At 68.4% G+C, this 57,671-nt stretch carries 47 protein-coding genes and 2 tRNA genes (1 of these 49 running past the window's edge); 24 read left to right on the top strand and 25 right to left on the bottom strand.

The features are described 5' to 3' along the window. The 3 genes from DFR50_RS01320 to DFR50_RS01330 form a co-directional block, all read right to left on the bottom strand. Positions 1–793: the beginning of a Tex family protein gene (locus tag DFR50_RS01320; RefSeq protein WP_113887474.1), read on the bottom strand. The gene continues 1,523 nt to the left of window position 1, outside the view; 793 of the gene's 2,316 nt are visible here — the first part of the coding sequence; it begins with the start codon at positions 791–793; the stop codon falls past the left edge of the window. 112 nt (positions 794–905) lie between these two features. Then, on the bottom strand, positions 906–2,189 hold the full coding sequence (locus DFR50_RS01325) for an acyltransferase family protein (RefSeq protein ID WP_113887371.1): 1,284 nt from the start codon (positions 2,187–2,189) through the stop codon (positions 906–908). After that, entirely contained in the window at positions 2,186–3,574 is a 1,389-nt protein-coding gene (locus DFR50_RS01330; protein WP_113887372.1) for a class II 3-deoxy-7-phosphoheptulonate synthase, read from the bottom strand. The genes DFR50_RS01325 and DFR50_RS01330 overlap by 4 nt, the downstream gene beginning before the upstream one ends. Before the next feature lie 142 nt (positions 3,575–3,716). On the opposite strand from DFR50_RS01330, the gene DFR50_RS01335 reads away from it, so the two are divergent. Further along, positions 3,717–4,934 carry an MFS transporter gene (locus DFR50_RS01335; RefSeq protein WP_170152989.1) on the top strand — a complete coding sequence of 406 codons (1,218 nt, stop codon included), beginning with the start codon at positions 3,717–3,719 and terminating at the stop codon, positions 4,932–4,934. A gap of 42 nt (positions 4,935–4,976) precedes the next feature. Here the strand turns inward: DFR50_RS01335 and fabI are convergent, their stop codons facing one another. Beyond that, positions 4,977–5,816: an enoyl-ACP reductase FabI gene (fabI, locus tag DFR50_RS01340; protein ID WP_113887373.1), complete on the bottom strand. Its 840-nt coding sequence runs from the start codon at positions 5,814–5,816 to the stop codon at positions 4,977–4,979. 168 nt (positions 5,817–5,984) lie between these two features. Then, positions 5,985–6,911 carry a DnaJ C-terminal domain-containing protein gene (locus DFR50_RS01345; protein ID WP_113887476.1) on the bottom strand — a complete coding sequence of 309 codons (927 nt, stop codon included), beginning with the start codon at positions 6,909–6,911 and terminating at the stop codon, positions 5,985–5,987. A 218-nt stretch (positions 6,912–7,129) separates the two neighbouring features. Here DFR50_RS01345 and pdxH point away from each other — a divergent pair, with 218 nt between their 5' ends. The 3 genes from pdxH to DFR50_RS01360 all read left to right on the top strand — a co-directional run bounded on the left by pdxH (position 7,130) and on the right by DFR50_RS01360 (position 8,633). After that, positions 7,130–7,738 (top strand): pyridoxamine 5'-phosphate oxidase, encoded by a 609-nt coding sequence (gene pdxH, locus DFR50_RS01350; protein ID WP_245427235.1) that lies wholly within the window; start codon positions 7,130–7,132, stop codon positions 7,736–7,738. After that, entirely contained in the window at positions 7,735–8,499 is a 765-nt protein-coding gene (gene tam / locus DFR50_RS01355) for a trans-aconitate 2-methyltransferase (RefSeq protein WP_113887375.1), read from the top strand. Before pdxH ends, tam begins: the two co-directional genes overlap by 4 nt. Positions 8,500–8,557: 58 nt before the next feature. Continuing rightward, positions 8,558–8,633 (top strand) — tRNA-Arg (locus tag DFR50_RS01360). A gap of 251 nt (positions 8,634–8,884) precedes the next feature. Here DFR50_RS01360 and DFR50_RS01365 read toward each other — a convergent pair. Continuing rightward, complete coding sequence (locus DFR50_RS01365; protein ID WP_113887376.1) at positions 8,885–9,637, bottom strand: Imm52 family immunity protein; 753 nt, start codon at positions 9,635–9,637, stop codon at positions 8,885–8,887. Positions 9,638–9,889: 252 nt separating this feature from the next. Continuing rightward, positions 9,890–10,243, bottom strand: a complete 354-nt coding sequence (locus DFR50_RS01370; RefSeq protein ID WP_170152990.1) for an NTF2 fold immunity protein — start codon at positions 10,241–10,243, stop codon at positions 9,890–9,892. A gap of 224 nt (positions 10,244–10,467) precedes the next feature. Between DFR50_RS01370 and DFR50_RS01375 the strand changes: the two genes are divergently transcribed. Continuing rightward, positions 10,468–10,695: a hypothetical protein gene (locus tag DFR50_RS01375; RefSeq protein ID WP_147262626.1), complete on the top strand. Its 228-nt coding sequence runs from the start codon at positions 10,468–10,470 to the stop codon at positions 10,693–10,695. Positions 10,696–10,726: 31 nt separating this feature from the next. Here DFR50_RS01375 and DFR50_RS01380 read toward each other — a convergent pair whose 3' ends face one another. Further along, entirely contained in the window at positions 10,727–11,203 is a 477-nt protein-coding gene (locus DFR50_RS01380; protein ID WP_113887379.1) for a hypothetical protein, read from the bottom strand. 556 nt (positions 11,204–11,759) lie between these two features. Here DFR50_RS01380 and mgtA point away from each other — a divergent pair. Continuing rightward, the gene (gene mgtA / locus DFR50_RS01390) at positions 11,760–14,270 is read left to right on the top strand and encodes a magnesium-translocating P-type ATPase (protein ID WP_113887381.1); all 2,511 of its coding nucleotides are present in this window, start codon (positions 11,760–11,762) and stop codon (positions 14,268–14,270) included. Between the two features lie 378 nt (positions 14,271–14,648). Here mgtA and DFR50_RS01395 read toward each other — a convergent pair whose 3' ends face one another. From DFR50_RS01395 to dps, 3 genes are all read right to left on the bottom strand, one after another. Next, a complete protein-coding gene (locus tag DFR50_RS01395) occupies positions 14,649–15,146 on the bottom strand; it encodes a hypothetical protein (protein WP_113887382.1) in 498 nt (165 codons plus the stop codon). Then, positions 15,143–15,523 carry a response regulator gene (locus tag DFR50_RS01400; protein ID WP_113887383.1) on the bottom strand — a complete coding sequence of 127 codons (381 nt, stop codon included), beginning with the start codon at positions 15,521–15,523 and terminating at the stop codon, positions 15,143–15,145. Before DFR50_RS01400 ends, DFR50_RS01395 begins: the two co-directional genes overlap by 4 nt. A gap of 90 nt (positions 15,524–15,613) precedes the next feature. Beyond that, positions 15,614–16,093, bottom strand: coding sequence for a DNA starvation/stationary phase protection protein Dps (gene dps, locus DFR50_RS01405; protein ID WP_113887384.1), 480 nt, complete (start codon positions 16,091–16,093; stop codon positions 15,614–15,616). 470 nt (positions 16,094–16,563) lie between these two features. Here dps and DFR50_RS01415 point away from each other — a divergent pair, with 470 nt between their 5' ends. Further along, positions 16,564–20,958: a chemotaxis protein CheB gene (locus DFR50_RS01415; protein WP_113887386.1), complete on the top strand. Its 4,395-nt coding sequence runs from the start codon at positions 16,564–16,566 to the stop codon at positions 20,956–20,958. A 20-nt stretch (positions 20,959–20,978) separates the two neighbouring features. Here DFR50_RS01415 and DFR50_RS01420 read toward each other — a convergent pair whose 3' ends face one another. The 5 genes from DFR50_RS01420 to DFR50_RS31175 all read right to left on the bottom strand — a co-directional run bounded on the left by DFR50_RS01420 (position 20,979) and on the right by DFR50_RS31175 (position 23,331). Then, on the bottom strand, positions 20,979–22,091 hold the full coding sequence (locus tag DFR50_RS01420) for an AI-2E family transporter (protein WP_245427237.1): 1,113 nt from the start codon (positions 22,089–22,091) through the stop codon (positions 20,979–20,981). 170 nt (positions 22,092–22,261) lie between these two features. Next, entirely contained in the window at positions 22,262–22,414 is a 153-nt protein-coding gene (locus DFR50_RS01425) for a DUF3309 family protein (protein WP_113887388.1), read from the bottom strand. A gap of 27 nt (positions 22,415–22,441) precedes the next feature. Next, positions 22,442–22,627, bottom strand: coding sequence for a CsbD family protein (locus tag DFR50_RS01430; RefSeq protein ID WP_113887389.1), 186 nt, complete (start codon positions 22,625–22,627; stop codon positions 22,442–22,444). A gap of 228 nt (positions 22,628–22,855) precedes the next feature. After that, complete coding sequence (locus DFR50_RS01435; protein ID WP_113887390.1) at positions 22,856–23,086, bottom strand: hypothetical protein; 231 nt, start codon at positions 23,084–23,086, stop codon at positions 22,856–22,858. Next, positions 23,083–23,331: a hypothetical protein gene (locus DFR50_RS31175; RefSeq protein WP_147262627.1), complete on the bottom strand. Its 249-nt coding sequence runs from the start codon at positions 23,329–23,331 to the stop codon at positions 23,083–23,085. Before DFR50_RS31175 ends, DFR50_RS01435 begins: the two co-directional genes overlap by 4 nt. A 440-nt stretch (positions 23,332–23,771) precedes the next feature. Between DFR50_RS31175 and DFR50_RS01440 the strand changes: the two genes are divergently transcribed. Further along, entirely contained in the window at positions 23,772–24,422 is a 651-nt protein-coding gene (locus DFR50_RS01440) for a BON domain-containing protein (RefSeq protein ID WP_113887477.1), read from the top strand. A 108-nt stretch (positions 24,423–24,530) separates the two neighbouring features. Next, positions 24,531–26,159 carry an oleate hydratase gene (locus tag DFR50_RS01445; RefSeq protein WP_113887478.1) on the top strand — a complete coding sequence of 543 codons (1,629 nt, stop codon included), beginning with the start codon at positions 24,531–24,533 and terminating at the stop codon, positions 26,157–26,159. Positions 26,160–26,333: 174 nt separating this feature from the next. On the opposite strand, the gene DFR50_RS01450 is transcribed toward DFR50_RS01445, so the two are convergent. Beyond that, the gene (locus DFR50_RS01450) at positions 26,334–27,233 is read right to left on the bottom strand and encodes a PRC-barrel domain-containing protein (RefSeq protein WP_170152991.1); all 900 of its coding nucleotides are present in this window, start codon (positions 27,231–27,233) and stop codon (positions 26,334–26,336) included. A 769-nt stretch (positions 27,234–28,002) separates the two neighbouring features. Between DFR50_RS01450 and DFR50_RS01455 the strand changes: the two genes are divergently transcribed. From DFR50_RS01455 to DFR50_RS01480, 6 genes are all read left to right on the top strand, one after another. Then, entirely contained in the window at positions 28,003–29,517 is a 1,515-nt protein-coding gene (locus DFR50_RS01455; protein WP_147262628.1) for a cyclic nucleotide-binding domain-containing protein, read from the top strand. A 305-nt stretch (positions 29,518–29,822) separates the two neighbouring features. Continuing rightward, a complete protein-coding gene (locus tag DFR50_RS01460) occupies positions 29,823–30,971 on the top strand; it encodes an alkene reductase (RefSeq protein ID WP_113887393.1) in 1,149 nt (382 codons plus the stop codon). A gap of 296 nt (positions 30,972–31,267) precedes the next feature. Then, a tRNA-Thr gene (locus DFR50_RS01465) sits at positions 31,268–31,342 on the top strand. Between the two features lie 857 nt (positions 31,343–32,199). Continuing rightward, positions 32,200–33,828, top strand: coding sequence for a ShlB/FhaC/HecB family hemolysin secretion/activation protein (locus DFR50_RS01470; protein ID WP_170152992.1), 1,629 nt, complete (start codon positions 32,200–32,202; stop codon positions 33,826–33,828). Positions 33,829–34,293: 465 nt separating this feature from the next. Continuing rightward, on the top strand, positions 34,294–38,337 hold the full coding sequence (locus DFR50_RS01475) for a beta strand repeat-containing protein (RefSeq protein ID WP_113887395.1): 4,044 nt from the start codon (positions 34,294–34,296) through the stop codon (positions 38,335–38,337). A 205-nt stretch (positions 38,338–38,542) separates the two neighbouring features. Continuing rightward, entirely contained in the window at positions 38,543–39,166 is a 624-nt protein-coding gene (locus DFR50_RS01480; protein WP_170152993.1) for an invasion associated locus B family protein, read from the top strand. 129 nt (positions 39,167–39,295) lie between these two features. On the opposite strand, the gene DFR50_RS01485 is transcribed toward DFR50_RS01480, so the two are convergent. Next, entirely contained in the window at positions 39,296–40,465 is a 1,170-nt protein-coding gene (locus DFR50_RS01485) for a winged helix-turn-helix domain-containing protein (protein WP_170152994.1), read from the bottom strand. A 227-nt stretch (positions 40,466–40,692) separates the two neighbouring features. On the opposite strand from DFR50_RS01485, the gene DFR50_RS01490 reads away from it, so the two are divergent. Both DFR50_RS01490 and DFR50_RS01495 read left to right on the top strand, forming a co-directional pair. After that, positions 40,693–41,766: an aromatic ring-hydroxylating dioxygenase subunit alpha gene (locus tag DFR50_RS01490; protein WP_113887397.1), complete on the top strand. Its 1,074-nt coding sequence runs from the start codon at positions 40,693–40,695 to the stop codon at positions 41,764–41,766. A 9-nt stretch (positions 41,767–41,775) separates the two neighbouring features. Next, a complete protein-coding gene (locus DFR50_RS01495; protein ID WP_113887398.1) occupies positions 41,776–42,741 on the top strand; it encodes a PDR/VanB family oxidoreductase in 966 nt (321 codons plus the stop codon). Here DFR50_RS01495 and xth read toward each other — a convergent pair. From xth to DFR50_RS01510, 3 genes are all read right to left on the bottom strand, one after another. Then, entirely contained in the window at positions 42,702–43,565 is an 864-nt protein-coding gene (xth, locus tag DFR50_RS01500) for an exodeoxyribonuclease III (RefSeq protein ID WP_113887399.1), read from the bottom strand. The genes DFR50_RS01495 and xth overlap by 40 nt on opposite strands. 32 nt (positions 43,566–43,597) lie before the next feature. Then, positions 43,598–43,873 (bottom strand): GlsB/YeaQ/YmgE family stress response membrane protein, encoded by a 276-nt coding sequence (locus DFR50_RS01505; protein WP_113887479.1) that lies wholly within the window; start codon positions 43,871–43,873, stop codon positions 43,598–43,600. Between the two features lie 120 nt (positions 43,874–43,993). Continuing rightward, the gene (locus tag DFR50_RS01510) at positions 43,994–45,076 is read right to left on the bottom strand and encodes a class I SAM-dependent methyltransferase (RefSeq protein ID WP_113887400.1); all 1,083 of its coding nucleotides are present in this window, start codon (positions 45,074–45,076) and stop codon (positions 43,994–43,996) included. A gap of 262 nt (positions 45,077–45,338) precedes the next feature. Between DFR50_RS01510 and DFR50_RS33265 the strand changes: the two genes are divergently transcribed. The 3 genes from DFR50_RS33265 to DFR50_RS01520 all read left to right on the top strand — a co-directional run bounded on the left by DFR50_RS33265 (position 45,339) and on the right by DFR50_RS01520 (position 47,529). Next, a complete protein-coding gene (locus tag DFR50_RS33265) occupies positions 45,339–45,467 on the top strand; it encodes a hypothetical protein (protein ID WP_281015835.1) in 129 nt (42 codons plus the stop codon). Positions 45,468–45,642: 175 nt separating this feature from the next. Further along, the gene (locus DFR50_RS01515) at positions 45,643–45,978 is read left to right on the top strand and encodes a rhodanese-like domain-containing protein (protein WP_113887401.1); all 336 of its coding nucleotides are present in this window, start codon (positions 45,643–45,645) and stop codon (positions 45,976–45,978) included. A gap of 33 nt (positions 45,979–46,011) precedes the next feature. Next, positions 46,012–47,529, top strand: a complete 1,518-nt coding sequence (locus tag DFR50_RS01520; protein ID WP_113887402.1) for a protein adenylyltransferase SelO — start codon at positions 46,012–46,014, stop codon at positions 47,527–47,529. Positions 47,530–47,544: 15 nt separating this feature from the next. On the opposite strand, the gene greA is transcribed toward DFR50_RS01520, so the two are convergent. Then, positions 47,545–48,027: a transcription elongation factor GreA gene (gene greA / locus DFR50_RS01525; RefSeq protein WP_113887403.1), complete on the bottom strand. Its 483-nt coding sequence runs from the start codon at positions 48,025–48,027 to the stop codon at positions 47,545–47,547. Positions 48,028–48,570: 543 nt separating this feature from the next. Here greA and DFR50_RS01530 point away from each other — a divergent pair. Continuing rightward, positions 48,571–49,569, top strand: coding sequence for an SPOR domain-containing protein (locus DFR50_RS01530; protein ID WP_113887404.1), 999 nt, complete (start codon positions 48,571–48,573; stop codon positions 49,567–49,569). A gap of 306 nt (positions 49,570–49,875) precedes the next feature. Here the strand turns inward: DFR50_RS01530 and DFR50_RS01535 are convergent, their stop codons facing one another. Genes DFR50_RS01535 through DFR50_RS01545 form a run of 3 tightly spaced genes read right to left on the bottom strand, consistent with a single transcriptional unit; the run spans position 49,876 to position 53,643 of the window. After that, entirely contained in the window at positions 49,876–50,832 is a 957-nt protein-coding gene (locus DFR50_RS01535) for a fumarylacetoacetate hydrolase family protein (protein WP_113887405.1), read from the bottom strand. Between the two features lie 48 nt (positions 50,833–50,880). Next, a complete protein-coding gene (locus DFR50_RS01540; RefSeq protein ID WP_113887406.1) occupies positions 50,881–51,951 on the bottom strand; it encodes a VOC family protein in 1,071 nt (356 codons plus the stop codon). Positions 51,952–51,963: 12 nt separating this feature from the next. Continuing rightward, positions 51,964–53,643: a bifunctional 3-(3-hydroxy-phenyl)propionate/3-hydroxycinnamic acid hydroxylase gene (locus DFR50_RS01545; RefSeq protein ID WP_113887407.1), complete on the bottom strand. Its 1,680-nt coding sequence runs from the start codon at positions 53,641–53,643 to the stop codon at positions 51,964–51,966. A 137-nt stretch (positions 53,644–53,780) separates the two neighbouring features. Here DFR50_RS01545 and DFR50_RS01550 point away from each other — a divergent pair, with 137 nt between their 5' ends. From DFR50_RS01550 to DFR50_RS01560, 3 genes are all read left to right on the top strand, one after another. After that, positions 53,781–54,419, top strand: coding sequence for a TetR/AcrR family transcriptional regulator (locus DFR50_RS01550; protein ID WP_113887408.1), 639 nt, complete (start codon positions 53,781–53,783; stop codon positions 54,417–54,419). A 190-nt stretch (positions 54,420–54,609) separates the two neighbouring features. Then, entirely contained in the window at positions 54,610–55,881 is a 1,272-nt protein-coding gene (locus DFR50_RS01555) for an FGGY-family carbohydrate kinase (protein WP_113887409.1), read from the top strand. Positions 55,882–56,116: 235 nt separating this feature from the next. Beyond that, positions 56,117–57,637 (top strand): tagaturonate reductase, encoded by a 1,521-nt coding sequence (locus DFR50_RS01560; RefSeq protein ID WP_113887410.1) that lies wholly within the window; start codon positions 56,117–56,119, stop codon positions 57,635–57,637. The last annotated feature ends 34 nt before the right edge of the window (positions 57,638–57,671 follow it).

The raw sequence follows: 57,671 nt of genomic DNA on the forward strand, positions 1-57,671 counted from the left end.
GGTCGGCGATGCCGAAGCGGTGGGCGACGGCGAGCTCGAAAGGACCGAGGGCGCGGGACGCCGGATCGGCGTTCGGATCGGGAACGAGCGCGAGGTCGAGCGTCTCCTCGCGCTCGCCGCGCATCAGCGCCAGCGCCCGATGCGACGGGATTTTCGTCAGCGGCTCGGAAAAGTCGAAATAGTCCGAGAATTTCGCCCCCGCCGCTTGCTTGCCTTCGCGGACCTTGGACACGATCCGGCCGCCGCGCCAAAAATCCTCGCGCAGGCGGCCGATCAACTCGGCGTCCTCGGCGAACCGCTCGGTCAGGATCGCGCGCGCGCCGTCGAGCGCGTCCTGCGCGGTCTTGACCGCCTCCGGCTTGACGAAGGCTTCGGCCTGCGTGAGCGGCTCCCGCTCGGGGTGGGCGAGGAGGGCTTCCGCGAGCGGCCCGAGGCCGTTCTCGCGGGCGATCTGCGCTTTCGTGCGCCGCTTCGGCTTGAACGGCAAATAGATGTCCTCGAGCCGCGCCTTGGTGTCCGCCTCGCGCACCTGGGCTTCCAGCGCAGGGTCGAGCTTGCCCTGGTCGCGGATCGATTCGAGGATCGTCTTTCGCCGGTCTTCGAGCTCGCGCAGATAGACGAGCCGCGTCTCCAGCGTGCGCAGTTGCGTGTCGTCGAGCGCCCCGGTCGCTTCCTTGCGGTAGCGGGCGATGAAGGGCACGGTCGAGCCCTCGTCGAGGAGCTGGACCGCGGCTGCGACCTGCGCCGGCCTGACGTTCAGCTCCTCGGCGATGCGATCGGCGATGGGTTTCATGGGGCTCCCAATCGAATCGGCGGCGGAGCCGCGCATTTACCCGCGCGCCGCCGTCCCGGTCAAAGACGAAACGGCCTGCCGGCGGGCCTTTGCTCGAAACGGCGTGGGCCGCTCAGTTCGGCGCCTTGCGCGTTTCGGGCTCCGTCTCGACCGCGGTCTGCAGACGTTTGGCGGCGAGCGCCACGAGCCGGCGCTCCTCGGCGTGCGCGGCCTCGCTTCCCGGCAGCGCCGCGACGAACCGGTCGACGGCGGCGCCGAGCCAGCGTTGCGTCGCTTCGGCGCAGCGGTGCTTCATCCGCAGCGCGCGCTTCTCGACCAAATGCCAGGAAAGGCCCGCCGACACGGCGGCGATCGCCGCAGACGAGGCGAGCAGTCCCGCGAGCGTGATGCCGGGAAAGGCGAAGGCGAGCGTCTGCTGCGCCGGGAAGGCGTAGATGTAGACGCCGTAGGAATAGTCGCCCGCGCTGGCGTAGCGGCGGATGAACCCGCCCGGCAGATAGGCGAGGTGGAGGACGATCGGCGTCCAGCAGAGGAGATAGGCGACGAAGCCGACGCGCTGGTCGACCGACCCCGCGAGCGCGAGAACCGCCACGAGCGCGGCGAGCACGCCCCAGGACATCGGGATCTTGTGGCGCCAGTACCAGAGCGCCGAGCCGTAGAGCCACATGAAGATGGCGACGTCCGTCCCGGAGAACGGGCCGCCGGACAGGCGGGAGCGCGCCACGGCGGCGCCGTAGACGACGGCGGCGACGGGCGCGAAGATCATCACCCCCTTCAGCCGGAATTTCGGCGCGAACGCGAACGCGATCCAGGTGATCCCCAGGTAGACGTACATGCGCAGTTCGACCGGCAGCGTCCACAGCGAGCCGTTGAACTCGTTCCTGAGCGGCATGGACTCGAACACGCCCGGCAGCGAGAAGCGGATGCCGGAGAACAGGGTCGAGCACTTCCACAGGTATTCCCAGGTCAGGCGCGAGCCGAAGAACTCGCGCAGCGGCAGGGTGGTGACGAACGGCGCGAGCCCGAACGTGGTCACGATCAGCATGACCCAGAGGCCGGGATAGAGGCGCAAGAGCCGCGCCCAGTAGAACTCGATCAGGTTCGGCCGCAAGAGCAGGCTCGCCGTCACCAGGAAGCCGCTGGTGACGAACAGCATGTCCAGCGCCGCCTCGCCGTAGCTGCGGCCGAAACCGGCGAGAAAGGCGTCGGTGACCCAGGGGCGGCCGAGCGCCGCCAGCGAGTGGGTGAAGACGACGAGAGCCGCCGCGAGCAGGCGCAGCAGGGTGAAGTTGTTGTCCTTGCCGACGGCGTAGTCGGAGATGCGCATCAGCGACCCCGCGCGCCGCGAGGCTGGCTTCGCCGGCCCGTCGAACGCGACCGGCGGCCGTCCGGTCATTCGGCCGCCCGCGCCGGCCGTTCCGGCTGGGCGAGGCGCTGCGCCTTCAGCAGCTCCGCGATCGTGAAGGCGAGCTCGATCGACTGCTCGGCGTTCAGCCGCGGGTCGCAATAGGTGTTGTACCGGTTGCGCAGATCCTGCTCGGAGATCGCGCGCGCGCCGCCCGTGCATTCGGTGACGTTCTGGCCCGTCATTTCCAGATGGACGCCGCCGGCATGGACGCCTTCGGCCGCCGTCATCGCGAAAAAGGCGCGCACCTCGGCGCCGATGCGGTCAGTCGGCCGGGTCTTGTAGCCGGTCGAGGTCTTGATCGTGTTGCCGTGCATCGGATCGGTGACCCACAGGAGCTGGCGGCCCTCGCGCTTCACTGCGCGCAGGAGCGTCGGAAGCGCCGCCTCGACCTTGTCGGCGCCGAAGCGGCAGATCAGCGTCAGGCGTCCCGGCTCCTGTTCCGGATCGAGGATTTCGATCAGGCGCAGCAGATCGTCGGCCGTGATCGACGGGCCGCACTTCAATCCGATCGGGTTCTTCACGCCGCGGCAATAGTCGACGTGGGCGCCGCCGAGCTGGCGCGTCCGGTCGCCGATCCAGATCATGTGGCCCGACGTCGCGTAGTAGTCGCCCGAGGTGGAGTCGAGCCGGGTCAAGGCCTGCTCGTAGCCGAGCAGCAGCGCCTCGTGCGAGGTGTAGAAGTCGGTCGCCCGGAGCTCCGGATGCGATTCGGCGTCGAGGCCGATGGCGCGCATGAAGCCGAGCGTCTCGCTGATCCGGTCGGCGACCAGCTGGTAGCGCTCCGACTGCGGGCTGTCCTTGACGAAGCCGAGCATCCAGCGATGGGCGTTCTCGAGGTTGGCGTAGCCGCCGGTGGCGAAGGCGCGCAAGAGATTCAGGGTCGCGGCCGACTGGCGATAGGCCTCGAGCTGGCGGCGCGGATCGGGCTCGCGCGCCTCGGCGTCGAACGCGATGTCGTTGACGATGTCGCCGCGGTAGGCCGGCAGCGACACGCCGTCGACCGTCTCGAGGTTCGACGACCGGGGTTTGGCGAACTGGCCGGCGACCCGCCCGACCTTGACGATGGGCGAACCCGCCGCGAAGGTCATCACCACCGCCATCTGCAGGAAGACGCGGAAGAAGTCGCGGATGTTGTCGGCCGAATGTTCGCCGAAGCTCTCGGCGCAGTCGCCGCCCTGGAGCAGGAACGCCTCGCCCGCCGCGGCGCTGCCCAGCGCCCGCTTGAGCTTGCGCGCTTCGCCGGCGAACACCAGCGGCGGATAGCCGGCGAGGCGCCGCTCGGCGTCAGCCAGCGCCGCCTGGTCGCGGTAGACCGGCGCCTGCTCGATCGGCTTCGTCCGCCAGCTGTCCGGCGTCCAACGTGTCGTGGCCATTCCCAACGCCTCTATCCGCCCCTCGGCGATTTGCGAAGGGCAGCCTATTGAACGGAAACCGCCGACTGTTCAAGCCGGAAGGCTGCGCCGGCGCGTCGAATTTCGCCCCGGCGCCGAGGATTCGGGCTCCACGGCGGCGCCCGTGTCTCTCGCGCGGGAGGCTCGGGCGTGCAACAAGGACGCGCTTTACCCGATTCTGTCCGACGTGTCCGCCGCTCTCTCCTCCATCGCCGCCCTCTTGTGCTCGGTCGTGCTGCTGATCGGCGGCAACGCCCTGATCGGGGTCGCGACGCCGTTGCGCGCGCGGCTCGACGGGTTTCCCGACCTGACGATCGGCCTGCTCGGGTCGGCTTATTTCGCCGGGATGCTGGCCGGAACGCTCGCGGCGCCGGCGGTGATCCGGCGCGGCGGTCCCATCCGCGCCTTCGCCGCCTTGGTGGCGCTCGCGATCGTGAGCGTCCTGCTGATGCCGGTGGTCGTTTCGCCCTGGCTGTGGCTCGCCTGCCGGGCGCTGACCGGCTTCGTCTTCGCCGGCCTCTACGCCGTGATCGAGGCGTGGATCAACGCGCGCGCGACCAACGCCAACCGCGGCGCGCTCTACGCGCTCTACCAGATCGCCAATTTCGGCGCTTCCGCCGCGGGCCAGATGGCGCTGCAACCGCTGGGGCCTGCCGGGTTTCCCCCGTTCGCGGTCGCCGGCGCCCTGCTCGCGCTGGCGATCGTGCCGATGGCGATGACCAGCGTCGATCCGCCGGCTGAGCCGCGCACCGTGCGGCCGCGCCTCCTGTGGCTCGTCCGCATCGCCCCGATGTCCTGCGCCGCGGCGTTCGCGGCCGGCGCCGCCAACGGCGCGGCGATCTCGCTCGGGCCGATCTTCGCGGTCGGGATCGGCATGTCGCCGGACAATGCGCCGATCTTCACCTCCGCCATGGTGCTGGGCTCGGCGCTCGGCGTCTTTCCGGTCGGGGCGATCTCCGACCGGGTCGACCGGAGGCTCGTCATGGCGGCGGTGATGACCGCGGGCGCCGGCCTCGAACTCGCCCTCAGCCGGATGGGGGCGCCGAGCCTGTCGGTCGTCGCGCTCGGCTTTCTCGTCGGGCTGACGACCTACGCGCTCTATATGCTTGCGGTTTCGATGGCCAACGACGGCGCCGCGCCGCACGATCTCGTCTTCATTTCGGTCGGGCTGCTGTTCATCTACTGCGTCGCGGCGATCGCGGCGCCGGCGATCGCGGCGACGCTGATGCGGGATTTCGGGCCGCAGGCGCTGTTCCTGCACAACGCCGCCGTGCATATCGCGATCGCCGGCGCGGCGCTCTGGGGCGCGATCGTCGCGCCGAGGAGAGGACGGCGGCTGTAGGGCGGCGTCGGCGACGCCGCCGGCGCGGTCAGCGACCGCGCCCTACACGTCCTTGGCCACCGAAATGTCCGGCGCGGCGGGGTTCTTCATGCCCACGACATGGTACCCGGCGTCGACATGCAGAATCTCGCCGGTCACCCCGCGCGACATCGGCGACAACAGATAGACGGCCGATTCGCCGACCTCCTCGATCGTCACCGACCGGCGCAGCGGGGCGTTGTATTCGTTCCAGCGCAGGATGTAGCGGAAATCGCCGATGCCCGAGGCGGCGAGGGTCTTGATCGGCCCGGCGGAGATGGCGTTGACGCGAATGGCCTTTTCCCCGAGGTCGGCCGCGAGATAGCGGACGCTCGCCTCGAGCGCGGCCTTGGCGACCCCCATGACGTTGTAATGCGGCATCCACTTCTCGGCCCCGTAATAGGTCAGGGTCAGCATCGAGCCGCCGTTCGTCATCAGCCTTTCCGCCCGCTGCGCGATGGCGGTGAAGGAATAGCAGGAGATCGCCAGCGACTTGGTGAAATTGTCCTCGGTGGTCTCGATGTAGCGGCCGGTCAGCTGGTCCTTGTCGGAGAAGGCGATGCAGTGAACGACGAAGTCGAGCGAGCCCCACGCCTGTTCCGCCGCGGCGAAGACCGCGTCGATCGTGGCGCCGTCGGTGACGTCGCAGTGACCGAACACCTGCGCGCCGAGCTCCTGCGCCAGCGGACGGACGCGCTTTTCCAGCGCTTCGCCCTGGAAGGTGAAACCGAGCTCCGCGCCCGCCGCACGGGCGGCGCGGGCGATTCCCCATGCGATGGAGCGGTTGTTGGCGACGCCGAGGATGATCCCGCGCTTTCCGCTGAGGACGCCCGTCGATGCGGGGGCCGGGTTGGCTTGCTCCATCAATTCCTCGCTCAGGCTCCAATCCGGGACAGGGATGAGTGGGCATCCCTTAGCGTCGCCGGGCGCGCATGGGAAGTGAGCGCCGCGGTCTCCCCCGTCACAAAATGTGTGAGATCGCTCATATCCCGCCGCCGGCCGCCGTCGCACGCTTCCGCCCGGGCGGGGGCGTCAGCCCCGGCCGGCGCGCGGATCGTAAGGCTTGCGCTCGCGCCACTTGCGCATGAGCTCGGTCAGCTCCGGGTCCTCCGCGGCCGGCAGGACGATCCGCATACTGGCCAGAAGATCCCCGGCCGCCGCGTCCTGGGAGGCGGGCAGGCCCTTGCCGCGCAGCCTCATGACCCGGCCGCCGCCCGCGCCCGGCGCGACGGCGAGCTCCACTTCGCCGGTGAGGGTCGGGACCCGGACCTTGCCGCCGAGGACCGCGTCGTAAAGCGTCACCGGAACGTCGACCTTGAGGTCGCGTCCTTCGACCTTGAAGGTCGGATGGGGCGCGTAGCGGACGGCGACGAGCACGTCGCCTTGCGCGCCGCCGTGCTCGGCCGAATGCCCTTGTCCCCGCAACCGGATCGACTTGCCGTCCTCGATCCCGGCGGGAACCGTGACGTCGAGCGTCCGGCCGGTGGGCAGGGCGACGCGAACCGACCCGCCGCTCGCGATCGTGGTCAGCGGAACCGCGATCGTGACCGCGATGTCCTCGCCCTTGGCGGCCCGCGACGCCCGCGCGCCGCGGCCGCGGCGACCTCCGAACAGCTCGGACAGGATGTCCTGATCGACGGAACCCGGTCCGGCGCTGAAACCGCCGGGGCCCCACTCGAAGCCGGCCGCGGCGCCCGGTTGACGGCCGAAACCGAACCCCTCGAATTGCGGCGCCCTCGGCTTGCCGTCGGCGTCGATCTCGCCGCGATCGAAAGCCGCCCGCTTCTTCTCGTCGCCGAGAATCTCCCAGGCCGACCCCACCTCGGCAAACCGCTCCTTGGCGCGCGGCTCCTTGCTCTGGTCGGGATGATACTTCTTGGCGAGCTTGCGGAACGCGGACTTGACCTCGGCGGCGCTCGCCTGCTTCGCCACCCCGAGAACCTCATATGGATTACGCATCATGAGCCCATGTGAATGCAGCCGCCTCGTCGAAGCGCGGTCGCCGATGTCTCCGTATGGTATCTGGGCCTTCCCGGCCCCATCCGCAAGACGGCCGACCGCGGCGGCGCGCGCCCGGCGATTCGTATCGTTTGCCGAGCCCGGCGCCGTTGTCGATCCCCGAGGACGGGTTTAAGAGGCGGGGAAACGGGTTCGTGGCGAAAAGGAGCGGCGCGGCCGTGGACAGCTTGACCGACTTCACCGAGGCTCAGGACCCGTTCGCGCTGTTCGCGCGCTGGTTCGCGGACGCCTCAGCGAGCGAAATCAACGACCCCGAGGCGATGACGCTGGCGACCGTCGACGAGACCGGCTTGCCGGACGCGCGCATCCTTCTGTGCAAGGGAGTCGACGCGCAGGGCGTCGTCTTCTACGGCAACGTCGAGAGCGCCAAGGGCCGCGAGCTCGCGGCCAGCCCGATGGCCGCGGCCCTGTTCCACTGGAAGTCGCTCCGGCGCCAGGCGCGTTTCCGCGGGCCGGTCAGTCCCATGCCCGAGGCGGAGATCGACGCCTATTTCGCCTCGCGGCCGCGCCAGAGCCGGATCGGGGCCTGGGCGAGCCAGCAGTCCCGCCCGCTCGAGTCGCGCGCGGCGCTGGAGGCGGCGGTCGAGGCGGCCGCGAAGCGGTTCGGCGACGGCGCGATCCCGCGACCCCCGTACTGGCGCGGCTGGCGCCTCGCGCCGTTGCAGATCGAGTTCTGGCATGACGGGGCGTTCCGGCTGCACGACCGCGTTCTGTTCAGCCGCGCCGACGTCGAGCAGCCCTGGGAGCGGAGGAGGCTCTACCCATGACCTGGTCGGCTGCGCAATACCTGAAATTCGAGGAAGAGCGCACCCGCCCGGTGTGGGACCTCGTCGCCCGCGTCCCGGTGTCGGACGCACGCCGCGCCGCCGACATCGGCTGCGGTCCCGGCAATTCGACCGAAGTCTTGCGCGCGCGCTATCCGCACGCCCAGATCGTCGGGATCGACAGTTCCGCCGACATGATCGCGGCGGCGCGCAAGCGCCTGCCCGACGTCGCCTTCGAAGTCGCCGACATCGAGACCTGGCAGGGCGCAGGCTTCGACGTCATTCTCGCCAATGCGGTGATCCAGTGGATTCCCGATCACGAGGCGCTGCTGCCGCGGCTGATGGCGAAACTCTCGCTCGGCGGCGCGCTGGCGCTCCAGACGCCCGACAACCTGGACGAACCGAGCCACGCCCTGATGCGCAAGGTCGCCGCGGAGGGCCCGTGGGCGGCGACCCTCGCCGGGGCGGCGGGGGCGCGGGCGCCGCGCCACGCCGCGGACTGGTATTTCCGCCTGCTGCGCGGGCGCGCCGAGCGCGTCGACATCTGGCGGACGACCTATTTCCACCCGCTCGCCGGCGCCGCCGCCGTGGTCGAATGGGTGAAGGGCACGGGGCTCAGGCCCTTCCTCGACCCGCTCGCGCCCGGCGAGCGCGAAGCCTACCTCGCCTGCTACCAGGCGGAGATCGCCGCCGCCTATCCGGCCGAGCCGGACGGCGTGGTCCTGCTGCCGTTTCCGCGGCTGTTCATCGTCGCGACGCGGTAGGCCGGGACGGAGAGCGCCCTTCCGCGGCGCCGCGGCTTCGTGCTAGGACGGCGCTGCTGCGCCCGTAGCTCAACGGATAGAGCATCGGTCTTCGGAACCGAGGGTTGGGAGTTCGAATCTCTCCGGGCGCGCCAGCACTGTTCACTCTATGCGAACTTTGGCCGCCCTGATCGGCGCTCGAAGGTCCCGGCGTCTCTCGGTTCGCCGCTCATGTCTGGATCGGCCGCAGCGCCGCTTCGAGCGCATGCAGGCGCGCCATGCCTTCCGCGTCGGTCTTGTCGAACGGCTCCTCGCACAGCGTGACCAGCGCGGCGCCGTCGTCGAGGGTCTCGACGTCACGTCCCCCCGAACGTCAGCGCGCGCGCCGCGGTCCAGCGGGCGCCGCTTACGTCTGGATCGGACGCAGGGCCGTCTGAAGGGCGTGCAGACGCGCCATGCCTTCCGGGTCGGTGTCGTCGAACCACTCCTCGCACAGCGTGACCAGCGCCGCTCCGTCGGCGAGGGTTTCGATATGCGTGTCCGAAGGGTATTTCGCCCGCGCGGCCAGGTTTGGCGGCAGGTACGTGATCCAGCCGACCCAGGGTTTGAGCGTCCGCTCCCCCTCCGCCCAGGTCGGATCGGGAATTTTCGGATTGGGGAAGAAGGAGAAGGTGGCGCACATTTCCGCCGGCGCCCAGATTTCGCGCGCGAATGTCATCAGAGGTCTGACTTCGGACGCGCGCCACGGCCGCCCAGTCGACGATCGCAACTGAGAGAGGCGCATGAAGATGTGATTGGGATTGACGGCGGCCGATCGACCGTACTGGCCGACATGACAGGAGGTGTCGGCATAGCTCGATGCGCGAAAGTCGTAAGGGGGCGGTCCCGCGTGGCCGCCCGAAATGTTGCTTCCAAGCTCCGTCCACGGGGCGCCGCCGACCTCGTAGCGCGAGATTCTGTCGCTCAGAAGCTGTTTCGCCGCAGGCTCGCTGAGCGGCACAGGCACGAGCGCCTTCCTCGATCTCGGCGACGCGAGCCAGCTCTCGTAGATCGGGTCGAAGCCGGGCAGGCCGCTGACAAATCGGGCAAGTCGGCGAGCGTCGTCCGCCTGCCCCGGCTCGCGCGGCTCCCACCAAAGATTCAGGTCCGGCCTGATCATCGCGATTTCCCTTCAGTTCGGATCGTGGACGACAGTCAGGTTTCCGTAGTGGAGACGGCGACCGCCTCACCCGTCGGGGAAGGCGTTCCCGTGCAGCGTGATCGTCCCGCGGGTGCTGGCGGCTGGCTCGCGTGCCGGGCGCGTCGAGAGCCTCCGGCGCGAAGTCGCGTGCGGAACAGCCCGATCGTCCCGTGTTGATGTTGTCGCAAGATGTCCGCGCCGCCAACGGTCGCGATGGTCGGCGGGGCCGGTCTACTTCAAATTCTTCTCTCGGAATTCTCTGATCCACGGCAGATCCGGCAAGAAGGTGTACGACAAGATCTGACCGTCCAGACTGGAGATAACCATGCTCAGCGGTCCATCCGTGTTCGGATCAGGGGGGTTTTTGGCGTTGAATTCATTGGCATAAGTGCCTGTGACGACCCAGGTGTCGCCCTCCGCGCGCGCAACGAGCGGCTCATTGCGTTGGACCTTGGTCTGTCCGTATCGGTCGAGTGTGACCATTCGCGCCATCGCAATTGCAGTCTTTTCCGAGATGAGCGTTTCCTTCAGGGCAGTAAGGAGCCACATGGAAGAATCCTGTTTTCCGGCGTGTTCATCGCTCATTGAGCCCTCTCCTACTTGTTGCACAAGATTTGGCAGAGCCATCTGAAAAATAGCACTAACGACCATATAAAAGCAATCGCATGAGAGACAATACCTCTATCCTCTGCCCAGGATCGGGAGGCATATGCCAAATCGAATATCAAAAGAGGAAGAATTTCTCCTGGCGAAAACCCTAATCGCGTGATCCGTTGATCATTCGATACAACTCCGGAGCCCGACAGGACATGCGGATAGACGATTTTCTGATTCTCGCTATAATCCGTGTTCCCAGTTTTCACCTCGACCCCGGTGAGGACGCCAAACCGGTTCCGGCACAAAATGTCGATGTCGACTTCGACCCCGTTGAAATTGAGGTTGACCTCCTCGAAGCACGTGTTTCCAGCCGCGTTCAAGTCGACCCACAGTTTGTCCCGTCATTCATGATGAAAACCGGAATTGTCCGCGACGGGTAAGATCGCCGCGCCGTCAAACAGGGGTGAGCTTTCACCCCGGATTGCTCCCCTGGAATGGTTCGCCGGATCTCGTATTGGCTCCCGGAGGGACGGCCCCGTTCGGCTTGGTTGCGAACCAGCCGGGGTTCGGCGCGGTTCCGGTCCGCGGATGCTCCGCCTCCCAGTCGGCGTCGGCCTTCAGGAGCCCGGAGGCGACGAGCTCGCGCGCGAGAAGCCGCTTCTGCAGCGCGTCCGGGGCCGCCCCGTCCTCCGCCGGCGGATCGGGCAGCTTCAGGAGCAGGGTCGCGACTTGAGCGCGGGCGAGGTCATCGTTCTCCAGCGCCCGCGCGATCACGGCGAGCCCTTGACGCTTGCAAGCGACGTCGAGCGGGAAGCCGTAGAGTTTTGACAACTCGCGGCCGATGTCGCCGTCGTCGCGCGGCGCCCACCTCCCGTACGAGCTCCGCCTGAGCAGCGGCGTGCCAGCGCGCGGGGAATGGACCGCACTCAGCGCGCCGTCGCGGTTCATAACGTTATTTCCACAACATAGAAGTTCGCAGTGTTGTCCTGAGCCGCGCGCTAACGCTCTTCACAGGGTCTGTTCGCTCGCACAGCGACGTCCGGCCGGATCGTGTCCCGGCCCGCGGTGTCGCTCTCTCAACGCGAGCCGCATGAGAGCGGCGCGCACCATAGGTATTTTCCGAGACTGATGCGCCGAGCGTCCCACCGCTACGGTCCGGCTCGAGATGTCGACGCCGGAGGCGGCTCGTCGCCGCCTGCGGTCGACGGAAGCGCCGTCAGGCGGCCAGGCGAGATCATGAAAACGTCCCCTCCCGACGCCGTCGCCGCCGTGGCCGCACGGGCCGCGACCATGACGGGCGGGCGCCGTCGCACGCCCGAATCGACAGTCCGCCATCCTTCGGCCGGTAACCTCGAAGGGAGCGACGCCGCCGCCCCGATCGGGGACACTGGCGAGGCCAGCGAGAAGGCCAACAGCGCGTTCGCGTTCGACATCGCCGGCGAACGTCACATCGGTCTTCGCCGGCGCCGCTGGAACGCCGACGCCCAAACCCCGAGGTCGAGACATGCCTGACCAACCGTTCTGGACGCGCAGTCCCGCGCAGTGCGCGTCGGCGCTGGGTTGCGGGGTCGCCGGCCTGACCTCGGAAGACGCCCTCGTGCGTCTGAAGACATACGGCCGCAACGCCGACGCGCAGGTGCGGGAAACCGGACTGATCGTCTCCGTCGGCCGCAGGCTGCTCGAGCCGATGTGTCTGGTCTTGATCGCCGCGGCCGTCGTGTCGGCGGGAACGGGCGACGCGCCGAGCGCCGTGATCATCCTCATCATCCTCGGCGTGTCGGTGGCTCTGGACACGGCCCAGGAGGGCAGCGCCAAGCGGGCGGCCGAAGCGCTGCGACAGTCCGTGGCGGTGAGCGCGGAGGTCAAGCGCGACGGAAAATTCGTGTCCGTCGACGCGGAGACCGTGGTTCCCGGCGACGTCTTCCGCGTCGGCGTCGGCGACATCATTCCCGCCGACGCGCTCGTGCTGGAGGCCAGCGCCTTCTCCGCCGACGAGGCGGCGCTGACGGGCGAACCCTACGGCGTCGTCAAACGGCCGGGCGAGGCGCAGGGACAGACCCCGGCCGAGGCCGGCAACGCGCTCTTCCGCGGCGCCGTCGGCCTGACGGGCGAGGCGGTCGGGTTGGCGGTCGGCACCGGTGCGAACACCCTGTTTGGCGAGGCGGCCAAGTCCCTCAACGCGGCCGCTGAGATTTCGCCTTTCCAGCACGACCTGAGGGCGCTCGGCTTCCTCGTGGCGCGCGCGACCGCGGTTCTGGTCGTCGGAGTCCTCGCCGCCAACGTCGCCTTCGGCAGGCCGCTGATCCAGTCGCTGATGTTCTCCGTGGCCCTCGCGGTGGGGCTGACGCCCGAACTGCTGCCGATGATCACCACGGTGACCCTGTCGCGCGGGGCGGTGCGGATGGCGCGCAAGAAGGTGATCGTCAAGCGCCTGTCGGCGATTCACGATCTGGGCGCCATGACGGTCCTGTGCACGGACAAGACGGGCACGCTGACGTCCGCCCGGATCGAATTGGCCGGTTCGCTGGCGCCGGACGGCCAGACCAACGACCGACCGGCGATGCTCGCCGCCGTCTGCGCGCGGCTCGGCGGCGATAAAGGATCGCTCGACATAGCCTTGACGAACGCCCGGCCCGACCCAGGGGGGTGGACGAGGCGCGGTCTGTTCCCGTTCGACTACCAAAGGCGGATGGGCGCCGTGCTCGCCGACGGGCCGGAAGGCTTGACGTTGATCGTCAAGGGCGCGCCCGAGGCGGTGATGGCGGCCTGCGCCAGCGCCGGAGGAGCGCCATTCGACGCGGCGGCGCGCAAGGCCGCGGCGGCGCGTGTGCAGGACCTGGCGGCGAGCGGCCTGCGCGCCGTGGCGGTCGCCTCGCGGCCGTGGGTGGGCGCGGCGCACGATCCGACCTCGGACGACGAGGCGAACCTGACGTTCGAGGGGCTTTGCACCTTCGCCGACCCGCCCAAGGCCACCGCGCCGGCGGCGGTGGCGCGACTCGCGGCGGCCGGCGTTCGGGTCGTGATCCTGTCCGGCGACGACCCTGTGGTGGTCGGGCGCCTGGCCAAGATCGTCGGGCTGCGCGCCCAGCAGGCTATCGTCGGGGCCGACCTGCATGTGCTGTCGACCGACGCTCTCAGGGTGCAAACGCGCGATACGGACGTCTTCGCCCGGCTCTCCCCCGACCAGAAAGTTCGGATCGTCCATGCCCTGCGTGACGCCGGCGAGATTGTCGGGTTCATGGGCGATGGGGTCAACGACGCGCCGGGCATTCGGGCCGCGGACGTCGGGCTCTCGGTGGACGGCGCCACGGGCGTCGCCCGGGCGGCGGCGGACATGATCCTCATGGATTCCGATCTGGCCGTCGTCGCCGACGGGGTCGAGGAGGGCAGGCGAACCTTCGCCAACATTCTCAAATATGTTCGCATGGGCTCCAGCTCGAACTTCGGCAACATGCTCTCGATGGCGGCGGCGTCGCTCTTCCTGCCGTTCCTGCCGATGCTGGCGACTCAGATCCTGCTGAACAATCTGCTCTATGACGTCTCGGAAATCGGCATACCCTTCGACAACGTCCGCGCAACCGACATCGCCCGGCCGCAACGCTGGCGGATGCACGATATCGTGCGGTTCGCCGGGGTGATGGGTCCGCTGTCTTCGGCTTTCGACCTGGCGACCTTCGGCGTGCTCTTCCTTTGGTTCCAGACCAGTCCGGAAGTGTTCCGGACCGGCTGGTTTGTCGAATCCATCGCCACCCAAACTCTGGTCATCTTCATCATCCGCACCCGCGGGCGTCCGTGGCGGGACCTGCCCAATCCATTCCTGACGATCACGACGCTGGCGTCTCTGGCGCTCGCCCTGGCCATCCCGTTTTCTCCTGCGGGGGAATGGTTCGGATTCCATAACCTGCCGCCGCATCTGGCGATTGCTCTCAGCGCGATCGTGGCCGCCTATCTGGTCTGCGCCGAAGCGTTCAAACCCCTGGCGGTCGCTCAGCCCCTTCATGAGGCGCAGAGTTGACGACTGGGGCGCGGCCGTAGTCGGCGCGTTGCTCGGCGCGGTCGTTTGAGAGGAAGAGATCCGCCCTTCGCAACGCGTTGCGGGCGGAAGCCTGCCTCTCCAGGCGTGATTGCTGCGCCCTCCATCCCGCCGGCCGCAGGCGCCTCGGCAAGAACGCGTCGGTCGACCATCGAGGAGACGCCCTGGACGGTCGACCGGCAAGGGCGGCCGGGGGCCACGCCTCGCCCTGCGGCGGCGGACTCGGCAATCGCAGCGGCGCGCCGATTCCCGGGTTGGCCCTTCAGCCGCTACGCGGCAATGTCATGGGAAACGCGTCATATCCGAGGTCGGCTTCGCATTCGCATCCGTCAAGCAAGCGCGGCCGCTGAGCCTCGACCTTCAGGGGACGGTCTTGGTCGACGGGGCCATCGCGGCGCCGGCGGCGTGAGTCGGCGGCGGATTGGCGCCAGTCCCGAGACCGGCCGGAAAGCGGTCCGACATCGCAAGGACGATCAGCGTCATCAGGACGATGGCGCCCACTCCGAGCAGCATCGGCCCCGGTCGGAAGCCGCCGGCCTGAACCGCGCCGCCCTCAGGCGCGACGTTCGGAATCGGTCTTCCCGGCAGCAGCGCGACGAGCGCCGCGGCGCTCGCCTTCGACGCGACGCCGTCCGCCGCTTCGTGCGGCAGCGCATCCAGCAGCGCGGTCAATCGTTCGACAGCGGCTTGCCTCGGCATTCGCGCGAGGCTCGTGGCCTCCCGCCAGGGATCGACGTCGAGCCGGGCAAGCGCGGACAGGACGCTGAGCGGCGTTCCGGCGCGATCTTCGCCGATCGGCGCGCAGAGGAATTCGTCGAACTCCGGCCCGATGAGCGGCGACAAGGCGGCGTGGGTCACGTCGCGACGCCGTCGGAAACCGGCGCCGTGGTTTGCGCCCTCTCGATCGCCCGCTCCAGGTCCGACACGCGGAAGGGTTTTTGGATGAGGACGGTCTCGGCGCCCAGCGACATCCCTCGCACCGTGTCGCCGGTCACGAACACGTGCGGGACAAACGCGCTGCGAAGGATCTCCCTGACCGCCGCGATGCCGCTCGCTTCGCCGAGTCCGACGTCGACGATCATCAGATCAGGGCGCCAACGCAAAGCGGCCGCCACCGCGTCGGCGGCGTTGCGCTCGACGGCGCAGACCGTGTGACCCAGGTCCTCGAGCGTCTCCGCGAGCAGCCCGCCGATCATCGCGTCGTCTTCCACGACCAGGGTGCGCAGCGCCTTCATCGATAACCTCCCCCGTGTGCGCCCCGGCGCCGATGTGTCGGCAGCCCTCGGGATTGTCCCGCCCAGCCGTTGCGAAACCCGCCGCCTCGCCTACTTCGGAACAGCATGCGATTCGACCAGCCAGAGCTGATGATCGACGCCGCGCGAAATCTCGGTGAGGAGATCCGCCGTGTCGGCGTCGCCGAGCGCCGTCGCCTGTCCGATCGCTTCGCGAGCCGATTGCCCGAACGCTGCCAGCGTCGCCGCAACCGCGAAGATGTGCTCTTTTTCGTCGGCGATGCGCAGCGGATAAGGAACGAGGAAGGAACGCGCGGCCGCGACCTGGACCGTGCCTTCGGCGACCGCGCCGAGGCCGCCGGCGCGTTCGGCCAGCAAGTCGGAATAGCCCTCCGCTTCGGCGGCGACCCTGTCGAACAGTTCGTGGATTGCGATGAAGGTCGGACCCCTCACGTTCCAGTGCGCCTGCTTCAACTGGCCATGCAGATCGATCGCCGCGGCCAGGTGCCGGTTCAGAATCTCGGCGGTCTGGGTGCGAACATTTTCGGACAAGGTGTTGTGTGTCGCATGCATGATTCGAACCTTCGAGAACGTGACGATGCGGACCGCGGCCGTCGACGTCAGCGCCGTCCACGACGGGGTCTTCGGCGCGGCGGCCGCAGCATGGGCCCGCTGGGACGCACGATGCGGCGCGATCGGCGACGGGAACAGCCTCGGAAACTACTCATTCCTCGCCGAGGCGGCGAGGTTTCCCGCCGAGCGATACGCCTTCGGGGAGGGCCACGATGGGACACCGCCGGAACAGCCTCGACCGGGCCCCAGGCAGCGCGTTCGGAGTCGGGACGACGCCTAAGATGACGACGGCGGAAGTGTCCTTGCGCGGAAAGATTCGGAACCGACTGATCGCCCGCGCGCGAAATTGTTCGAATGTGTGCGCCGCGGCGGCGCCCCGTCGGGTCGAAACAAGTCGCAATCCCCGGTGAACTTTGCTAGGGGTTTTCGCTCGCTTCGGGAGCGCTCGGCGCGTCGAGAACAATCGCACAATGGCCGAAAACCTCGATCATACTGCCGAAGGCAAGCGGCGGTCGTGGATATCCAGGTCCCTGTCAGCCCGCAAGGGCGCTGCGTTTCCGATTGTCGCGGTCGGCGCTTCGGCGGGAGGCCTCGACGCCTGCCGCAAGCTCCTGGACGCGCTGCCGAGCGTCAACGGCATGGCCTTCATCATCGTCCAGCATCTCGATCCCGACCACGCCAGCATGATGGTCGACCTGCTCGCGGGCCATACGTCGATGCCGGTCCTGCTGGCGACCGACGGAACGGCCATCGCCTGCGAGCGCGTCTACGTCATTCCGCCCGGCGTCTATCTGTCGGTCGACGACAAGGGCGCGTTGCGGATTTCCACGCCGCAGGCGCGCCACGGCGCACGGCTTCCGTTCGACTTCCTCCTGAATTCGCTGGCTCGCGAATGCGGATCGCGCGCCGTCTGCGTGGTCCTTTCCGGAACCGGCGCCGACGGCAGTCTCGGCCTGAGGTCGGTGAAGGCGAAAGGCGGCCTCGTCATCGCCCAGGACCTGAGCGAAGCCGACTATGACGGCATGCCGCGCAGCGCCGTGGCGACCGGCGCGGTCGACCTCGTGCTCCGCGCTGCGAAAATCGCAGAGGCGCTGGTCGCGCGCGAGCGCGGCCAGGCGTTCGTGACCGAGGCGCCGAAATCGCCCGCGCTGAAGTCGGTGGAGGACTGCCTGCCGGACATGATCGCCATCCTGCGCACGATGACGGTTCATGACTTCACGCTCTACAAGCATGGCACGCTCGCGCGGCGGGTCGATCGGCGGATGGCGCTGGCGGGAGTCAAGACGGCCGCCGGCTATCTCGATCGCCTGCGTCGGGACGCGAACGAACGCGATCAGCTGTCGAGGGATTTGCTGATCAATGTCACCGGCTTCTTTCGCGACGCGGCGGTGTTCGAATTTCTGACCGGCAGCGTCATTCCCGCCCTCGTACGCGACCACCCGCTGGACCGGCCGCTCAGGATCTGGGTCGCCGGATGCAGTTCCGGCGAGGAAACCTATTCCCTCGCCATGCTCTTTCGCGAGCAGATCGACGCCTCGAAACGCGAGATCAAGTTGCAGATCTTCGCCACCGATGTCGATCCCGATGCGGTGGCGAGCGCTCGCGACGGCCTCTACCCGCTCTCGATCGAGGCGGACGTGTCGCGCGAACGACTGGCGCGTTTCTTCTCCAAGGAAGATCACAGCTACCGCATCTCGGCCGAACTGCGCTCGAACGTCGTGTTCACGGTGCACGACGTGCTGGCCGACCCGCCGTTCGCGCGTCTCGACTTCGTGTCGTGCCGCAACCTGCTGATCTACCTCCTGCCGGAGGCGCAGGCCCGGGTGATCTCCATCATCCACTTCGCGTTGCGGGAAGGCGGACTCTTGCTCGTCGGCGACGCCGAGACGGTCGGCGTCGCCGACGGACGGTTCGTCGCCATCGCCAAGCCTCAGCGCATCTATCGCCGCGTCGGCCACGCCCGACCGGGCGATTTCGCCCTGTCGTCGAACGTCGCCGACGGCGCCCGGTTGCGCGCGCGTCCCGGCCCGCCGTCCGCGCCGTCGCGCCAGGTCGAGCTTGCCGAGCTTTGCCGACGGATGGTGCTGGACGCCTATGGTCCGGCCGCCGTCCTGATCAACGGCAAACTCGAATGTCTCTACTTCCAGGGACCCGTGGATCGCTATCTCAAGGTCGTGTCCGGCCGCCCGGTCAACGATCTGATCGCGATGACTCGCGAGGGCTTGCGCGCGAAGCTCAAATCGGCGGTTCAGCGCGCCCTGGTCGAAAATGCGCGGGTCGTGGCGCCTGGCGGCCGGACCAAGGGGGCGGCGGGCGCCGCGTCCCTCACCATCGTCGTCACGCCGGCGCCGCGCGATCGCGAGGATCTGTGGCTGGTGTGCTTCGTCGAGGAGCCGGAGGCGCAAGCCGGGCGCAACGGCGCGGTGTCGCCGGCCGACGTTCCCCGGGTCGCCGAACTCGAACGGGAGCTGGACGCGACCCGGACCGAATTGCAAGGCGCCCTTCGCAATCTCGAGATCTCGAGCGAAGAGCAGATGGCGATCAACGAGGAAGCGTTGTCCGTCAACGAGGAGTATCAATCGACCAACGAGGAGTTGCTCGCGTCCAAGGAAGAACTTCAATCCCTCAACGAGGAATTGACCGCGCTCAACAGCCAGTTGCAGGAAACGCTCGAGCGCCAGCGGACGATGTCGGACGACTTGCAGAACGTTCTTTACAGCACCAGGATCGCAACGATTTTTCTCGATACGCGCCTCAACATCCGCTTCTTCACGCCGGCGACGAAAGCCTTGTTCAACGTGATTCCCGGGGACGTGGGGCGGCCGCTGACGGATCTCAAGTCGCTCGCGGCCGACGAGGCGCTCCTCGACGACGCCCGCGACGTTCTGGCGACGCAAACGCCGGTCGAGCGGCAAATCCAGGGTCAGAACGCCGCCTGGTTCGTCCGCCGGATCATGCCTTACCGCGCCAGCGACGAGAAGACCGAAGGCGTGGTCATCACCTATGAAGACGTCACCGAACGGCGGCGCACGGAGGACGCGCTCACCGCCGCCAAGCGTCAGGCGGAATTGGCGAGCACCGCCAAGACGCGCTTTCTGGCGGCGGCGAGCCACGATCTCAGGCAGCCGTTGCAGACCCTCTCCCTGCTTCAGGGCCTGCTGGCGAAACGAGTCGTCGACGACAAGGCGCGGCAACTGGTCGGCCGCGTCGACGACGCTTTGGGCGCCATGACCGGCATGCTGAACACGCTGCTCGACATCAACCAGATCGAAGCCGGATCGATCAAACCCGAGGTCGGCGATTTCCCGGTGAGCGACCTGTTTGATCGTCTCGGGGCGGAATTGACCTACCACGCACAGGCGGCCGGCCTGGAACTGCGGGTGCTGCGCTGCGGCCTGTCCATCCGCAGCGACCGCAAGCTGCTCGAGCAGATGGTCCGCAACCTGATTTCCAACGCCCTGAAATATACCCAGCGCGGCAGGGTGCTGCTCGGCTGCCGGCGCAGCAAGGGAAAGTTGCGCATCGAGGTCTGGGACACCGGGATCGGCATCCCCGAGGCGGAATTGGAGGCGGTGTTCGAAGAATATTATCAGGTGGACAACGCCGCCCGCCAGCGCAGCCGCGGCCTGGGCCTCGGCCTCTCGATCGTCAAGAGCCTCGGCGAACTGCTGCATCACCCGATCCGGGCGCGCTCGCGGCCGGGAAGGGGATCGCTCTTCTCGATCGAGGTTCCGCTGACGCCGGACGGGCGCGCTTCGCCGCCCGGCGCCCTCCCGGACGCGGCGGACGGCGCGTCGAGGCGAACGCCGCCGGGCGCGGGAGCGATCCTGGTCGTCGAGGACGATCCGGAAGTGCGCGAACACCTCGAGCTGTTCCTGAACGACGAGGGCTACCGGACCTCGACGGCCATCGATGGTCACGCCGCCCTGCGCTTGCTGGCGCAGGAAACGATGCGGCCCGATCTGGTCCTCGCCGACTACAATCTGCCAAACGGCATGAACGGGGTTCAAGTCTCGCAGAAGCTGAGGCAGGAGCTGAAACGGCAGGTTCCGTTCATCATTCTCACCGGCGACATTTCGACCGACACCCTGCGCGATATCGCGCTTCACGATTGCGTCCACCTCCACAAGCCGGTCAAGCTCAACGATCTGACGCGGGCGATCGCGAAGCTCCTGGCGAAGCCGCCCGATCCGCCGGTCCTGCCCTCTCGGCGCCCGCGGGACGCGGCGGGCGCTTCCGACGGCGCCGCGATCATCGTCGTCGACGACGACGATCAGGTCCGCGAGGCGATCCGCGCGGTGCTCGAAGACGACGGCCGCGTCGTCGAGACCTATGCGAGCTCCGAGGCGTTCCTCGAGGCCTTCGATCCCGGCAAAGCCGCCTGCCTGCTGATCGACGCCTATCTGCCGGGCATGAGCGGCCTCGACCTGCTCGCGAAACTTCACCAGGACGGACATCGCTTGCCCGCGATCATGATCACCGGCAACGCCGACGTGCACATGGCGGTCGAGGCCATGAAAGCCGGCGCGCTGGATTTCATCGAGAAGCCGATCGGCCGCGAAGACCTCGTCGCCAGCCTCGAACGGGCTCTCGAATTGTCGAAGGACACCGGCAAACTGACCAAGGTGCGGGAATCGGCGGCGGCTCACCTGGCGGGCCTGACGCCGCGACAGCGCGACGTGATGGAGCGGGTGCTCGCCGGCCAGCCCAGCAAGAACATCGCGGCCGATCTCGACATCAGCCAGCGCACCGTCGAGAATCACCGCGCCGCGATCATGAAGCGAACCGGGTCGAGATCGCTGCCCGCGCTCGCCCGGCTGGCGCTTCTGGCCTCGGGCGGAGAGGAGGGGCCGAACCGGCCCTGAGTGGTTGGCGGCCTGCGGCCTCAAGCCGCCAGAATGTGACCGAGCGCCGCCAGCGGACGAATGCGATCGCACACGATCTTGGCGGTGGCCAGTATCGGCGCCGAAAGGATCGCGCCGGGGACGCCCCACAGCCAGAACCAGAAGGCGAACGAGACGACCACGAGAACCGGATTGAGGGTGAATCGCCGGGCGAGAAGCATCGGCGTCGCCGTCTCGCCCTCGACCACGTGGATGGCGGCGTAGAGCGCCGCCGGGAGCAGGGCCTGCCAGGTCGAGTCGATCGTCAGCGCGCCGGCGAACAGAAAGATGAAGAAGGCCGCAGCGGGCCCGAGAATGGGCACATAGTTCAGAATGAACGCGACCGTACCCCAGAGAACCGGATCGCCGACGCCGGTCGACCACATGACGAGCGCCGTCGCGGCGCCGACAAGCGTGTTCATGATGGTGATGGTGAGGAGATAGGCGGAAATATCGCGCCCGATCTGCTGCGAGATTTCGACCGCCTGCCGCTTGCTGGCGAACCTGGGCAAGACCTCGACCAGCCGCCTGAGGAAACCGTCCCCAGCCAGAAGCAGGAAGTAGAGAAACATCACCGTCGTGAACAGCGCGCCGGCGAAGCTTCGCGTCCCGGCGAAGACGCTCGACAGAATCGCGCCGCCGTCCAGTGGCCCGGGCGCGTTTCGCTGCGGGCCGGCGGCGCCGAAATTGGTCGCCGCCGTCAGAAACGTCTGAAGCGTATGGATCGGCGCGTCGAGAAAGCGCAACCGCGCCTCGATGCGCGGGATTCCTTCGGGCAGCTTGGCGATCCACGCCTCGGCGGGCCCGGAAACGGCGGCGCCGACGCCGACGATCGTCGCGAACACGACGAGAATGAGCAGGATCGATCCCAGCGCCCTGGGAACCCGCAACCGTTCGAGCGCGCTCATGGCCGGCTGCATCAGAAGATTGAGCAGGATGGCGAAGATCAACGGCAGGACGATGTCACTGGCGACGCAGGCCGCCGCCAGCCAGGCGAGAACAAAAATTCCGCCGAGAAAGAATGTCTTTGCGTCCGACGGCAGCGGCATGTCCGCCAACAGGGCTTCGGTCGCGTCAACCGGCTCCATGTCGGGCCGCTGATCCGATTCGGGCAATGGAGAAGCTCCAGATCAGAGCCGCGAAGGCTCGGCTGCGTCGCCGCGATGAGGCCGCCCGCAGGCGGACCGCACAGCAATCAAGCGCCTCGCCGCGGCCGCGGGCGAAGTCCTTCCCGGCGCTGCGAGACCGCAGGGCCGGGAAGAACCGTGTGTCGAGTAAGGGCCGGCTAGCGGCCCATGAGCCACAGGACGACAACGACGATCAGGACGATGCCGAGAACGCCGCCGAGGCCGGGGGCGCCGTAGTAGCTGTGCGCGTAATATCCCCCGCCTCCTCCGAAGATGAGGACAAGGATGATGATGAGAAGAATCGTGCTCATAGGTCGGCCTCCCAGCTACGGCGTCGGTTACGGCTTCTTCGCCGCGTCGCGCACGGCGTCGCTCAGGCCGCCCACGGCGTTCTGAAGCTTGCCGGCGGCCTTGTCGGCCTTGCCCTCGCTCTCCAGTTTGGCGTCGCCGACCACCTTGCCGATGGTCTCCTTCGCAGCGCCTTTCAGTTCCTTGATCGATCCTTCGACTCTGTTCTTGTCCATGATGGCGCTCCTTGCGTCTGGCGAAGATGAGTCGGCGCGCATCGACTTGCGCTGTTCTCATCCGGCATTGGGACGTTAGACGAGACATTCACAAGGCGGCAGCATCGGAAACTACTCATTCGACGGGCGGTCGCGTCGTCAGGGCGTGGCGCGACGGCGCGCCGGGCCCGAGCGCGGCCGTCGCCTGCACGGGACCCGATCGGCCCATGCGTTCGCGCCGGCATCGCCTTATCGAAGCGCTCCAGCGCCGATCCGGAGCCGCGCCGCCGCCTCGAGCGCTTCAGCGAAAGCAAGCGCCGAGGCAAGGACGGCGGTCTCGTTCGCAGCCTGCGATCCCTGATCCAGGATGGCGACGGGGAATTCCATGTGGTCGGTGTCTCCGCTCACCCGTACGCTGAAGAGGAGCTGGTGATTCAGTCGTTCTTCGACCTTCTTGATCTCAATCTTCGTCATCGTCATCGTCCTGTATCCCCACTGCTGCGCAGCCGCGCCTCGTCAAGGGTCGTTGCAACGTGCGCGTCGGCCCCATCCGGCTGCACGAGCGTGACGATCGCCCTCACGAGACTTGGCGTCGGTGTTGAATTCATCGCGGCTTCGTTCGGCGTCGCTCGCTGTGCGCCGCTCGAGACCGCAGCGGCGAGAACGGCGCAGACGGCGAGCGCCGAGAAGGCCGCTCGTAACTGGGCGCTGTCTTTGCTGTACATGAGTCTACCCGTCGGGTGGCCGTTCGCCTTGGCCTTCAGTTTCCCGCCGACAAGAATTCAGAGCGTGACTGTGGCCGCTTTCGTTTGGACAGCCATGGTGACGAAGAAACAAGCGTCGGAAATTACTCAAGCCGGTCCGGCGAGATGGCGGAGGCGGCTCGGACCCGGCCGGCGCACGCAAACGGGACGGCGGCGAGCGCAAGCAAAAGCCGAAAGCCCCCGCGCGTCCTGCCCCGCGCGCGCTCGGCGTGAGTAGTTTCCGAGTCTCCCGCAATGTCGCTCGGCGGCTGCAATATGCCTCAGCGGCGGTTCGGATCCGGATCGCTCCGCTTCGAGGGATGGCGACGACGGCCTCCCTCGCGGCGTGGCGCGCTTCCAGGTCGGCCGCCTCGCGGCGCGCGACGATCATTGTTCACGGCTCGCAGAAGGACAACAAAGACATGTCGGAAGACAGAGAGCTCCAAGAGGCGGTGATGGCCGAACTCGGCTGGGAGCCGAGCATTGACGCCGCGCACATTGGCGTCGCCGCGAACGCCGGCGTCGTGACTCTCACCGGACACGTCGAAAGCTTCCCGCAAAAGGTCTCGGCGGCGAAGACAGCTGCACGGGTGAAGGGCGTGAAGGCGGTGGCCGAGGAAATCGAGGTCGAGCTTCCCTATGACATCCGGCGCGGCGACGAGGACATCGCCCGGGCGGCGATCGAGCGCTTGGCCTGGGATGCGTCCGTGCCCCGCGACGCCATCGCGATCAGGGTCGAACGAGGATGGGTCACGCTGAACGGCGACGTCGACTGGCACTTCCAGAAGGAAGCAGCCGCGCAGGCGGTCGAGACGCTGGTCGGGGTCGTCGGCGTTTCCAATCAGATCGAGATCAAGCCGACCGTGAACGCCGACGACGTCGCCCAAAACATCACCCGCGCTCTGCATCGGTCCTGGTTCTACGATCCGAACACGATCAAGGTCGGCTCTCACGGCGGCAGGATCAAGTTGACGGGCCGAGTCACGACCTGGAATGCGCGCGACCTGGCCGGCCGGACAGCCTGGTCTGCGCCCGGGGCGACATCGGTCGAGAATGACATCGCCGTCATCTAGCAAGGCTGGCCGGTCACAGACCGCGCCAGCGCGTTGCGGCTCAGGCCCGGCGCCGGCGGCTCCACGCGCGACGCCGCAACCTCCCGTCCCAGTCTGATGGTGATCCCCATGACGACAATCGCCAATGAACGGCCCGCCGCACACCGCGTGCATTCGGCCGAAGACGATCCGAAACACTATCTCGTTGGCGGAGGCGTCGCCTCGCTGGCCGCCGCCGCGTTCCTCATTCGCGACGGGGACGTCCTCGGTCACGACATTGCGATCCTCGAGGAGAGCGATGTCATCGGCGGCAGCCTCGACGGCTCCGGTACGCCTCAGACAGGCTACGTGCTGAGAGGCGGCCGCATGTTCGAGAGCAAATATGTCTGCACCTTCGAGCTCTTCTCCTCGATCCCCGCGCTCAGCGGCGACCGAAGCGTTACGCAGGAGATCTTCGACTGGAACGAAACTCTGAAGACCTCGTCGAAATCGCGCCTCATGCGCGACGGACATCGCGAGATCGCGCCGAAGTTCGGCCTGAGCGAAAACCAGATCTCGACGATCGAGCGTCTGGCCCTCGAGCCCGAGGCCATGCTCGGAAACGCCACGATCTCCGACCAGTTCGATCCGGACTTCTTCAAGACCGACTTCTGGTTGATGTGGTGCACGACCTTTGCGTTCCAACCCTGGCACAGCGCGGTCGAATTCAAGCGCTACCTCGTTCGTTTTGCTCATCTGGTCGGCGGGTTCAACCGCCTGCAGGGGATCATGCGCACGCCCTACAATCAGTACGATTCGCTCGTGCGGCCGCTGCGCAACTGGCTCGCTGAGCGAGGCGTCGTGTTCGAGATGAACACGACGGTGACAAACCTCGTCTTTCTCGAAGCCGCCGGCGTCAAGACGGTCGATCAGATCGCCTTCGAGCGCGGCGGCCTCGCCGGGCGCATCGCGGTCCGTCCCATCGATCGCGTCTTCGTGACGCTCGGGTCGATGACGGAGGGAGCGAGTCTGGGTTCGATGGATGCGGCGCCGTCGGTCAAGAGCAAGGCCGACGGAGGGGCATGGACGCTCTGGGAAACCATCGCGGCCGGGCGGCCGGAATTCGGCAGGCCCGGCGTTTTTTCCGACCATATCGACCAGTCGAAGTGGATCTCCTTCACCACGACGATGGGAGATCCCACGCTTCTGCGCATCGTCCGCGATCTCACCGGCAACGTTCCAGGCGAGGGCGGCCTGGTCACCTTCGCGCAATCGAACTGGCTCGCCTCGATCGTCATTCCGCACCAGCCGCATTTTATCGGGCAACCGGATGACGTCAGCGTCCTGTGGGGCTACGGCCTCCACGTCGACACGCCGGGGAACTTCGTTAAGAAGCCGATGTCGGCTTGCTCCGGACGGGAAATCATGACGGAGGCGCTCGGGCATCTCGGCGCTCAACGCGAGGCCGAGACGATCCTCAGTCGCGCGATCTGTATCCCCTGCATGATGCCGTTCATAACCAGCCAGTTCATGCCGCGCGTAACGGGCGATCGACCTGACGTGATCCCCAAAGGATCACGAAACTTCGCGTTCATCGGTCAGTATTGCGAACTCCCGGAGGATGTCGTGTTCACGGTCGAATACTCGATCCGCTCCGCCCAGACAGCAGTCTACGACATGCTCAACCTGAACCGAAAACCTCCCGCGGTCTATCGCGGCGCGTTCGACCCGCGCGTCCTCTATCGCGCGTTCCGGGCGCTGCACGGCCTGGGGGCTTGACCGCCCGCGGCGACCGACTTTGTCGGCGTGCCGACAGGCGCAACGTGTTCGCCGGGAACCGCTCCCGTCCACGCGGCGACTGGCGATGTCGCCTTGCCGTCCGCCTCGAACGAGCAGGACGCTTCAAGCCGCTCGACCGGCGGGCGGCGTAACGCGGGCCGCCCCCCGGTCGCGTCAGGGCCCCACCTCGACCGGCAGGTTCGCCCGCCAGTAGTCGTCCACTTTCCGGCTGTCGCTATCGGCGCTTGCGCCAACCGAGAACGTGGCCTTGCCGACCCGGGGCGCGGCGTCGAGCACGCCCTCGGTCGTGTCCAGCACCAGGAGGCTCGCGTTGGGCGCAGCCTTGAAATGGTCCCAGGGAATCGGGATGCGGGTTTCGTCGAAACCAAAGAATCCACCTCGCGCGATCACCAGATAGCCGAGCCTTCCCGTCGCGGGATTCAGGACCAGGTCGTCGACGCTGCCGAGCGCCACGCCATCGGGGCTTCGCACCTCGGCGCCCAGCAACTCGTCGGAGCGGAAGGCGACGTTCGACCCGGTGACGGCGACGGCGCCGGCGATCTGTCGCTGGCGCCACTCGGGCATGTCGACCGGCGAGGAGCCATCCTTTCGCATGTCGGACAAATAGATCTTGTAAAGTCCGCGGGTCGCCGTGAGCATGTCCTCACAAGACCGTTGCAGTCCGTGTCGCGCGAGGATGTTCGCGGCGGCCATGAGGATGCGCACCTCGTAGCCGGGCCGCCCGTTGTAGTCGCTGGGCCCCGCAGAGGCGGAGCGGGCTTGAATGCCGGATTCGCTGATCATCCCGCCGTAGATTCCGAAGCCCGCAGCGCCCATGGGGTAACCGAGGCTGTAACCTTCCCCGGCCACCCAATAGCCGTCCTTCGCCATCTGCTGACTGAAGGTTTTCAGATCCTTCCGACACGCATCCGCGGACCCGGCCGGAGACGCGGCGCTGCCTGTCGCGGGGGGATTCGCCGTTTCCGTCCCGGCGGTCGGGGCGGCCAGCAGCGGACCCGTCGCAAAGAGACAAAGGCAAGCGAGGATTGGGCGAAGACGGAGATTGCGAGTCATCGTGATTGGTCCTCGACGTCGGCTTGAGCCAACCGTCAACAAAAGACGATCCCGCCAACTGGACCGCCGACGCTCCCTGCTAAACCTGGATACGAGGTTGTGGCAGCGTCGGAATGTACTCAGCCGGCGATCGGCGACCCTCGAGTAGGTAGATTCCGATTCTTCCCTTCGCCAGCCCATGTCAGGTCAATGGGCAAGCCCTGACCCAGGAGGCGTTGATGATGTGGAAGGCAATCGAAGCGAGTTGGAAGCGATTCAGAACTGCATTCGCGCTCACGTCGTTTGGGGCGCCCGATTCTGACCGCGCGGGTCTTGATGTGGTCGGAACAGATTTATGGAGGGTCGGCCAGCGTGACGACACGCAGCCTGAAGCCTACCACCCCGATGAACGGGCGAGACGGAGCGAGTTTTCGCAGCATATCGGCTGTTGACCGGATTGGACGCGGCCAGGCCGAGGTTCCGGCTCGGTAGCGTCGTGAGCAGTCGTCGATGAGACCGGGGCCGCTGCTGGCCGCGCGGTTCGCCGGGCGGCCGCGGCCCCGACGCTCCTCGCGAGAAGGGCGGCCCCGAGCGCGCGGGGCTGCGAAGCGAGTCCGAGACCAGAACGGCGGAACACACGTAGCAAGCCCGCCTTCGCGCCCAGCGGCCCGAGCATTTCCGATCCCTTCCTCTCCGCCCGTCGCCGCGTTCAGCATCGAGCCGGCGGCAGGACGGCTTGTCGCCGAGGCGACGTTCCCGCGCCTTGCGCCAACCCTCGGAATCGGACTTCATGACCGCTGAATTCGCAGGCGCCGTCTCGCAGCTTCCGATCGCCTTGGCGCTCGCCGGCGCCTTTCTCGTCGTCGGCTTTCTCGTGACGCGGCTCGCTTTTCGCCAAAGCCCGGTCGCCCGCTTCCTCTGCCAGCTGGCCTCTTTCGCCGGCTTCACCGCCATGCTGCTGTCGGCGGGGGTCGCGCCGTCCGAGCCGACGCCGAAAGGCGACCCCGTCTTCGCGTTTTTCGTCATCAGCGTCTTCAAGATCGTCTGGTGGTTCGCGGCGTCATGGCTGCTGTCCGGCTTCTTCCGAGCCGTGCTGGTTTTCAAACGCCAGGCCCGCGAGACGCGTTTCCTGCAGGATCTGTTCGTCGGCGTCATCTATGCCGCCGCCGGCCTCGCCATCGTCGCCAATGTTTTCGACATGCCGGTCGCCGGCGTGTTGGCCGCCTCCGGCGTCGTCGCCATCGTGCTCGGCCTCGCCCTCCAAAGCACGCTCGGCGACGTCTTCTCCGGCATCGTGCTCAATCTGGCGCGACCCTATCATCCGGGCGACTGGATCATCCTCGACGGCGGGACGCAAGGACGCGTGGTCGAGACGGACTGGCGCGCCACCCATATTCTCACGCCCGACAACGACCTCGCGATCATACCGAACAGCATCATCGCCAGGGCGGAGCTGATCAACGCGAGCCAGCCCATGAGGGCGCACGGTCTGACGATCGTCGTCCGGCTCGAGCCGACCGTCGCGCCCTCGGGCGGCCGCGCCGCGCTGCAGGCCGCGCTTCTCAGCTGCAATCGGATCCTGCGGGCTCCGATCCCAACCGTTGTCGTTCGCAGCCTCGACGCCGTCGCCATGGAGTACGAGATTCAGTTTTTTGTTTCGAACGTCGAGGAGGGGCCCGACGCGCAGACCGAACTCTTCGATCTCGTGTTCCGGCACTGCGCCTCGGCGGGCATCCGCCTTGCGCCGCCGTCTGGGAGTCCTGCGCCGCTGCCGCCGCGCGTCGCGCTGCCGGACGCGGCGGATATGCCGCGCCGCCTGCTCGATCACCTTCCGATCTTCGCCCCGCTCTCCGAGGCGGAGCGAATCCAGCTCGCCCCGAAAATGAAGCGGAGAACCCACAAGGCCGGCGATGTTCTCGTCAGGCAAGGCAGCGTCGCCCAGGCGCTCACCATCCTGAGCGCCGGCGTTCTGGTCGCCATTCAGAGCCACGGGACAGGAGAAGAGGAAGCGATGCGCCTCGCTCCCGGCGACAGCTTCGGCGAGGCGGGGCTGCTGGCCGGCGCCGCGACCATGTTCACGATCCGGGCGTTGACGAAGGCGACGGTCTACGAAATCGCCAAGGCCGATCTCGCGCCGATATTCGAGCAGAGGCCCGCAATCGCCGCCGGGCTCGGCGAGATCCTCGCGCGGCGCGTGGCGGCCGGAAAGGCGCGGATCGAGGGATTCGCGGACCGCGACACGCCCCCCGAAACGCTGGCGACGAAGCTCGGCCAGCGCGTCAAGGACCTCTTCGGCCTGGCGTGATCGCGAGCGGTCGTACGATCGAGGCCTTGGCGACCGACCGCGCCGCCGGGCCCAGAAAGACGCCGATCGCGGCGGCGAAAACAGATGGATCGCGACGCCGGCGAACAACGCCGGGATCGACCCGGCGATCGGGACGCCGAGCGTCAACCGCGTCACGAGGGGTGAGTAGTTTCCGAGGCTTTGCCACGGCCTGTTTCGCGTGACCCATTGGCCAGCGGATTCCAGCGCGGTCGGCGCTTTCCGAGACGCCGTCCGCGGCGCCGACGACGCCGGGCGGCGCCGATCATCGATCGAGGAGAAAGACTTTGAAGAGATCTTACCCCACCCGCACGCCCCCGGCCCTGTTCGAACCCGCGCAAGCCGGCGCTCTGAAACTCGCCAACCGCATCGTGATGGCCCCGCTGACGAGAAACCGCGCCGGCCCGGGCCTGGTTCCGGGTCCGTTCGCCGTCGACTATTACGCCCAGCGCGCCACGGCCGGCCTGATCATCGCCGAAGCCACCCAGATCTCGGCCCAGGCGCAGGGCTACGCGAATACCCCGGGCTGCTACACCGACGATCAGGTGCGGGGCTGGAAGGCCGTCACCGACGCCGTGCACGCCAAGGGCGGGACGATCGTCGTTCAGCTCTGGCATACCGGCCGCGTCTCTCACACGAGCTTCCAGAAGGACGGCCGAGCGCCCGTCGGGCCGTCCGCGATCCGGGCGAGAACCAAGACCTTCATCGCCAACGAGGGCTTCGTCGACGCCTCGGCGCCGCGCGCGCTCGACCTCGCCGAGATTCCCGGCCTTGTCGGGGACTTCCGCTACGCTTCGACCCGCGCCATCGAGGCCGGATTCGACGGCGTCGAGTTGCATGGCGCTCACGGCTACCTGCTCGACGCCTTCCTGCGCGACGGGACCAACCATCGCACCGACGCCTATGGCGGCTCGATCGCCAACCGTGCGCGGCTGCTGCTCGAGGTGGTCGAGGCTTGCGCCGACGCCATCGGCGCCGCCCGCCTCGGCGTCCGGATCTCGCCGGTCTCCACCGCCGGCGACTCTCGAGACAGCAATCCGCAGGCCCTTTTCACGCACGTCGTGAAGGGCCTCAATCCGTTCGGCCTCGCCTATGTGCATGTGGTGGAGGGCGAAACCGGCGGACCCCGGTACACGATTCCGTTCGACTATCCCGCGCTGCACGGCTGCTTCGACGGCGTCTGGATGGTCAACAACGGCTATGATCGCAAGATGGCGATCGAGGCCGTCGCGAGCGGCCGCGCCGATCTCGTGTCGTTCGGGCGCCTCTTCATCGCCAACCCGGATCTGGTCGAGCGCCTGCGGGACAACGCCCCGCTCAACCCGCTGATGGAGCAGGAGACGTTCTATGGCGGCGGCGCCCACGGCTACACCGACTATCCCACCCTCGCGCAGAGCGGCGCCGCGACCGACGCGGGCGCGTTGGCGCCGGCCTGAGGAGCCGGCCGTCTCGCAACGGCGGCCGTCCGCTTCGGCCGCGCGTTTCGGAGACAATTCTTTCAGACGCTCGGGATCCGAGGCCCTCGGACCAGACGGGCGTCGCGGGCTGCGCGAAAAAGCGCCTCGCGTTCGCCTGGGCGGCGGCTTGCTGAATCGGCCGATCGCGCGCCGGGATTCCTCCCTTTCGACGATTGCCCCGCCGTCGGCCGTTCGGCGGGCCATCGTCGGCTTGCCATGAGCCGCCGCCTGTGGCAAAAGCCGCGCGCTTGTTCCGGCGTCCCAGGCGCCCGAACGCTGCAGTAGCTCAGTGGTAGAGCACTCCCTTGGTAAGGGAGAGGTCGAGAGTTCAATCCTCTCTTGCAGCACCAGCAAAATCCCCGCCGTCTCAAAACCCTGCCGCAAATTGGACCGCTTGTCCGAATCGCCCTGACAAGGTCCGTTGCAAAACGGGGCCCGGTGTGGCGGGCGCCGCGCGCAAGGAATGGGGTTTTCTGCGCGGGTGGCGGCGCCGATGGAGCTTCGCTGTATCGTCGGGGAGTCCGAGCTCCGAGCCAACCTCGGGAAGGACCGGAAAGCGACAGCCTGGCGGACGCTCGACGCCGGGCGAACCGCGCTGCCGGGACCTTCAAGCGTTTGATCGCGGACGTCCAGATCGAAGCACGAAACAGCTCAGTCGAAGTAGACGTCGGTCATCAGGGTGGAAAGCCGCAATACCTTCCGCTGACCCAGCCTCGCCCTGCGGATTGACACGCGGAAGGGGTGTCGCGCCATCGGCGATCTGCAATAAGGGCCGGGCTTCTGAGGGTTTTGCGATGTAATCCCAGGACGTATTGTAATAAATGAGAATGCTGTTCCAATGCCATCCAAAGGATATGTGTCGAGGCGTCGCCTGTTGAAGTTGGTAAAGTGAATTTATCTATCCAATTGAAGCTTGACCTCGTCATTTCTGAATATTTCTTTAGAAAATACGCTGTTTGTACGGCTTGAACGGATTGTCGCTCACGGCGTATCGAGGGCAAGCTATCCGACGAATCGACTGCTTACAAAACCTTAGGCTGGGCAGGAGGCAAAGTTGCGCTTGCTAATATTGCGTGAAGGGTCGCATTCATTGCCCCATCGTCGGTCAAAGATTTCGTCGTCACTTAGGTGTGCGCTGGCAATCCCCGCCGCCCTTCTCGGCTGCCCGCTCGTCGCCCACGCGCAGGTCGTTGTGGCGCCGAGCCAGGTGACGCCGCAGACTCTGAGGCCCGCTCCGACGAATGCGCCGGTCGGCTTGACGGTCCCGGGCGCGGAAGCCCTGCAAGCGCCGGCCGGGGCGGAGCGATCGAACATTATCGTTCGCCGCTTCGCGATCGAGGGAGGTTTTCCCGAGCTCGAAGGCGAGACCCGCGCGCTCGCCCAGCCCCTGGAGGGGCGGCGGATCACGGCCGCGCAAATCTATGAATTCGCCAACGCGCTGGAGCAGGCCTATGCCCGCGCCGGCTACGTTCTCGTCCGGGTCACGGTGCCCCCGCAAAAGCTCAGCGACCGCCGCGACGTCCGGATCGTCGTCATCGACGGTTTCATCGAAAGGGTTGAGGTCGACAATGTGGCGGAGCGGGTTCGGGCGCTGGTCGCCGCCCGAACGGCGTCACTCGTCGGTCGCCGGCACATCACGCTGGCCGAGATCGAACGAAGTCTTCTGATCGCCGGCGACGCGCCGGGGTTGCGGCTGAAGAGCACGCTCGCGCGCGGCGCGACCCCGGGCGGCGCGCTCCTGGTGCTCGAGGGCACAGATCAGCCCGTAACCGGGGCGGTCACGATCGACAACCATCTGCCCACTGCGCTGGGCACGTGGAGCTATGGCGCCGATCTCGCGGTCAACTCGCCGTTCGGGTTTGGCGAGCAGTTTTATGCCTCGGCCCTGACCTCTGCCGATATTTCTACGCCGAATATGAACTCGCCGCTGTGGGTCGTCGGCGGAGGGGCGGTGATCCCGCTTGGCCTCGACGGCTGGACTTTGAACCCGGAATACACCAATTCCCGCAGCCAGCCGACGCCAGGGACCAGCGCCCTCGCCAACACCGGTCGGTTCCAGCGCGTCGCGCTGCGGACGTCCTATCCGCTGATCCGCACCCGGTCCGAGACCCTGACCTTGACCGGCGCCTACGAATACATCATCCAGAATGTCTACCTGCCTGTCTTTGCGACCGACTTGAACAGCGACCGATACAGCGCGCTTCGGGCCGGCGCGGTTTATGAAGCCGGGCTTCCCTGGTTGGGCGAGGCGCTGCAGGCTTCGGCGGTTTTCTCGCATGGCGTCGGCGGGCGCGGCGCCGCCGATGTGTCCGTCTCGGGCATTCCGTTGTCGCGGCTGGGCGCCAGCCCTTATTTCTCCAAGATCACTGCTGACGCGCGTCTCAGCCAGCCTCTGCCGGAATCGTTCCGGCTGGATCTGATTGGTCGCGGACAGACGTCCTTCGGCCAGCCGGTGCTGCAGCCTGAGCAGTTCCAGCTCGACGGCCCGCTCGCCGTCTCAGGCTACCCGATCGGCACGCTGAACGTCGATGAAGGCGTCTCGCTGCGGGGCGAACTGGGCCGGCCCTTCGTTATCGCGGGCGCCGCCACCGTCCCCGTCGTCGTGACCCCTTACGCCTTCGGGGCGACCGGCGTTGGACGGCTGCTTGACCCGACCGTGCTCGAAGTCGGCACAATTCACGCCGGCTCTTTCGGCGCTGGCCTGCGCAGCGGCTTCGACCTGCCGAACGGCTATCAGGGCGCCACCCTCGGCCTCGAGGCCGCGAGACAATATTCGAACCTGGCGACAGTTGGGCACGGCTGGCGCTTCAATGGGGTGCTGAGCCTCCACTTCTGAGCCCGCCGCGGCGAAGGTCCATGCGCAATCCGATGAGATCACCCGCTTGTTCGGGAGCGTTGGCGCTTCGGCAAAATAGGCCGCTGTAGTCATGCCATGACTGGCCTGGCGTTGCTATCAACTGAGCGCCAGAAGAATAACGAACCGCCGTCCGCAGACTTCGCTCTCCTCTCCGCGAGTGTTATCGCCAGACAACCCGTGCTTGGCGTGGGTAAGCGGGGCAGCTAAGCACCAGGGCGGCCATTTTTCCGCAGAGCAAAATAAATAAACTCTTGTAATAGAAGTCAAGATGGTCAAATATAAGTAGCTTACATAAGTCAACTTATTGAATTTTTTCCTCGCTTTGCGGAGGATATCTTGTCAACACGCGTGTTCGCTCTTGCCGGTCCGTCGCGACGCAGTCTACGCCGATGGCTCGCGGTTACCGCGAGCGCCGGGTTCGGGTTCGGCCCCATTGCGTCATCGATGGCCGGAGGTCTCGGCGTTCTGCCGCAGGGCGGCTCGGTCGCCGCCGGCCAGGCGACGATCGGCGCTCCCGCGAACAACAGCCTCACGGTCAATCAGGGCTCCCAGAATGCTGTCATCAACTGGAACTCGTTTTCGATAGGCCAGTCCAACATTGTCACCTACCACCAGCCGAACGCGGGTTCGGCCGCGCTCAACCGGGTGACTGGCGGGACGCCCTCGACCCTTGCCGGGCGGCTGAACGCCAACGGCCAACTCTATCTCGTCAATCCGAACGGCGTCGCGATCACCAAGACCGGAATCGTTCAGGTCGGCGGCGGCTTCGTCGGCTCGACGCTCGGCATCAGCGACGACGACTTCATGAGCGGCAAGCGGACGTTCAAGGGCAATGGCCATTCGGCCACCGTCAGCAACGCCGGCCGGATTTCCGCCGGCAAGGGCGGCTTCGTCGGGCTGATCGGCGGCACAGCGTCGAATTCGGGGACCGTCCGGGTCCAGCTCGGAAAGGTCGGGCTGGGGTCAGGCGAATCGGTCACGCTCGACGTCAATGGCGACGGCTTCATGCAAGTCGCGGTCCCGACCGCCTCCAAGGCTGCCGCCGGCGGGGGGTTGGTCGACGTTTCGGGCCGCATCAACGCGCCAGGCGGATCGATTGAGCTCGAGGCGGCTACGGTCAAGCAGGCGATCCGCAATGCCGTGAACGTTTCCGGCGCGCTCTCCGCCCGCTCACTCTCCGGCCATTCCGGTTCGATCGTCCTCGGCGGCGGCGCCGGCGGAAAGGTCAATGTCTCCGGCAGCCTCGATGTCTCGGCCGGACGAAGCGCGGCCCGCGCGGCTTCCGTCAGATCGGCCTCGGCGATCCGCAACGCGAGGGCCGCGGCCGCGGCCAGATCCGCATTGGCGCCGGCCGATGGCGGGAGCATCGCCATAACCGGCGCCGATGTCGCCATCGGTGACAAGGCGAGTCTCAAGGCGCTGAGCTGGGGCGCCAGGGGCGGCGCCATCAGCGTCACTGGCGACACGCTCTCCATCGGCTCCGCGACCCTCGACGTTTCCGGCGCGACGGGCGGCGGTCGTCTTCTGATCGGCGGCGGCCCGCAAGGCGCAGGGCCGCTCGCCGACGCCGGAACCGTCCGCATCGCGTCGGGGGCGACGCTGACAGCCAATGCGACTCGAGACGGCGACGGCGGCCAGATCGTGGTCTGGTCGGACAATTCCACCACAATCCATGGCGCGCTCGCCGCGCAAGGCGCGGGCTCCGGCGGCGGCGGCAAGATCGAAACGTCGGGCCACATCCTGGATGTCGCGGGCGCCGCGGTGACTGCGTCGGCGCCGCACGGCGCGGCCGGCGTGTGGCTGCTCGATCCGTACGACTTGAATGTCAGCGGGGCCGCCACCACCGCAAATCAGAATCCCGCCGGGACCTGGACCTCCACCGGCGCGGGCGGCGCCGTCCTGAACACCGACATCGACGCGGCGTTGAACGGCGGGACCAACGTCGTGCTTCAGACCAGCGCCACGCCAGGTGCCGGTTTGGGGAACCTGAACGTCTATTCCCCGATCGCGTGGACCACGAACACCACGCTCACGCTGACCGCCTCCAATGACGTCAACGTCTATGCCAATATCACGGCGACAGGAGACACCGCCGGGATCGTTATCAATCCAAACACAGCCGTTGGAAGCGCGCCTGCGAGTGGAAGCGGGACGTTCAATGTGCAGCTTGCGTCGATCACCTTGTCCGGGGCGACCCCGAGTCTGTCGATCGGCGGCTTTGCCTATACAATTATCAACAGCCTCGGGATCGCTCAGGACGCGGTCGTCCCGCCGGCGCAGCCAAGTCTTCAGGGGGTGGCGTCCTCGGATCTGACCGCTCATTACGCGCTCGGCAGTGATATCGCGGCGGGGGCGACCGCCGGCTGGAACGCCGGCGCAGGCTTTACTCCGATTGGAACAGTGGGCTTGCCGTTTAACGGAACTTTTGACGGTCTTGGACATACGATCACGGGTTTGACGATCAATCGTCCGGCTACTGCCGATGTCGGTCTCTTCGGATCCACCGGCACGGGTTCGGTGATTCGAAATGTCGGCCTGGTCGGCGGAAGTGTCTTAGCGACAAGCAGCACCGGCGGACTGGTGGGAAGCAATACCGGCGGGGCCATCGTGAATAGCTACAACACCGGCTCTGTCACCGGGACCTCGAGTCTGGGCGGCCTGGCGGGGAGCAATACGGGTTCGATCCGCGACAGCTACACGACTGGAAACGTCAGCGGCACGAGCAGTGTCGGCGGGTTGGTCGGCGGCAGCACCGGCCCGGTCACCGATAGTTACGCCGCTGGAAACGTAACCGGAACGAGCAGTGTCGGCGGCTTGATCGGAGGCAGCACCGGGGCGGTCACGGATAGTTATGCGACCGGGAACGTGAGCGGCAGCAGTAGCGTGGGCGGGTTAATCGGAGGCAGCACAGGTACAATAACCCACGTTTACTCCACCGGCGCCGTGACCGGCTCGTCGAGTGTTGGGGGGTTGTTGGGATCTAGCACCGGCGATGTATACAGCAGCTACTGGAATACCGAGACATCAGGGCAAGCGACATCTGCGGGAGCACCGGAGGCAATCGGACTCACCAGCGCTCAAATGATGCAGCAATCGAATTTCGTCGAATGGGACTTCGTCAACACCTGGATTATTTACAACGGACTGACGGACCCACTGCTGCGGCATTTCATGGCGCCGCTGACGGTGACAGCCAACAATGCCAACAAGACCTACAATGGGCAGGCCTTTTCGGGCGGTAACGGCGTCACGTACTCCGTCACGCCTGCCGTCGGCACCGTGCTCGGCGCTGTGACTTACGGCGGGAGTTCGCAGGGCGCGGTCAACGCCGGCGGCTACGCCATTACGCCGAGCGGGCTCTATTCCAATCAGCAAGGATACCAGATCACGTATGGCGACGGCGCTCTCACGGTGGCGCCGGCCCTGGCGACGGTGACCGGCGCCAAGGTCTATGACGCCACGACCGGCTTCGTGGTCGGCCAGCTCGCGGTCGCCGGCGGGGTCAACGGCGAGACCCTGTCGCTGACCGCCGGGACCGGAACCGCGGAAACCCCCAATGTCGGGACGGCGAGCGGGGCCCTGTCGGGGCTCGAGCTGGCGGTCAGCGGCGGCAATGCGCTGGCCTCCAACTATCTGCTGCCGGAGACGGGGCTGCTGACCATCACCCAGGCGGCGCTGACCTATGTCGCGAACCCAGCGAGCCGGACGTATGGCGCGGCCAATCCGGCGCTGTCCGGGACGACGACGGGCTATCAGGGGGACGACACCCAGGCCAATTCGACCACCGGCACGTTGAGCTTTACCACGCCGGCGACGCCGTCGAGCAATGTCGGCCGCTATCTGATCGCCGGCGGCGGCCTCACCCCCAACTCCGGCAATTACCGCTTCGTCCAGGCGGCCGGCAATTCGACCGCGCTGACCATTACGCAGGCGCCCGCGTCGGTAACCGGCGCCAAGGTTTATGATGGGACGACCGGCTTCGTGGTCGGCCAGCTCGCGGTCGCCGGCGGGGTCAATGGCGAGACCCTGTCGCTGACCGCCGGAACCGGAACCGCGCCCAGCCCCGATGTCGGGACGACGATCGGGACCCTGTCGGGCCTTGCGCTGTCGGTCGCCGGCGGCAATGGGCTGGCCTCGAACTATCTGCTGCCGACGTCTGGGTTGCTGACCATCATCGCCAACGGCGCGCCCCCTTATATCATACCGCCCATACCGCCGGCCCCGTTCGTCGATATCGGACAATCCCTGTTTTTCCCAAGCAGCTTCAGTGCGATTGTCATCCCCGGCGCCGTTAATGACCTATGGGCGAATCTATTTTCGGATTCCCGTTCGCTAGCCTGTTCGCCGGAGAGCGTGTGGCGGCGATTCCATCGTTTCGGCACGGTCGAATTGACGGGTCGGGATTTGGGTTCCTGCGAACGGTGGCGCTATGAACCCTGGGACGCTCGCCGCGGCGCAGCCGCCGATGGCGCTTTTCCGATCGAGTGAGAAACAAGACCTCGCATGACGACGGCCCCCCTGCGCGCGCGAACGCGAAGCGAGTCGAGCCCGGGACACCCGCCAGGCATGGATCCTCGGCGGCGACGGCTTTGCGTCCGCAGGCTTTGGCCGGAAGGACGAATGGCCGCCATCCGATCTCCGACCGTTTCGAACCAATCGACCCCAACCGCGTCTTGCGCCGATGAGGTGGACCATGCACTCAACGCCAGGTTTTCTCGCAGCGATTTGCGGCGTGATCCCGTTCCTTGCCGTCGGCTCTCTGTCCCTCGCGCAAACGGTCCAGCCGCCGGCGCCCTCGGTGACGCCGGAGGCTCCTCGCGCCAGCGAAGCTGAGCCGACCAGCACGTCCGCCCGCTATGGCGATTGGATCATGCGTTGCCAGCGGCTCGGCGATGGCGTCGATGCCGAGCGCGTGTGTGAAGCAGCGCAATTGATCCATGCTCAAGACCAGCAATATCCGGTCGCCGAAGTCGCCATCGGGCGCTTGAAGAAGACGGACCCGTTGCATCTGACGATCGCTTTGCCGGTCAACATAGCCTTTCCCACTCCGCCGCGTTTATCCCTCAACGGCAAGGATGTGGACGGCCTGCTTTTCGTCTGGCTGAAATGCATTCCGGGGGGCTGCTACGCCAACGCGCCCCTCACGGAGGACGTGTTGCGCCGCTGGAAGGACGAGACGGGCGGCCGCCGCATCCTCTGGACCGATGGGTCTGGCCGGGAATCCGCGGTGGAACTCTCGTTCCAAGGACTCGGTCCGGCTCTCGCCGCCTTGAACCGGGCCATCCCGGGCGCGCTGGTCACGGCCAAGAAGCCGTAGACCCTGCAACGTGTGTTCCCGCATCGCAGCCCTGAACGGGCGTGCTGCAGAACTGGCGCTGCGGATCGCGACCGCGGACCGCCGGATGCCTGCCCCCGGCCTGACTGCGTACGGTTCGAACCCGTCCTCTCAGCCGATCCCGGCCGGCAGGACCACGCGGTCGAGCCCGAGCCAGTCGGCCATGGCGCCGAGTTCCTCGGCGATCGCGTCCATCGCGTCGGCGGGGGCGGACGGCTCGAAGTGCACGGCATGGACCAGAAGCCGGCCGCCCTGGCGGTCGGCCTTGAGGTCGAGCCGCGCCACGAGCCGGTCGCCGAGCAGGAAGGGCAGGACGTAATAGCCGTGGAGCCGCTTGTCGGCGGGGGTATAGATCTCGATCCGGTAGTGGAAACCGAACAGGCGGAAGGCGCGCGACCGCTCCCAGACCAGCGGGTCGAAGGGGGCGAGCAGCGCCCGGGCCGAGAGGCGTCGCGGCAGCCGGGCGTCGCGGTGCAGGAACGCCGGCCGGTCCCAGCCCTGGACCTCGACCGGCCGCAGCACGCCGGCTTCGACGAGGGTCTCGACCGCCGCTCTCGCCTCTTCCGGGCCGAGACGAAAATAGTCGCGCAGTTCGAGCGCGGTGGCGACGCCGAGCGCCAGCGCCGCACGCTCGATCAGCGCGCGGTGCGCCTCGGCCTCGCCAGGCGTCGGCAGAGCCAGGATCGCGGCCGGAATGACCCGCTCGGTCAGGTCGTAGACGCGCTCGAAACCGCCGCGGCGCGTCGCCGTGGTGATGCGGCCGGCCCAGAACAGCCATTCGAGCGCGCGCTTGGCGTCGCTCCATTCCCACCAGCCCTGACGCTCGCGCGTTTCCTCGAAATCGGAGGCGGCGAGCGGACCCTCCTTGCGAATGCGCTCCAGCGCCGCCTCGGCCTCGGCCCTGCGCTCGGTCGCGAAGACGCGCAGGCCCTTCCAGCCGGCTTCGCCGCGCTCGGCCCTGGCCATGCGCCAGCGCAGCAGCGGGTGCAAGGCGACCGGCACGAGCGAGGCCTCGTGCGCCCAATATTCGAACAGCCGCCGCTGCCGCCGGCCGCCCCAGGCCGCCGCGTCGATCAGCGACCGATCGTAGGGCCCGAGACGCGAGAAGGCCGGCAGGTAGTGAGCGCGCACCAGGATGTTGACGCTGTCGATCTGGTGGAGCGAGAGCCTGTCGATCGTCCGCAGCCACTGCGCGGCGGTGACCTTGCCCGGGCGCCGGACGCCGAATCCCTGCGCCGCCAACGCGATCCGCCGAGCCTCGGCCGACGAGAGTTGCTCCACCTGTCATCCCCCCGGCCTGCCGCCGCACGCAAATCGCTTCGATCCCGCGAAGTGGCGTCCCCTCCCTCGAAGCGTCAAGGCCGAACCTCCAGCGAATCGAACGCGGGCCGCGCCGCTCCAGGAACGGCGGCGCCCGGCGCGGGTTCGTGGTATGGGAGCATCGACTGCGGCCGGCCGGCGAAAGCCTCGCCTCCCGTTACGGCCGGTCGGTCATCAGGAGGAACGCGATGGCGAGCGGCCAACCCTTCCCGCTGAACGCCTGGTATCCGGCGGCCTGGAGCCACGAGGTCCAGCCCGCGCTCCTTCCGCGCACCCTGTGCGGGCGGGACATCGTCCTCTACCGTCGTCCGAACGGCGGCGTGGCGGCGCTCGAGGACGCCTGCTGGCACCGGCTCCTGCCGCTGTCGATGGGGCGGCTCGCCGGCGACGAAGTGGTCTGCGGCTATCACGGCCTGGTCTTCAACGCGTCCGGACGCTGCACGCACATGCCGGCGCAGTCGACGATCAACCCGGCCGCGTGCGTGCGCGCCTATCCGGCGGTCGAGCGGCATCGTCTGGTGTGGGTCTGGCCCGGCGATCCCGCTTTGGCGGACGAATCCGCCATGCCCGACTTCCACTGGAACGACGGAACCGAATGGCGAGGCGAAGGCGGCGCGTTCACCAGCCTCAAGTGCGACTGGCGCCTCGTCGTCGACAATCTGATGGATCTCACCCACGAGACCTACGTCCATTCTGGAAGCATCGGCCATGACGCCATCCTCGACGCGCCGTTCGAGGTCACGCACACCGACCGCACGGCGACGATGACGCGCTGGATGATCGACATCGACGCCCCGCCCTTCTGGGGCCGGCTGCTCGGCAAGCCCGGACGCGTCGATCGGTGGCAGATCGTCACCTTCCAGGCGCCGGCGGTGGTCGTGGGCGACGTCGGCGTCGCGCCGACCGGAACCGGCGCGCGCGCAGGGGACCGGTCGCAAGGCGTCAACGGCGCCTTCCTCGCCGCGATCGCGCCCGAAACCGAGACGAGCTGTCATTACTTCTGGAATTTCGTGCGCACGTTCCGCGTCGACGACGACCAGCTCACCGACAGCCTTCGCCGCGGCCATGTCGATGAGGGACGGGGGGTGTACGACCAGGACCACGTCGTGCTCGAGGCGCAGCAGCGCGCGATCGCGCGCAATCCGCGCACGCCCTTCTACAATCTCAACATCGACGCCGGGGCGCTGTGGGCGCGGCGCCTGATCGACCGTCTGGTCGCGCGGGAGCAAGCGACCCGCGCCCCCGGCCAGGCCGCGGAATAGGAGACGGCGATGGCCGAGGCGATCGACCGGGTGGGCTTCGTCCGCGCGACGCGGACCCTGACGCCGACCATCCGCCTGATCGAGATCGAGCCCGTGGACGGTTTCGTTGCGCCCACGCCGGGGAGCCACCTCGACGTGTCCGTCATGATCGGCGACCGGCCCGACGTCCGCTCCTATTCGGTCGTGGGGCCGTGCGCGGACGGCGCCTATCGGATCGCGGTCAAGCGGCTCGAAGCCTCGCGCGGCGGCTCCGCCTATATGTGGAGCCTCGCGCCCGGTTCGCGGCTGGCCCATTCGGCGCCCGGCAATCATTTCGGCCTCACCCTCGGGCGGCCCGACTATCTTCTGCTGGCGGGCGGGATCGGCGTCACGCCGATCTTCTCGCACGCGCTCGCGCTTCAACGCGCGGGCGCGCGCTTCCGCCTCGTCTACGCCTGTCGCAGCCGGTCCGACCTGGCGCTTGCCGACGAGCTTCGCGGCGAGATCGGCGACCGCCTCGAGATCGTGATCGGCGAGGAGAGGGGGCGGGTCGACGTCGCGGGCGAGATCGCCCGGCTCGACGCCGACGGCGAGGTTTACGTCTGCGGCCCGATCGGCATGCTGGAGACGGCGCGGCGGGCGTGGGCCGAAAGCGGGCGGCCGCCGGACCGCCTGCGGTTCGAGACCTTCGGCGCGAGCGGGCGCTGGCCGGCGGTTCCCTTCGCCCTCAAGATCCCGAGGCTGGGCAAGGAGATCCACGTGCCGGCGACGCAGAGCCTGCTCGACGCGCTGGAAGCCGCCGGCGTCGAGATGATCGCCGACTGCCGGCGCGGCGAATGCGGGCTGTGCGCCCTGCCGATCCTCGGCCTGAACGGAGTGGTCGATCACCGCGACGTCTTCTTCAGCGATGCGGAGAAGGCGGCGAACGCCAAACTCTGCACCTGCGTGTCGCGCGTCTACGGGAGCGAGATCACGCTGGACACGCCGGACCGCTGATCCACCTGTTTCTTGCCGGCCCGCCGCCGCGCGCCGCGACCGGCGCCTGTGGCGATCGTGAGTTCGACCCATGCCGGGGCGTGGTCGCTGGCCGTTTCCCATCCGCGAACCTCGCGGTCGACGCCCGCCGCCAGGAGGCCCGCGGCCACGGACGGCGCGAGCAGCAGATGGTCGATTCGCAGCCCGGCGTCGCGGCCGAAAGCGTTCCGGACATAATCCCAGAACGTGTACACCCGCGCGTCGGGATGCGCGGCGCGCAGCGCGTCGGTCCAGCCCTGGTCGACGAGGCGTCGAAAGGCGTCGCGGACTTCGGGGCGGAACAGCGCGTCGTCGACCCATCGCTCGGGCTTGTAGACGTCGAGATCGGTCGGCATGACGTTGAAGTCGCCGGCGAGCACGACCGGCGCGCCGCTGTCGAGCAGGGTCCTCGCGTGCGCCGCGAGTCGGTCGAACCATTGCAGCTTGGCGTCGAACTTCGGCCCCGGCGCCGGATTGCCGTTGGGCAGATAGACGCAGCCGACCAGCACGCCCCGCACCGCCGCTTCGATGTAGCGGCTCGGGGCGTCGTCGGCATCGCCCGGCAGGCTGCGCCGCGTCTCGATCGGATCGACCCCCCGCCCGAGGATGGCGACGCCGTTCCAGCGCTTCTCGCCCCGCCAGATCGCGCCGTAGCCGGCGTCGCGAACAGGCCCTGCCGGAAACCGGTCGGGCGCCGCCTTGAGCTCCTGAAGGCAGGCGATGTCCGGCCGAGCTTCGTCCAGCCAGCGCAGGAGCACGGGCAGCCTGCCGTTGACCCCGTTGACGTTGAAGGTCGCGATCTTCATCGGCCGCCGCGGGTCAGCGAAGAAAACGACGCCTATCGGCCTCCCCATCCGCTGGCGCCGACGAGGCGCAGGACGAGCAGCAGCACAACGGCGCCGATTGTGGCGTTGACGGTCAGCCCGATGACGCCGGAGCTCAGGTGAATCCCGAGGCGATGCAGGAGCCAGTCGCCGACGAGCGCCCCGACGACGCCAATGGCCGCGTCTCCGACGAGACCGAACCCGTTTCCCTTGACGATCTTGCCCGCCAGCCATCCGGCGACGATCCCGACGGCCAGAATGACAATCAAGGTCTGGTCAGAAAGATGCATGCCCTTCCCCATTGGTGATCGTGGTTCGCGAGCCGAGGCGATTCGCGAATGTCGGCCTTGTCGGCGACGCCTGGCGAACTGTCCATGTCGACCCGGGTCCCGTCGTCCGTCCTTCCGCTCTCAGCTGCGCGCCGGCGCGTCCGCCTTCACCAGCGCCAGCTTCGCCAGCGGGATCGTCATCCGTTCCGGCGCCGCGGCGAGCCGCCTCGCCATTCCCGCCTCGAGCCGGTTGCAGAAGTCTGCGATGCGCCCCGCGTCCCCCGCCGGATGGAGGGCGGCGGCGAGCGTCGGGAAGACCGAGGCGCGCGAAAAGCGCGCCCATTGCGCCCCGAACGTGACGGCGTCGCCCGTGCGCTGGTAGTCTTGCCAGAAGCGATCCTCGCCCTCGAAGATCTCGAGCCGCTCGAGCGCCAGACCGGCGAGGTGTCCGTCGGCGGCGAAGGGCTCGACGAATTCCGCACGGCCTCGGCCGACGGTCGGGATCGCCATGCGGCGGAGTTCCTCGGCCGCAAGAAAGCCGTCGCCGGCCATGCCGACGAGGGTCGCATACAGGGCGTCGAGCAACGGCGCGTAGCCGAACCGCCCGTCGTCGTCGGTCGCCATCGTCAGCACGACGAGGCGTCCGCCCGCTCGAAGCTCGCGGCCGCGGCGAAGGAGAAACGCGCGCCAGTCCTCGGCCGCCTGGCGCGCGAACGCGACGCGGGCGTCCGCGTCGCGGCTGCAGGCGACCTGAACCTGATCCGGAATCGGCGCGGGAACGCGGCTCAGCCACTGGATCGCCCAGGAGCTCCAGCCGAGCGTGACGCTGGCGTCGGGCAGGAGCTGCTCGAAATAGGACCGTCCGACGGCGCAGGCGAAGGCCGCCGGATCCTCCTTGAGATAGCTCTGCGGGTCGTTGTTCAGGGTCTCGAACAGCGCGGAAAAATCGTTGCCGGGCAGATCGGTGTGAACCACGTTGATCGCGCGCGCCGCGCCGACGCGCGCCCTCAGGGCGCGAAGCGCGCCGGCGATCGGGGCGAGCGAGTTCCGGCCCTCCGACGCGCCGTAGTCGACGATGACGATCGTCTCGGCGAGCGAGGCCGCCCGGGCCGCCTCTTCGAACAGCGCGATCGCGGGAACGAGTCCGGCCGCCTGCAGGCGGGAGCCGCGATTGTAGGCGCCGTGTCCTTCCATCGGTTGCACGGCCGCCGGCGTCTCGCCCATCGTCCCCTCCTCGATCCGCGCCCGATTCGACGGCCGCGGCGGTCGTGACCGCCCCCGGGAGGCCGAATGCGTCCCCGCTTCCAGCGCGCGCGGCCGTCGCAGGCGCTGCGCGGCTATTCTGTTCGCCCCGCCCGGGCTATGCAAATCCCTTCGTCATTGCGATTGTCTCCCCCCGATCACCGGTCGTCGCGCGTCAAGACGACGTCTCTCCGACGGCCGGCCGTTGCACGTCTCTCGAGTCTTCCTTCAATCGGAGCGCCCGATGTCGCGTGATCGCAGGCTCGTGCTCGCCGCATGCTATCTGACGATGCTGCGGATCGGCGACAACAGTACGGCGGTGATGGCGGCGCTGCCGGCCATGACTCGCGACCTGGGCCTCGGCCCGGCGTAGCCGCGAACCCGGCGGTGGCCCTCGTCACGCCCCGCTCTCGATCTGCCGATGAAGGCAATCCGATCGGCCTTCGCGGAGAAAATGGAATCCGTCCCGGCGCGATTCTTTCTTGACCGGCCCCCGGTCCAACCTATCTTCAGGCGTAGTGTAAGTCGGGAGCAGCCACGTCTTGCCCATGGGATATCTCGAAGGATCCGATGCGATCTCTGTCCAGGACCTTGCCCTCATGCGGTCCACGGGCAGGCAACACGTGGTTCTCGACGTGCGAGAGGCGAGAGAACTCGAAATCTGCCGGCTCGACGGCGCCCTGCACATTCCGATGGCGGAGGTGCAGGCGCGCGTCGGCGAACTGCCGGCGAGCCGCCCGCTGGTCGTCATGTGCCATCACGGCGGCCGCAGCCGGATGATTGTCGGTTTTCTCCGGCGCGCCGGCTTCGACAATGCCGTCAACCTCGAGGGCGGCATCGACGCCTGGGCCAGAGAGGTCGACCAATCGGTGCGGCGCTATTGATGGCGTGCGCCGCCAGAGGGAAAGCAGCGACCGATGCCGCCGACTGACGCCATTGAGAATCCCGTCGCCGGCGCCGTGGGCCCGATCGCCGCCTTCTCCAACAGCTACGCGCGCCTGCCGGAGCGGTTTTTCGCGCGGCTGTCGCCCGCGCCGGCGCCGGCGCCGGAGCTGATCGCGTTCAACGCGTCGCTCGCCGCGGAACTGGGGGTCGATGTGCGAGGCCTCGAACCGGCGCGACTGGCGGCGGTGTTTTCCGGCGCAGTCACGCCGCCGGGCGCGGAGCCGATCGCGATGGCCTACGCCGGCCATCAGTTCGGCAATTTCGTTCCTCAGCTCGGCGACGGCCGCGCGATCCTGCTCGGCGAGGTTCTGGATCGCTACGGCGCGCGTCGCGACATTCAACTGAAGGGCGCTGGCCGGACGCCGTTCTCGCGGGGCGGCGACGGCCGCGCCGCCCTGGGGCCGGTGCTGCGCGAATATCTCGTCAGCGAGGCCATGCACGCGCTCGGCATTCCGACCACGCGGGCGCTGGCCGCCGTCACGACCGGCCAACCCGTCTATCGCGACCGTCCGGCGCCCGGCGCGGTGCTGACCCGCGTCGCCTCCAGCCACATCCGCGTCGGAACCTTCCAGTATTTCGCCGCGCGCGGCGACCGGGAGGCGGTCGAACGGCTGTGCGACTACGTCATCGATCGTCACTTCCCCGAGGCGCGCGAGGCCGAGCGGCCGCCGCTGGCGCTGCTTCAGGCGGTCGTCGAACGCCAGGCTCAGCTGATCGCACGCTGGATGCAGGTCGGGTTCATCCACGGCGTGATGAATACCGACAACACCGCGCTCTCGGGCGAGACCATCGACTTCGGACCGTGCGCCTTCCTGGACGCCTACGACCCGGCGACGTCGTTCAGCGCGATCGACGAATACGGGCGTTACGCCTACGCCAATCAGCCGCGGATTGCGCAATGGAACCTCGCCAGGTTCGCCGAGACCCTGTTGCCGCTCGTGGACGCGGACCCGGCAAAGGCGGTCGAACGCGCGACGGAGGCGGTCGTCGCGTTCGCGTCCCGCTATCAGGAGCGCTGGCTCGCCGGCATGCGGGAGAAGCTCGGACTGTCGGGCGAAGACGACGGCGATCTCGACCTCGTTCGCGACCTCTTGCAGGCGATGCACGACAACGCCGCCGACTTCACCCTGACCTTCCGCCGGCTGTGCGCGGCCGCGGCGGACGAGACGGCCGACGGGCCGCGCGCCCTGTTCGCCAATCCGGAGGCCTACGACCGCTGGGCGGCGCGCTGGCGGGCGCGTCTGGCCGCCGACGGGCGGGAGCCCGGCGCGCGCGCGCAAGCCATGCGGGCGGTCAATCCGGCCTTCATTCCGCGCAATCATCGCGTCGAGCAGGCCCTCGCGGCGGCGCTCGACCGGGGAGACTTCGCGCCGTTCGCCGAGCTGGCCGCGGTTCTCGCGCGCCCCTACGAGGACCAGCCGGCCTTCGCCGACTATGCCGACCCGCCGCGAACGGAAGAACGCGTCTTCCAGACGTTCTGCGGCACCTGATCGGGCGTCCGGTCGTCACGCGATCGACAGGACCTCGATCTCCCGGTCGCCCATGGCGACGACGTCGCCCGCCGTCTTGCCGATCAGCGCCCGCGCGACAGGCGAGACATAGGAGATCGACCCGGCGCCGGGATCGGCCTCGTCCTCGCCGACGATCCTGAAGCTTTGCCGTCGGCCGTCGTCCCGGCTGAACGTCACCCGGTGTCCGAAGGCGACCGCCTCGCAGTCGGCCGGCGGCGGGACGAGGTGGGCCGTCCCGAGGCGATCGGTGAAATATCGCACGTCGCGCGCGGCGAGCGCGGCGGCGCGCCGCCGCTCGCCGGCGTCCTCGATCCGCTGCGCGGACTCGCAGGCCGCGCGACTGAGCGCCAGCGCGGCCGTCAGCGCCGCCAGCCCCGAGGCGGTCACCAGATTGGGATGGGGCGAAACGGGCCGGTGCGGCAGTTCGACCTCGGCCGCCGCCTCTGCGCTGTCTTCGCGGGTGAAGGCCACGCTCATCGGATCGACTTTCCTTGTTCTGCGGCGATCCCCGGCCGTCGTCGCGTCGCGAGCCCCCGAGCGCTTTACCATGGCGCTCGCCGGCGCGATGTCAACGAGGCGGAAATCTGCCCGTTCGCAGGGTGAACGCGCCGGACCGCGCGGCAAGAGCGCTCAACGCTGTCAGCGGATTCGCTCGTCGGTCGCGCTCCTCCGCTGCACGCAGAGGTTTCGGCCGATGAGATCGCGCTTCCTCGGTCCCTGCGACAATATATCGGCCGACCTTTCTCGCATAATGACCTTTGCGAGCTTCAGATACGAGACGCTGTCAACTTCAAAAATCGTTTACTCGTCGTTGACAGTCCTTGACGTAAGTGTTGGATGTGCAAGCTTTCTGCTTTTCCCCGACCAGCCCGCGCCTGAAACGACCGGAACGGAGGCTGCGAAGGTCTCGGCACGACAGGGCGCATCCGGGCCGGGCGCTCGACCTTTCGCCTTCGGATTGCCGCGCGTCGACCGGGATGGCTTTTCCGACGCATCGGGACCTCCAACGGGACGAAGACCATGGCCGTCGATGACGATTCGTCCGACCTTGATGTCCAGGACTTTCGGCTGTGGTGGGAGCAGGGCCAGCTGCGCCCGACGAACGACGGCGATCTCAAAGTCTGGAAGCTGGCCGCCACACTGGTTGTGATCGTCGCTCTCGCCGCGATCGTCGTGTTCGCGCCGGGTGAACACGGCCCGAGCCCGCCCAAGGGGCCGCCCGCCGCGGCGGCCCTCGACGACCATCGCGCCCCCGGGCCGGCTCCCGGCGACGCGACGACGACGGCGCCCGACGGCGGGAAACCGGCGGCCGCGGCGCCGTCGCACCCGAGCGCGCAGTCTGCGTCGCCGTCGGCTCGATCCGCCGACCCCAGACCCGTTCGGACCGCAGCCGTGCGGCCGGACGGCGCGCTGATCGCGACGCCGGCCTCGATCGAGGCCTCAGCCCGGAAGCCGCCCGGCTGGTCCGCGGCGGCCGCGATCGCGGACGGTCCGGCGCCCGAGCGGCCGCCCAGGCCCGATGCGCGGACGAAGACTCCGCCCCCGCGGCCTCCGTCCCGAGCCGTCGTCGCGACGCGGGAGACGGCCGGCCCCGCCGCGGTCGAGCCGACGCCCGAGACGCCCGTCAGGCCGGTCAGCGCGACGATGGCCGGGCCGGTCGCCGCGCAACCCGCGACCGACACCATCCCGGCGTCCTTCGACCGCATGCTGCACACCCTCGGCGGGCTCATCGGCGCGAACACGGCCCCCGTCGGCCAATCCGGATCGGCGCCGGCGATGACCGACTGGGCCGTCCAGCTGGCGTCAGTGAAAACCGAGACCGAGGCGAGGACCAGGCTTGCGCGCCTGAGCGTCCGGCACGCCGCGGCGCTCGAGGGCGCCAGGATCGGCGTGCGCAAGGCGGACGTCGATGGCGTGACGGTCTACCGTTTGCGGGTCGTCGACCTGTCCAGAGCCGACGCCTCGGGCCTTTGCGCGAGGCTGAAGGAGGACGGCGGCGACTGCCTGGTGGTCCGCTGACCGCCGCCGCCGGCGCGGGGAGAGCGCCTTGGCGGCCTCGGGCTCGCGAACGACGGCGGTCGCTTTCCGGCCTGCGACGACTCGTCGCAGGCGATTATGAACCTTTGCTCGATTCGGGATACGAAAGTTCTTGCAATGGGTGCGGCGCAGCATTAGGGTATGGATGTGCGGTGCAGCTTTGCCCGCACATGCCCTCCTTGGGCGTTTCCTCCCTAGACTTACAGGCCGCCGCAAGGCGGCCTCCTTTTCTTGGGGGAGGCCGTAGGCCTTTGACGGCCGCCCGCCTGTGGCTCACGCGCGCCGCCGCTAAGTCTTCTGGTCGACGATGCGGTTGCGCTGCACGCCGAGATCGATTGCGCCGTCGACGGTCGCGATGCGCGACTCGACTGTGTCGCCGGCCCTCAGATAGGCGTCGCGGCCGGCCTGGATTTTCATGAACATCGCCCACTTGACCGCTTCGGGCAGGAGCGCGGCGATGCGCTGGCGCGCCGGAGACGGGACGTTGAGGGCGCAGCCGGCGGGCGTGCCGGTCGAGAGCAGGTCGCCGACATGCAGATCCTGCACGCCCGAAAGCTCGGTCAGCGTCTCGGCCGGCCCGTAGACGAGGTTCGCGACGCTGTCAGCTTGACGGACCCTTCCGTTCACCGTCAAGGAAAGCCGCAAGTCGCCGAGCCGGGCAAAATCGGCGGGCGCGAGCAGGCAGAGGTAGGGGCCGACCGGGCCGAAGGTGCGAAAGCTCTTGCCCTTGTAGAACTGCGTCTGCGGGATCTGCACGTCGCGCGCCGAATAGTCGTTGACGATCACGGCGCCGGCGACGAACGCGGAGAGGTCGGCCTCCGTGACCGTTACGGGCGCCGTCACGTCGCGCTTGAGCACGAGGCCGAGCTCGATCTCGTAGTCGAGGAAGCGCACCCGCGACGGCCGCACGACATCCGTGTCGGCCGGCGCGATGCAGCTCTGCGCCTTGGTGAAGATCATGTTGTAGGTCTTGGCGTCCGGGTTCATGCCGGATTCGATCATGTGCTGGCGGTAGTTCGCCCCCTGGCACAGGAACTGCTGGTTCCGCGTGACCGGCGAGAGAAGCTCGACCTCGGCCTCCGCCACCGTCGCGCCGCTCAGGGCGGACAGCGTCTCGATCGCATTGGCTTCGAGAAACGCGCGCGTGGTTGCGAAATCGCCGGGGATGGGCGTGATCCGCCCGGCGCGCGCGACGCCCCATTGCGCCCGCCCCTCGTGTTTGAAATGCAGAACGTTCAAAGGCATGAATACGTCCTCGATGGCCGGAGAGAGAAACGGGCGACGCCGGGTGCGTCAGCCGAACAGCTTCATGAGGGTGCGCAGTTTTTTCAGATTGACGTCCGGGCTGGTCCTGAGGCCATGGACGAGCGCTTTCACGTTCGCCAGGGTGGGCTTCGGCCGGGTGAAGCTCGCCGGCATCGCCTGGCCCCATTGCGCCATGCCGGCGCGGCTCGCCGGATGAACCCCGGTCGGCTGGTCGGCGGTGAACAGGTCGCCGTCGCAATAGTGCTCGTGCTTGTCGCCCCAGGGGTCGTCCCAGTAGTCGAAGATCTGGCTGCCGAGCAGATGCCGGCCGATGCCCCAGGCGTGTCTCCACCCGCGGTCGCGCATCAGGCGGCCGCCGACGCCGACGGCGTCCGGGTCGACCAGCTCGAACGAGATATGGTTCAGGGCCGGCGCGAACGTCTGCGCCAGGGCGAGGGTGTGGTGGTCGGTCGGCCGCTCGCCGCGGTCGAGGCGCAGGAAGGCGACCGCGGGCGAGCCGTCGGGAAGCGCCTGCACGTCGCTCGGAATGAAGCCGAAATGGCGCGTGTACCAGGCCGCTGTCGCCTGATAGTCGGCGAGTTCGAGGGCGACGTGGCCGAGACGGATCACCTCGGGCGGCGCGAACGGCGGCCGCTGGCCCGCGTTGACGCGCGCAGGCTGATCGATGGAATTCAGCGGCAAGGGCGGTCGATGCGGCAATTCCGCGACCTTGACGCGGCCGAAGATCGCCTCGACGCAAAAGCCCGACGGGTCGATCAGGCGCACGCGCCGGCCACCGCCGGGCAGATCGACCGCCTCGATCGCGGACGCTCCCGGCAGCCGCGCGAGGGCTTCGAGATCGGCGAGGGTCTCCACTTCGAGACCGAGGCCGACGAAACGCGGCGCCGCGGCCTTGCGGACGACGTAGCAATAGGGGTCGGGCCCCGCGGCGCGCAGCAGCAGCCGCTGGCCGTCGTTCGAGACCTGGCGCAGCCCGAAGTCGATGAGGTATTCCCCCGCCTTCTCGAGATCGGGGCGATCGAAGATCGCGTAGGCGAGCGCGGAGGCTCGCGTGGTCGGATCGGGATGGCGCGCCGGCTGCGCGGTGGAGAGCTGCATCGGTGGACTCCTTCAGACGGTGAGGGCGGGGACGGCGCCCGAGGGGGCTTCGGCGCGGACTGGCGTTCCGATCAGGGCGAGGCTTTCGCTGACGAGTCGGTCGGCCTCCGCGACCGGGCCGTCGTGCAGGACGGTGCGGTCGGGGCGAACGACCGCGGCCCAGCCGCAGGGCGCGGCGCCGGGCAGGAACGTCCCATCGAGATCCTCCCAACTGTCTTCCCGGCGGAAGCGGCGGGCCTGGCCGCGATGCGCGATCTGGACCATTGCGCCGCCGCAGGCGGCGAAGGCGCGGGCCGTGGCGGCAGTCAGGCCGTCGCGCGGATCCCGCCCGAACCCGACCAGGGTCAGCCCCGACCCCAGGACGTCGTCGCTGAGGCGAACGGCGCCGTCGGGGCCGCGGACCCAGCCTTGCGGCAGCGGACCGCCGCGCGTGAGCTTCGACCCCGAGCGGCCGGGGACGAACAATCCGCGCGGGAACACGTTCTTCGGCTTGATCCCCAGGTCGTCGACATAGCGGCGCATCGCCGCCGTGAGGCGCGTGAGGCGCAGCAGTCCGTGCGTCAGCAGCGCGACGGCGGCGCTGCGCGGCATGATCACGCGGCCCATCAGCTTCGCCAGATCGATCATCGCCTTGGCGTGGGGGCGGCGCTCCTCGTCGTAGCTGTCGAGGATGGCCGGCGCGGCGCGGCCCTGCACGACCCAGGCGATCTTCCAGGCGAGGTTGGCCGCGTCGCGCAGTCCGGCGACCAGGCCCTGGCCGGCGAACGGCGGCGTGATGTGCGCGGCGTCGCCGGCGAGAAACACCCGGCCCTTGCGGAAGGACTTGGCCGCGCGGGCATGAAAGCGATAAACGGCCTTCCGTTCGACCGTCATCGCCGCCGGACCGCCCCAGGGCGCGAGCAGTTCGCTCACCCGGGCGTCGCTTTCCATGTCGGCCCGGGTTTCGCCGGGCCGGAGCATGAACTCCCAGCGCTCGCGGCCGCCGGGCGCAGTCATGTGCGGAGTGGGCCGGCGGTGATCGCAGAGGAACTCGACGTGGTCGATCGGATGTCTTGCGCCGCGCGCGTCGACGATCAGCCAGTCCTCGCCGTAGGTCCGACCGTCGAACGCCTGCCCGATGAGCCGGCGGACGAGGGAGCCCGCGCCGTCCGCGCCGACGAGATAGCGGGCGCGGACGGCGGCCGTCGCCCCGGCGCCGACGTCGAGGGTCGCGACGACGCCGTCGGGGGTCTCGACGAACCCGGCCAGCGTGACGCCGAGCGCGGTGTGAACCTGTCGGTATTGCGCCGCGCGGCCTCGCAGCGCCGCCTCGAGCTCGGGCTGGTAGAACGTCACGAGCCTGGGGTGCCCGTCGAGGGGGCCGAGCGTGTTGAGCCGGCCGAACTCGCCGAGCCGGGGCGAAAGCATGCGCACCTGCGGGATCGCGACCGTCTGGAAATCGCCGTCCTCGAGCCCGGCCAGTTGCAGGATTCTCAACGCCTCGTTGTCCAGCGCGATCGCCCGGGGCGCCATGAAGATCTCCTGGGCCTTGTCCACCGCCAGCACCCGGACGCCATACCGCCCCAGCAGATTGGCGATCGCGGCGCCGACCGGGCCGTAGCCGACCACCAGAACCTCGACCTCCGCCGGGACCGGGATCTGCGGCGGCGAGCGCGCAGCGTCGGTCCCGGAGTCGTCCACAAGCCTGTCCATCGCTGCCCACTCCTCCCAGTCGCCAGGGTCCGCGTCGCCGGCGCCGCACGCGATGCGAGGTGGACCGCGGCGCTGGCTCTTAGACTATCTTGACTAGGTTTGAACATGAGTGTTCAATATTGTCAATAGGAGTTCAAATGAAATCGCCTGCACCGGCGCAAGCGCGCATCTACGAAGCCGCCGTGCGCCTCTTCGCCGACCGGGGAACGACGCATGCGAGCGTGACCGAGCTCGCGCAGGCGGCGGGCCTCGCCCGCGGCACGATCTACAACAACGTCGAAAATCCGGACTCGCTGTTCGATGAGGTCGCAGCCGCGCTCGGCGACGAGATGCACGCGCGGATCCTCCAGAGCTTCAGGGCGACTGACGATCCGGCGCTGCGCCTCACGCGCGGCATGCGCTTTTTCGTCCGCCGCGCGCACGAAGAACCGCACTGGGGCCGATTCATCGTGCGCTTCGCCTTCACGGCTTCGACGATGCGAAGCCTGCTCGCCGGCCCCCCGGCGCGCGATCTTCGCGACGGGGTCGCGGCGGGCCGCTACCGCATCCGCCCCGAGCAGGCGCCGTCCGTGCTCGCCTTCGTCGGCTCGACGACGCTTGCGGCGATGTGGCTGGTGCTCAATGGCGAGAAGACCTGGCGGGAAGCGGGCTCCGACGCCGCCGAACTGACGCTGTGCGCCATCGGGGTCGCGCCGGAGGAAGCCCGGGCGCTCGCCTCGACGGACCTGCCGCCGCTGCCGGAGCCTGCCGATGCGTCTCTCGTCGACGACGCGTGACGGCGCGTCCTGGTAGGGCGCGCCGCAGGTCGTCGGCCGCGTATCGCGCTCGAACCGAGCGCGGTTGCAACCGCTCGCCGGGCCCGACGTCGAGCCTGCTTCGGCGGCGCCTTGCCGGCGGGCGCAGGCGGTGACACCATGCCCCTCGACCGTCGCGAGGCCTTCGACCGCGACGCCGAGACAAGCCGGCATGCGCCCGTCGCCCGCTGATCCGCTCTTCGCCGGAATCGACGTCGGCTCCTCCGGCGCCCGCGCCGTCGTGATCGACGAAACCGGCGCAACGCTCTCCGAGGGCCGCGCCTCCATGGCGGAGTTCGGAACCGATCCGCGCAACCCGATGACGTGGGCGGCGGCGGTCGAAAGCGCGCTCGGCGCCGCGCTCGGCTGCGTCGCGCGCGGCCGCGTCGCCGCGCTAGCGGTCGACGGCACCTCCGGCACGCTGGTCGCGGTCGACGCGCGGGGCGAACCGCTGGCGCTCGCGCGGATGTACGACGACCCCTGCGAGGATTCCGCCCTGCTCGCGGCGATCGACGCCGCGGCGCCGGCCGAGAGCGCCGCGCGCGGGCCGACGAGCGGCCTCGCCCGGGCGGCGCTGTTCGCCAGGCTGAAGCCGGCCAGGATTCTGCATCAGGCCGACTGGATCGCCTTCCGCTTCAGCGGCCGCTTCCTCAGCGACGCCAACAATGCGCTCAAGACCGGCTTCGATCCGGTCGTCCTCGCCTGGCCGGCCTGGATCGAGCGCGTCGGCGTTGACGCCGCGCTCCTGCCCGAGGTCGTTGCGCCCGGCGCCATGGTCGGAACCATCACGCCCGCCGCCGCGCGCGCCTTCGGCCTGCCCGCGGACGTGGGCGTCGCCGCGGGAACGACCGACGGCTGCGCCTCGTTTCTCGCCACCGGGGCGAGCCGGGTGGGCGACGGGGTGACCGCGCTCGGCGCCTCCCTGACGCTGAAGCTTCTGTCGGACAGGCCGATCTTCGCGCCGCGCTACGGCGTCTACAGCCATCGGCTGCTCGACATGTGGCTCGCGGGCGGCGCGTCCAACTCCGGCGGCGCGGCGCTTCTGGCGCATTTCCCCCCGAGCGAGATCGAAGCGCTCACCCCGCTCATCGACCCGGAGGCCGACAGCGGGCTCGATTATTATCCGCTGACCCGCAAGGGCGAGCGGTTTCCCTTCGCCGATCCGGACTTCGCGCCGCGGATGGCGCCGCGTCCGGAGCGCCGCGAACAATTCCTCCAGGCGATCCTCGAAGGCGTTGCCGGCATCGAGGCGCTCGGCTACCGCAGGCTCGCGGACCTCGGCGCGCCGAGGCTCGTCTCGATGCGCACCGTCGGCGGCGGGGCGAGGAACCCCGCCTGGACTCGCATCCGCGAGCGCAAGCTCGGCGTCCCGTTCCTCGAGCCGATCTCGAGCGAGGCCGCCTATGGCGCGGCGTTGCTGGCCCGGCGCGCATGGAGCGGTTGACAGCCAGTGCGACGCTCACGAGACCGTCTGGGCAAGACAATGCGCCAGCCGCCTGAACAAGGGAACCCATGACCGATCGCGTCCCGCCCTTCGCGCTCCACGCCGATCGCCTGGATGGCGCCCGAGCCGGGCGCCCGCGCCATCGCGCGAGCGATCCGCCTCGCTCGCGGCGGCGGCGATCGTCTGCCGGCGCGAGCGGCGTTCAAGGTATGAGCCCCGAAGGAGGGCATGATCGATGAACACTCTCAACCGCGCGGCGCTGGCGAGCGGCGCCGTCGTCGCGCCTCACGCGCCGCTCGCCGCTCGCCCGGTCGAGATCCTGCAGATCGGCGAAGGCGTGTTCATGCGCGGCTTCGTCGACTGGATGGTGGACGTCGCCAACGAGAAGGGGGTCTATCGCGGCGGCGTCGCGGTCGCGGCGCCCCGCCGTCACGCCGAGCCTCCGCCGCTCGCGGCGCAGGACGGCCTCTACACCGTCCTCTTGCGCGGACGCGAGGGCGGGGCGGAGGTGTCGGAGCGCCGCATCGTCTCCGCCATCCAGACGGTGCTCGACCCCTATGCGCAATGGCCCGAGACGATCGCCCTCGCCGCGTCGCCGGCGCTGAAGTTCCTCGTCTCCAACACGACCGAAGCCGGCGTCGTCGACATCCCCGAGCCCTATGATCCGGCCGTCTGTCCCGAGAGCTTCCCGGCCAAGGTCGCGGCGCTCCTCAAAGCGCGCTACGACGCGCTCGGCGGCCCCGAGGCGCCGCCGCTGATCGTTCTGCCCTGCGAGCTGATCGAGGCCAACGGCGCGACCCTGCGGCGCATCGTGCTCGAGCATGCCCGGCGCTGGGATTTTTCCGAGGCCGCGCTGTGCTGGATCGGGGAAAGCTGCCGCTTCTTCGACACGCTGGTCGACCGGATCGTGCCGGGCTTCCCGACCGACGAGGCGGAGCGCCTGTTTGCCGAGTGGGGCTATCGCGACCCGCTGGCGATCGTCGCCGAACCGTTCCATCTGTGGGTGATCGAGGCGCCGCCCGACGTCGCCGCAGCGCTGCCGCTCGCCGCCGCCGGGGCGAACGTCGTCTGGACGGACGATGTCCGCCCCTATCGCGAGCGCAAGTTGCGGCTCCTGAACGGGACCCACACCGCGACGGCGCTGGCGGCCTTCCTCGCCGGGCTCGACACCGTGTTCGAGATGGTCGAGGACCCGCTGTTCGCCCGCGCCGTCGAACGGGTGGCGTTCGAGGAGCTCGCGCCCTCCGTGCCGCTGCCGGAGGCCGAACGGCTCTCCTACGCGCGCTCGGTGATCGAGCGCTTCGGCAATCCGTTCCTTCGCCACGAGCTCACGTCGATTGCGTTCAACTCGGTGTCGAAGTGGCGGGTGCGGCTGCTTCCGCCGGTCCGGCAGGCCGTCGCCGCGGGACGGTCGGCGCCGGGGCTCGTCGCCTTCTCGCTCGCGGCGCTGCTCTGGTTCTATCGCTGCGAGCGAGAGCAAGGCGGCTTCGTCGGGCGGCGCGCCAAAGGCGCCTATCCGATCCGCGACGAGCCGGAAAACCTGACCATCATGGCGGAAGCGTGGGCGCTGGAGCCGGCGGTCGGCGCGGCGGCGGTCGCGGCGCGGTTGCTGGCGGACCGCCGCCTGTGGGGCGAGGACCTGACGAAGGTCGGAAACCTGGCGGCGCTGGCGCTCGCAGCGTTCGAGGCGATCGAGCGGCGCGGCGTTCGCGGCGCGCTCGAGGCGAGCCTCGCTTCCGGCGCCGGGCTCGCTTGATCGAGGCCGGCCTGGAATGATGGCGCGGAGCCGG

This window comes from Roseiarcus fermentans, assembly GCF_003315135.1.
GTDB lineage: Bacteria > Pseudomonadota > Alphaproteobacteria > Rhizobiales > Beijerinckiaceae > Roseiarcus > Roseiarcus fermentans.

Coding starts and splice junctions, on each gene's coding strand:
- DFR50_RS01325 (WP_113887371.1), bottom strand. CDS start 2,189: ATGACCGGACGGCCGCCGGTCGCGTTCGACGGGCCGGCGAAGCCAGCC.
- DFR50_RS01330 (WP_113887372.1), bottom strand. CDS start 3,574: ATGGCCACGACACGTTGGACGCCGGACAGCTGGCGGACGAAGCCGATC.
- fabI (WP_113887373.1), bottom strand. CDS start 5,816: ATGGAGCAAGCCAACCCGGCCCCCGCATCGACGGGCGTCCTCAGCGGA.
- DFR50_RS01345 (WP_113887476.1), bottom strand. CDS start 6,911: ATGCGTAATCCATATGAGGTTCTCGGGGTGGCGAAGCAGGCGAGCGCC.
- tam (WP_113887375.1), top strand. CDS start 7,735: ATGACCTGGTCGGCTGCGCAATACCTGAAATTCGAGGAAGAGCGCACC.
- DFR50_RS01365 (WP_113887376.1), bottom strand. CDS start 9,637: ATGATCAGGCCGGACCTGAATCTTTGGTGGGAGCCGCGCGAGCCGGGG.
- DFR50_RS01370 (WP_170152990.1), bottom strand. CDS start 10,243: ATGAGCGATGAACACGCCGGAAAACAGGATTCTTCCATGTGGCTCCTT.
- DFR50_RS01375 (WP_147262626.1), top strand. CDS start 10,468: ATGCGGATAGACGATTTTCTGATTCTCGCTATAATCCGTGTTCCCAGT.
- DFR50_RS01380 (WP_113887379.1), bottom strand. CDS start 11,203: ATGAACCGCGACGGCGCGCTGAGTGCGGTCCATTCCCCGCGCGCTGGC.
- mgtA (WP_113887381.1), top strand. CDS start 11,760: ATGCCTGACCAACCGTTCTGGACGCGCAGTCCCGCGCAGTGCGCGTCG.
- DFR50_RS01400 (WP_113887383.1), bottom strand. CDS start 15,523: ATGAAGGCGCTGCGCACCCTGGTCGTGGAAGACGACGCGATGATCGGC.
- dps (WP_113887384.1), bottom strand. CDS start 16,093: ATGCATGCGACACACAACACCTTGTCCGAAAATGTTCGCACCCAGACC.
- DFR50_RS01415 (WP_113887386.1), top strand. CDS start 16,564: ATGGCCGAAAACCTCGATCATACTGCCGAAGGCAAGCGGCGGTCGTGG.
- DFR50_RS01425 (WP_113887388.1), bottom strand. CDS start 22,414: ATGAGCACGATTCTTCTCATCATCATCCTTGTCCTCATCTTCGGAGGA.
- DFR50_RS01430 (WP_113887389.1), bottom strand. CDS start 22,627: ATGGACAAGAACAGAGTCGAAGGATCGATCAAGGAACTGAAAGGCGCT.
- DFR50_RS01435 (WP_113887390.1), bottom strand. CDS start 23,086: ATGACGATGACGAAGATTGAGATCAAGAAGGTCGAAGAACGACTGAAT.
- DFR50_RS31175 (WP_147262627.1), bottom strand. CDS start 23,331: ATGTACAGCAAAGACAGCGCCCAGTTACGAGCGGCCTTCTCGGCGCTC.
- DFR50_RS01440 (WP_113887477.1), top strand. CDS start 23,772: ATGTCGGAAGACAGAGAGCTCCAAGAGGCGGTGATGGCCGAACTCGGC.
- DFR50_RS01445 (WP_113887478.1), top strand. CDS start 24,531: ATGACGACAATCGCCAATGAACGGCCCGCCGCACACCGCGTGCATTCG.
- DFR50_RS01450 (WP_170152991.1), bottom strand. CDS start 27,233: ATGACTCGCAATCTCCGTCTTCGCCCAATCCTCGCTTGCCTTTGTCTC.
- DFR50_RS01455 (WP_147262628.1), top strand. CDS start 28,003: ATGACCGCTGAATTCGCAGGCGCCGTCTCGCAGCTTCCGATCGCCTTG.
- DFR50_RS01475 (WP_113887395.1), top strand. CDS start 34,294: ATGGCCGGAGGTCTCGGCGTTCTGCCGCAGGGCGGCTCGGTCGCCGCC.
- DFR50_RS01480 (WP_170152993.1), top strand. CDS start 38,543: ATGCACTCAACGCCAGGTTTTCTCGCAGCGATTTGCGGCGTGATCCCG.
- DFR50_RS01490 (WP_113887397.1), top strand. CDS start 40,693: ATGGCGAGCGGCCAACCCTTCCCGCTGAACGCCTGGTATCCGGCGGCC.
- DFR50_RS01495 (WP_113887398.1), top strand. CDS start 41,776: ATGGCCGAGGCGATCGACCGGGTGGGCTTCGTCCGCGCGACGCGGACC.
- xth (WP_113887399.1), bottom strand. CDS start 43,565: ATGAAGATCGCGACCTTCAACGTCAACGGGGTCAACGGCAGGCTGCCC.
- DFR50_RS01505 (WP_113887479.1), bottom strand. CDS start 43,873: ATGCATCTTTCTGACCAGACCTTGATTGTCATTCTGGCCGTCGGGATC.
- DFR50_RS01510 (WP_113887400.1), bottom strand. CDS start 45,076: ATGGGCGAGACGCCGGCGGCCGTGCAACCGATGGAAGGACACGGCGCC.
- DFR50_RS33265 (WP_281015835.1), top strand. CDS start 45,339: ATGTCGCGTGATCGCAGGCTCGTGCTCGCCGCATGCTATCTGACGATG.
- DFR50_RS01515 (WP_113887401.1), top strand. CDS start 45,643: ATGGGATATCTCGAAGGATCCGATGCGATCTCTGTCCAGGACCTTGCC.
- DFR50_RS01520 (WP_113887402.1), top strand. CDS start 46,012: ATGCCGCCGACTGACGCCATTGAGAATCCCGTCGCCGGCGCCGTGGGC.
- greA (WP_113887403.1), bottom strand. CDS start 48,027: ATGAGCGTGGCCTTCACCCGCGAAGACAGCGCAGAGGCGGCGGCCGAG.
- DFR50_RS01530 (WP_113887404.1), top strand. CDS start 48,571: ATGGCCGTCGATGACGATTCGTCCGACCTTGATGTCCAGGACTTTCGG.
- DFR50_RS01535 (WP_113887405.1), bottom strand. CDS start 50,832: ATGCCTTTGAACGTTCTGCATTTCAAACACGAGGGGCGGGCGCAATGG.
- DFR50_RS01540 (WP_113887406.1), bottom strand. CDS start 51,951: ATGCAGCTCTCCACCGCGCAGCCGGCGCGCCATCCCGATCCGACCACG.
- DFR50_RS01545 (WP_113887407.1), bottom strand. CDS start 53,643: ATGGACAGGCTTGTGGACGACTCCGGGACCGACGCTGCGCGCTCGCCG.
- DFR50_RS01550 (WP_113887408.1), top strand. CDS start 53,781: ATGAAATCGCCTGCACCGGCGCAAGCGCGCATCTACGAAGCCGCCGTG.
- DFR50_RS01555 (WP_113887409.1), top strand. CDS start 54,610: ATGCGCCCGTCGCCCGCTGATCCGCTCTTCGCCGGAATCGACGTCGGC.
- DFR50_RS01560 (WP_113887410.1), top strand. CDS start 56,117: ATGAACACTCTCAACCGCGCGGCGCTGGCGAGCGGCGCCGTCGTCGCG.